Source organism: Pseudoalteromonas caenipelagi (genome assembly GCF_013140855.1).
Lineage (GTDB): Bacteria > Pseudomonadota > Gammaproteobacteria > Enterobacterales > Alteromonadaceae > Pseudoalteromonas > Pseudoalteromonas caenipelagi.
Window position 1 is genome coordinate 230,687 of record NZ_JABBPG010000005.1, and the last position, 57,671, is coordinate 288,357.

At 42.5% G+C, this 57,671-nt stretch carries 58 protein-coding genes (2 of these 58 running past the window's edge); 36 read left to right on the forward strand and 22 right to left on the reverse strand.

What is annotated here, in order from left to right; all coding sequences use genetic code 11:
* The 11 genes from rpoD to serA form a co-directional block, all read left to right on the forward strand.
* On the forward strand, positions 1 to 320 hold the final stretch of the coding sequence (rpoD, locus tag HG263_RS13700) for an RNA polymerase sigma factor RpoD (RefSeq protein WP_171626644.1). 1,516 nt of this gene lie to the left of the window's left edge; only the last 320 of its 1,836 coding nucleotides appear in the window; the start codon falls outside the window, past its left edge; it ends in the stop codon at positions 318 to 320.
* Between the two features lie 78 nt (positions 321 to 398).
* Positions 399 to 1,271 carry a 50S ribosomal protein L11 methyltransferase gene (gene prmA, locus HG263_RS13705; protein WP_171626645.1) on the forward strand — a complete coding sequence of 291 codons (873 nt, stop codon included), beginning with the start codon at positions 399 to 401 and terminating at the stop codon, positions 1,269 to 1,271.
* 283 nt (positions 1,272 to 1,554) lie between these two features.
* Positions 1,555 to 2,526: a tRNA dihydrouridine synthase DusB gene (gene dusB, locus HG263_RS13710; protein ID WP_171626646.1), complete on the forward strand. Its 972-nt coding sequence runs from the start codon at positions 1,555 to 1,557 to the stop codon at positions 2,524 to 2,526.
* Positions 2,527 to 2,545: 19 nt separating this feature from the next.
* The gene (fis, locus tag HG263_RS13715) at positions 2,546 to 2,836 is read left to right on the forward strand and encodes a DNA-binding transcriptional regulator Fis (protein ID WP_005491017.1); all 291 of its coding nucleotides are present in this window, start codon (positions 2,546 to 2,548) and stop codon (positions 2,834 to 2,836) included.
* A gap of 228 nt (positions 2,837 to 3,064) precedes the next feature.
* Positions 3,065 to 4,651: a bifunctional phosphoribosylaminoimidazolecarboxamide formyltransferase/IMP cyclohydrolase gene (gene purH, locus HG263_RS13720; RefSeq protein WP_171626647.1), complete on the forward strand. Its 1,587-nt coding sequence runs from the start codon at positions 3,065 to 3,067 to the stop codon at positions 4,649 to 4,651.
* Between the two features lie 98 nt (positions 4,652 to 4,749).
* Entirely contained in the window at positions 4,750 to 5,586 is an 837-nt protein-coding gene (locus HG263_RS13725) for a class I SAM-dependent methyltransferase (protein ID WP_171626648.1), read from the forward strand.
* Positions 5,587 to 5,601: 15 nt separating this feature from the next.
* Positions 5,602 to 6,888, forward strand: a complete 1,287-nt coding sequence (gene purD / locus HG263_RS13730; RefSeq protein ID WP_171626649.1) for a phosphoribosylamine--glycine ligase — start codon at positions 5,602 to 5,604, stop codon at positions 6,886 to 6,888.
* A 223-nt stretch (positions 6,889 to 7,111) separates the two neighbouring features.
* A complete protein-coding gene (locus HG263_RS13735) occupies positions 7,112 to 7,660 on the forward strand; it encodes a hypothetical protein (RefSeq protein ID WP_171626650.1) in 549 nt (182 codons plus the stop codon).
* A 4-nt stretch (positions 7,661 to 7,664) separates the two neighbouring features.
* Positions 7,665 to 8,273 carry a 5-formyltetrahydrofolate cyclo-ligase gene (locus HG263_RS13740; protein ID WP_171626651.1) on the forward strand — a complete coding sequence of 203 codons (609 nt, stop codon included), beginning with the start codon at positions 7,665 to 7,667 and terminating at the stop codon, positions 8,271 to 8,273.
* A 78-nt stretch (positions 8,274 to 8,351) separates the two neighbouring features.
* A complete protein-coding gene (gene rpiA / locus HG263_RS13745) occupies positions 8,352 to 9,005 on the forward strand; it encodes a ribose-5-phosphate isomerase RpiA (RefSeq protein WP_171626652.1) in 654 nt (217 codons plus the stop codon).
* Between the two features lie 12 nt (positions 9,006 to 9,017).
* Positions 9,018 to 10,247, forward strand: a complete 1,230-nt coding sequence (serA, locus tag HG263_RS13750; protein ID WP_171626653.1) for a phosphoglycerate dehydrogenase — start codon at positions 9,018 to 9,020, stop codon at positions 10,245 to 10,247.
* Between the two features lie 37 nt (positions 10,248 to 10,284).
* Here the strand turns inward: serA and HG263_RS13755 are convergent, their stop codons facing one another.
* Both HG263_RS13755 and radA read right to left on the reverse strand, forming a co-directional pair.
* Positions 10,285 to 11,193, reverse strand: a complete 909-nt coding sequence (locus HG263_RS13755; protein WP_171626654.1) for a hypothetical protein — start codon at positions 11,191 to 11,193, stop codon at positions 10,285 to 10,287.
* Between the two features lie 13 nt (positions 11,194 to 11,206).
* Positions 11,207 to 12,577, reverse strand: a complete 1,371-nt coding sequence (gene radA, locus HG263_RS13760) for a DNA repair protein RadA (protein ID WP_171626723.1) — start codon at positions 12,575 to 12,577, stop codon at positions 11,207 to 11,209.
* A gap of 196 nt (positions 12,578 to 12,773) precedes the next feature.
* Between radA and HG263_RS13765 the strand changes: the two genes are divergently transcribed.
* Positions 12,774 to 15,272 carry a PilZ domain-containing protein gene (locus HG263_RS13765; RefSeq protein WP_171626655.1) on the forward strand — a complete coding sequence of 833 codons (2,499 nt, stop codon included), beginning with the start codon at positions 12,774 to 12,776 and terminating at the stop codon, positions 15,270 to 15,272.
* Positions 15,273 to 15,311: 39 nt separating this feature from the next.
* On the opposite strand, the gene ampE is transcribed toward HG263_RS13765, so the two are convergent.
* Entirely contained in the window at positions 15,312 to 16,154 is an 843-nt protein-coding gene (gene ampE / locus HG263_RS13770) for a beta-lactamase regulator AmpE (RefSeq protein ID WP_171626656.1), read from the reverse strand.
* A gap of 11 nt (positions 16,155 to 16,165) precedes the next feature.
* Positions 16,166 to 16,705: a 1,6-anhydro-N-acetylmuramyl-L-alanine amidase AmpD gene (gene ampD, locus HG263_RS13775; protein ID WP_171626657.1), complete on the reverse strand. Its 540-nt coding sequence runs from the start codon at positions 16,703 to 16,705 to the stop codon at positions 16,166 to 16,168.
* A gap of 137 nt (positions 16,706 to 16,842) precedes the next feature.
* Here ampD and nadC point away from each other — a divergent pair, with 137 nt between their 5' ends.
* The 7 genes from nadC to yacG all read left to right on the forward strand — a co-directional run bounded on the left by nadC (position 16,843) and on the right by yacG (position 23,336).
* Positions 16,843 to 17,700, forward strand: a complete 858-nt coding sequence (nadC, locus tag HG263_RS13780) for a carboxylating nicotinate-nucleotide diphosphorylase (protein ID WP_171626658.1) — start codon at positions 16,843 to 16,845, stop codon at positions 17,698 to 17,700.
* A gap of 275 nt (positions 17,701 to 17,975) precedes the next feature.
* Complete coding sequence (locus HG263_RS22590) at positions 17,976 to 18,404, forward strand: pilin (protein ID WP_171626659.1); 429 nt, start codon at positions 17,976 to 17,978, stop codon at positions 18,402 to 18,404.
* A 63-nt stretch (positions 18,405 to 18,467) separates the two neighbouring features.
* Positions 18,468 to 19,697, forward strand: a complete 1,230-nt coding sequence (locus tag HG263_RS13790) for a type II secretion system F family protein (RefSeq protein WP_171626660.1) — start codon at positions 18,468 to 18,470, stop codon at positions 19,695 to 19,697.
* 27 nt (positions 19,698 to 19,724) lie between these two features.
* A complete protein-coding gene (locus HG263_RS13795; RefSeq protein ID WP_171626661.1) occupies positions 19,725 to 20,603 on the forward strand; it encodes a prepilin peptidase in 879 nt (292 codons plus the stop codon).
* Between the two features lie 7 nt (positions 20,604 to 20,610).
* A complete protein-coding gene (gene coaE, locus HG263_RS13800) occupies positions 20,611 to 21,228 on the forward strand; it encodes a dephospho-CoA kinase (RefSeq protein ID WP_171626662.1) in 618 nt (205 codons plus the stop codon).
* Between the two features lie 91 nt (positions 21,229 to 21,319).
* Entirely contained in the window at positions 21,320 to 23,008 is a 1,689-nt protein-coding gene (pilB, locus tag HG263_RS13805; protein ID WP_171626663.1) for a type IV-A pilus assembly ATPase PilB, read from the forward strand.
* Between the two features lie 82 nt (positions 23,009 to 23,090).
* On the forward strand, positions 23,091 to 23,336 hold the full coding sequence (yacG, locus tag HG263_RS13810; RefSeq protein ID WP_171626664.1) for a DNA gyrase inhibitor YacG: 246 nt from the start codon (positions 23,091 to 23,093) through the stop codon (positions 23,334 to 23,336).
* 42 nt (positions 23,337 to 23,378) lie between these two features.
* Here the strand turns inward: yacG and HG263_RS13815 are convergent, their stop codons facing one another.
* Entirely contained in the window at positions 23,379 to 23,801 is a 423-nt protein-coding gene (locus tag HG263_RS13815) for a Spy/CpxP family protein refolding chaperone (RefSeq protein WP_171626665.1), read from the reverse strand.
* Positions 23,802 to 23,953: 152 nt separating this feature from the next.
* Here HG263_RS13815 and HG263_RS13820 point away from each other — a divergent pair, with 152 nt between their 5' ends.
* The 3 genes from HG263_RS13820 to HG263_RS13830 are packed head-to-tail and all read left to right on the forward strand — an operon-like array spanning position 23,954 to position 26,998.
* Complete coding sequence (locus HG263_RS13820; protein WP_171626666.1) at positions 23,954 to 24,640, forward strand: response regulator transcription factor; 687 nt, start codon at positions 23,954 to 23,956, stop codon at positions 24,638 to 24,640.
* On the forward strand, positions 24,621 to 26,033 hold the full coding sequence (locus HG263_RS13825) for an ATP-binding protein (protein ID WP_171626667.1): 1,413 nt from the start codon (positions 24,621 to 24,623) through the stop codon (positions 26,031 to 26,033). The genes HG263_RS13820 and HG263_RS13825 overlap by 20 nt, the downstream gene beginning before the upstream one ends.
* Positions 26,030 to 26,998, forward strand: coding sequence for an alpha/beta fold hydrolase (locus HG263_RS13830; protein WP_171626668.1), 969 nt, complete (start codon positions 26,030 to 26,032; stop codon positions 26,996 to 26,998). The genes HG263_RS13825 and HG263_RS13830 overlap by 4 nt, the downstream gene beginning before the upstream one ends.
* On the opposite strand, the gene HG263_RS13835 is transcribed toward HG263_RS13830, so the two are convergent.
* On the reverse strand, positions 26,950 to 27,861 hold the full coding sequence (locus tag HG263_RS13835) for a cation diffusion facilitator family transporter (protein WP_500690381.1): 912 nt from the start codon (positions 27,859 to 27,861) through the stop codon (positions 26,950 to 26,952). The two genes, HG263_RS13830 and HG263_RS13835, sit on opposite strands and share 49 nt — an antisense overlap.
* 169 nt (positions 27,862 to 28,030) lie before the next feature.
* Between HG263_RS13835 and trmL the strand changes: the two genes are divergently transcribed.
* On the forward strand, positions 28,031 to 28,495 hold the full coding sequence (trmL, locus tag HG263_RS13840) for a tRNA (uridine(34)/cytosine(34)/5-carboxymethylaminomethyluridine(34)-2'-O)-methyltransferase TrmL (protein WP_171626669.1): 465 nt from the start codon (positions 28,031 to 28,033) through the stop codon (positions 28,493 to 28,495).
* Between the two features lie 19 nt (positions 28,496 to 28,514).
* Here trmL and gpsA read toward each other — a convergent pair whose 3' ends face one another.
* From gpsA to HG263_RS13860, 4 genes are read right to left on the reverse strand one after another with little or no spacing between them, the layout of a single operon-like run.
* A complete protein-coding gene (gene gpsA, locus HG263_RS13845) occupies positions 28,515 to 29,522 on the reverse strand; it encodes an NAD(P)H-dependent glycerol-3-phosphate dehydrogenase (RefSeq protein ID WP_171626670.1) in 1,008 nt (335 codons plus the stop codon).
* A 3-nt stretch (positions 29,523 to 29,525) separates the two neighbouring features.
* Positions 29,526 to 30,011 (reverse strand): protein-export chaperone SecB, encoded by a 486-nt coding sequence (gene secB / locus HG263_RS13850; RefSeq protein WP_171626671.1) that lies wholly within the window; start codon positions 30,009 to 30,011, stop codon positions 29,526 to 29,528.
* Between the two features lie 36 nt (positions 30,012 to 30,047).
* The gene (gene grxC / locus HG263_RS13855; RefSeq protein WP_171626672.1) at positions 30,048 to 30,305 is read right to left on the reverse strand and encodes a glutaredoxin 3; all 258 of its coding nucleotides are present in this window, start codon (positions 30,303 to 30,305) and stop codon (positions 30,048 to 30,050) included.
* Positions 30,306 to 30,316: 11 nt separating this feature from the next.
* Positions 30,317 to 30,748 (reverse strand): rhodanese-like domain-containing protein, encoded by a 432-nt coding sequence (locus HG263_RS13860; protein WP_171626673.1) that lies wholly within the window; start codon positions 30,746 to 30,748, stop codon positions 30,317 to 30,319.
* 296 nt (positions 30,749 to 31,044) lie between these two features.
* On the opposite strand from HG263_RS13860, the gene gpmM reads away from it, so the two are divergent.
* From gpmM to HG263_RS13885, 5 genes are all read left to right on the forward strand, one after another.
* Positions 31,045 to 32,589, forward strand: coding sequence for a 2,3-bisphosphoglycerate-independent phosphoglycerate mutase (gpmM, locus tag HG263_RS13865; RefSeq protein WP_171626674.1), 1,545 nt, complete (start codon positions 31,045 to 31,047; stop codon positions 32,587 to 32,589).
* A 2-nt stretch (positions 32,590 to 32,591) separates the two neighbouring features.
* Positions 32,592 to 33,725 carry a murein hydrolase activator EnvC family protein gene (locus HG263_RS13870; protein WP_171626675.1) on the forward strand — a complete coding sequence of 378 codons (1,134 nt, stop codon included), beginning with the start codon at positions 32,592 to 32,594 and terminating at the stop codon, positions 33,723 to 33,725.
* Between the two features lie 38 nt (positions 33,726 to 33,763).
* Positions 33,764 to 34,987 carry a S41 family peptidase gene (locus tag HG263_RS13875; RefSeq protein ID WP_171626676.1) on the forward strand — a complete coding sequence of 408 codons (1,224 nt, stop codon included), beginning with the start codon at positions 33,764 to 33,766 and terminating at the stop codon, positions 34,985 to 34,987.
* Between the two features lie 73 nt (positions 34,988 to 35,060).
* Positions 35,061 to 35,798, forward strand: a complete 738-nt coding sequence (locus tag HG263_RS13880; RefSeq protein WP_171626725.1) for a divergent polysaccharide deacetylase family protein — start codon at positions 35,061 to 35,063, stop codon at positions 35,796 to 35,798.
* A gap of 113 nt (positions 35,799 to 35,911) precedes the next feature.
* Positions 35,912 to 36,331: a CBS domain-containing protein gene (locus tag HG263_RS13885; protein WP_171626677.1), complete on the forward strand. Its 420-nt coding sequence runs from the start codon at positions 35,912 to 35,914 to the stop codon at positions 36,329 to 36,331.
* Between the two features lie 42 nt (positions 36,332 to 36,373).
* On the opposite strand, the gene pepB is transcribed toward HG263_RS13885, so the two are convergent.
* Positions 36,374 to 37,669, reverse strand: coding sequence for an aminopeptidase PepB (gene pepB, locus HG263_RS13890; RefSeq protein WP_171626678.1), 1,296 nt, complete (start codon positions 37,667 to 37,669; stop codon positions 36,374 to 36,376).
* An 81-nt stretch (positions 37,670 to 37,750) separates the two neighbouring features.
* Here pepB and sfsA point away from each other — a divergent pair, with 81 nt between their 5' ends.
* The 7 genes from sfsA to panC all read left to right on the forward strand — a co-directional run bounded on the left by sfsA (position 37,751) and on the right by panC (position 43,649).
* Positions 37,751 to 38,458: a DNA/RNA nuclease SfsA gene (sfsA, locus tag HG263_RS13895; RefSeq protein ID WP_171626679.1), complete on the forward strand. Its 708-nt coding sequence runs from the start codon at positions 37,751 to 37,753 to the stop codon at positions 38,456 to 38,458.
* A gap of 175 nt (positions 38,459 to 38,633) precedes the next feature.
* Positions 38,634 to 39,077 (forward strand): RNA polymerase-binding protein DksA, encoded by a 444-nt coding sequence (gene dksA, locus HG263_RS13900; RefSeq protein ID WP_070985806.1) that lies wholly within the window; start codon positions 38,634 to 38,636, stop codon positions 39,075 to 39,077.
* A 12-nt stretch (positions 39,078 to 39,089) separates the two neighbouring features.
* Positions 39,090 to 39,995 carry a tRNA glutamyl-Q(34) synthetase GluQRS gene (gluQRS, locus tag HG263_RS13905; RefSeq protein WP_171626680.1) on the forward strand — a complete coding sequence of 302 codons (906 nt, stop codon included), beginning with the start codon at positions 39,090 to 39,092 and terminating at the stop codon, positions 39,993 to 39,995.
* Positions 39,996 to 40,150: 155 nt separating this feature from the next.
* Entirely contained in the window at positions 40,151 to 41,509 is a 1,359-nt protein-coding gene (gene pcnB, locus HG263_RS13910; RefSeq protein WP_216628454.1) for a polynucleotide adenylyltransferase PcnB, read from the forward strand.
* The gene (gene folK, locus HG263_RS13915) at positions 41,502 to 41,984 is read left to right on the forward strand and encodes a 2-amino-4-hydroxy-6-hydroxymethyldihydropteridine diphosphokinase (RefSeq protein ID WP_171626681.1); all 483 of its coding nucleotides are present in this window, start codon (positions 41,502 to 41,504) and stop codon (positions 41,982 to 41,984) included. The genes pcnB and folK overlap by 8 nt, the downstream gene beginning before the upstream one ends.
* Positions 41,985 to 42,006: 22 nt before the next feature.
* Positions 42,007 to 42,801 carry a 3-methyl-2-oxobutanoate hydroxymethyltransferase gene (panB, locus tag HG263_RS13920; RefSeq protein WP_171626682.1) on the forward strand — a complete coding sequence of 265 codons (795 nt, stop codon included), beginning with the start codon at positions 42,007 to 42,009 and terminating at the stop codon, positions 42,799 to 42,801.
* Complete coding sequence (gene panC / locus HG263_RS13925; RefSeq protein WP_171626683.1) at positions 42,801 to 43,649, forward strand: pantoate--beta-alanine ligase; 849 nt, start codon at positions 42,801 to 42,803, stop codon at positions 43,647 to 43,649. Before panB ends, panC begins: the two co-directional genes overlap by 1 nt.
* A gap of 377 nt (positions 43,650 to 44,026) precedes the next feature.
* On the opposite strand, the gene HG263_RS13930 is transcribed toward panC, so the two are convergent.
* The 11 genes from HG263_RS13930 to HG263_RS13980 all read right to left on the reverse strand — a co-directional run bounded on the left by HG263_RS13930 (position 44,027) and on the right by HG263_RS13980 (position 56,798).
* Entirely contained in the window at positions 44,027 to 44,995 is a 969-nt protein-coding gene (locus HG263_RS13930; RefSeq protein ID WP_171626684.1) for a PstS family phosphate ABC transporter substrate-binding protein, read from the reverse strand.
* A 77-nt stretch (positions 44,996 to 45,072) separates the two neighbouring features.
* Positions 45,073 to 46,404 (reverse strand): phosphate regulon sensor histidine kinase PhoR, encoded by a 1,332-nt coding sequence (gene phoR, locus HG263_RS13935; protein WP_171626685.1) that lies wholly within the window; start codon positions 46,402 to 46,404, stop codon positions 45,073 to 45,075.
* 38 nt (positions 46,405 to 46,442) lie between these two features.
* Positions 46,443 to 47,132, reverse strand: coding sequence for a phosphate regulon transcriptional regulator PhoB (phoB, locus tag HG263_RS13940; protein WP_171626727.1), 690 nt, complete (start codon positions 47,130 to 47,132; stop codon positions 46,443 to 46,445).
* Positions 47,133 to 47,310: 178 nt separating this feature from the next.
* A complete protein-coding gene (locus tag HG263_RS13945) occupies positions 47,311 to 48,261 on the reverse strand; it encodes a porin (RefSeq protein ID WP_171626686.1) in 951 nt (316 codons plus the stop codon).
* Between the two features lie 423 nt (positions 48,262 to 48,684).
* Positions 48,685 to 49,749, reverse strand: a complete 1,065-nt coding sequence (fba, locus tag HG263_RS13950) for a class II fructose-bisphosphate aldolase (RefSeq protein WP_171626687.1) — start codon at positions 49,747 to 49,749, stop codon at positions 48,685 to 48,687.
* Positions 49,750 to 49,892: 143 nt separating this feature from the next.
* Positions 49,893 to 51,071, reverse strand: a complete 1,179-nt coding sequence (locus HG263_RS13955) for a phosphoglycerate kinase (RefSeq protein ID WP_171626688.1) — start codon at positions 51,069 to 51,071, stop codon at positions 49,893 to 49,895.
* Positions 51,072 to 51,113: 42 nt separating this feature from the next.
* Positions 51,114 to 52,127: an erythrose-4-phosphate dehydrogenase gene (epd, locus tag HG263_RS13960; RefSeq protein WP_171626689.1), complete on the reverse strand. Its 1,014-nt coding sequence runs from the start codon at positions 52,125 to 52,127 to the stop codon at positions 51,114 to 51,116.
* A gap of 108 nt (positions 52,128 to 52,235) precedes the next feature.
* Positions 52,236 to 52,859, reverse strand: a complete 624-nt coding sequence (locus HG263_RS13965; RefSeq protein WP_171626690.1) for an exonuclease domain-containing protein — start codon at positions 52,857 to 52,859, stop codon at positions 52,236 to 52,238.
* On the reverse strand, positions 52,859 to 54,697 hold the full coding sequence (locus tag HG263_RS13970) for a DUF294 nucleotidyltransferase-like domain-containing protein (RefSeq protein ID WP_171626691.1): 1,839 nt from the start codon (positions 54,695 to 54,697) through the stop codon (positions 52,859 to 52,861). Before HG263_RS13970 ends, HG263_RS13965 begins: the two co-directional genes overlap by 1 nt.
* A gap of 100 nt (positions 54,698 to 54,797) precedes the next feature.
* Positions 54,798 to 56,522: a sodium:solute symporter family protein gene (locus HG263_RS13975; protein ID WP_171626692.1), complete on the reverse strand. Its 1,725-nt coding sequence runs from the start codon at positions 56,520 to 56,522 to the stop codon at positions 54,798 to 54,800.
* 12 nt (positions 56,523 to 56,534) lie between these two features.
* Entirely contained in the window at positions 56,535 to 56,798 is a 264-nt protein-coding gene (locus HG263_RS13980; protein ID WP_171626693.1) for a DUF4212 domain-containing protein, read from the reverse strand.
* 375 nt (positions 56,799 to 57,173) lie between these two features.
* Between HG263_RS13980 and HG263_RS13985 the strand changes: the two genes are divergently transcribed.
* Positions 57,174 to 57,671: the beginning of a PAS domain-containing hybrid sensor histidine kinase/response regulator gene (locus HG263_RS13985; protein ID WP_171626694.1), read on the forward strand. Its footprint extends 2,934 nt past the window's final position; only the first 498 of its 3,432 coding nucleotides appear in the window; the start codon lies at positions 57,174 to 57,176; its stop codon lies beyond the right edge, outside the window.

Below are 57,671 nucleotides of genomic sequence, written 5' to 3' on the forward strand. Positions count from 1 at the left end.
CAATCGGTGATGATGAAGATTCACATCTGGGTGATTTCATCGAAGACACAACCATTGAATCACCAATCGATTCGGCGACAATGGAAAGTCTTCGCGGCGCAACCAACGAAGTATTAGCGGGCTTAACCGCACGTGAAGCTAAGGTATTGCGTATGCGCTTTGGTATCGATATGAATACTGACCATACACTTGAAGAAGTGGGCAAACAGTTTGACGTAACACGTGAACGTATTCGTCAGATTGAAGCAAAAGCGCTACGTAAGCTGCGACACCCTTCACGCTCAGACCTTCTGAAAAGCTTTTTGGATGTAAAAGGTTAATGCCCTTTTAATTCAAAAAAATTGAATAAAGGCCGCAACTGCGGCCTTTTTAATAACTAGCAAATTTTAGGAAAGCTCATGGCTTGGATCCAAATCCGCATTCACGCTAACAAAGAAAGCGCAGACAAACTCAGTGATTTATTACTCGATGTCGGTTGTCCTTCAGTTACATTTATGGACGGCAGTAATAATCCCGTTTATGAACCCAAACCGGGCGAAGTGATTTTCTGGCCCGACACGATTGTTATAGGCTTGTTTGATGCTGCCCATGATATGGATGTCGTTGTCGCTTATCTAAAAGCTAATAGTGAACAACCGCTAACGTATAAAATTGAACAGTTAGAAGATAAAGACTGGGAACGAGAGTGGATGGATAACTTTCACCCTATAAAGTTTGGTGAGCGTTTATGGATATGCCCGAGCTGGCGAGATATCCCTGACCCAGAAGCAATCAATGTGTTGTTAGACCCTGGACTGGCATTTGGTACTGGAACTCATGCTACCACCGCACTGTGCTTACAGTGGTTAGAGAGCCAAGATTTAAGTGGCAAAACGGTTGTAGACTTTGGTTGTGGTTCTGGCATTTTGGGGATTGCAGCCATTAAGCTTGGTGCACAGCGTGTGATCGGTATTGATATTGACCCTCAAGCATTGGCGGCAAGTATGGACAATGCGAAACGCAACGGTGTGGCAGATCAATTAGAAGTTTACTTACCTGAGAACCAGCCTGAATTTTCAGCTGATATAGTGGTTGCGAATATCCTTGCACAGCCACTTCGAGAGCTGCATGAAATTATCTTAGGCTTTTTAAAACCTCATGGCCAAATTGCGATGTCTGGTATCTTGGCAGAGCAAGCACAATCAGTTGCTGACGTTTATGCGCCTTTTATCGATCTTGATGAAGTTGCACAAGAAGGCGAATGGACTCGAGTCAGTGGTAAAAAAGCTTAATAACTTACTTATTATTGATACTCTGAGTTAGTAACTTGTAACAGCTAAAGCCTGTGTTTAACAGGCTTTACTGTTTTTTCACAGCCAATATAGATTTATTTTTAGATACCTACCTCTTTCCTTTGAACAAAAATCAAACAAATAGACTCCAGACTCAAACTGTTATAAAAAGTCAACCCAGAAAGTTCAAAAAAAAAGCAATAATGTTCAATTTATAGCCTTTGATTTTTGCAAAAAAAACCGTAAACTTAGCGCCCCTTGAAAAGAGGCAGATTGAACTACTGTGCGTATTGGTCCATACCAACTTGATAACAACATTATTGTGGCCCCAATGGCGGGGATCACTGATAGACCTTTTCGACAATTATGTCGTCGATTGGGTGCAGGCCTAGCTGTATCAGAAATGATGTCATCAAACCCTAAGGTGTGGAAAACAGATAAGTCGATGAACCGTATGGATCATAGTGGCGAGTCTGGCATTCGTTCAGTGCAAATTGCCGGTGCCGATCCTTTGCTGATGGCACAAGCAGCGCAGTTCAATGTAGCAAATGGGGCGCAGATCATAGATATCAATATGGGCTGCCCTGCAAAGAAAGTGAATAAAAAACTAGCAGGCTCTGCACTGTTGCAGTATCCAGAATTAGTAGAGCAGATAGTTCAAGCAGTGGTCGATGCTGTAGAAGTGCCTGTAACGCTAAAGATCCGTACGGGTTGGGATACGCAAAATCGTAACGGTGTTGAAATAGCTAAAATTGCTGAACGTAATGGCATAGCCTCTCTTGCCGTACATGGGCGCACTAAAGCGTGTATGTACAAAGGAGAAGCTGAATATGCCACGATAAGGGATATCAAACGTGCAGTGAACATACCTGTGGTTGCCAATGGGGATATTACCTCGGCACAAAAGGCGAAGCAGGTACTGGATTATACGGGCGCAGATGCCATCATGATTGGTCGAGCCGCCCAAGGTCGCCCTTGGATATTTAGGGAGATAGACCACTTTTTGCGAACTGGAGAACAGCTACCTGCACCAGAAATTTCTGAAGTACGTAGCATTTTGATGGAGCATTTAGAAAACCTTCATCAGTTTTACGGTGAGCCGATGGGAGCGCGCATCGCACGCAAACATGTATCATGGTATTTGCAAGCTCATGACCAAGCAGGTCAGTTTAGGCGAGTATTTAATGCCCTTGAGACGCCCTCTGAGCAGATCGAGGCATTAGAACAATACTTTGAAACACTAGCAGCTAACTAAGAAAGAAAGAGACATAATGATGTTCGAACAAAATGTGACTTCTCCATTTATCACTAACGCTCATGTTCAGTCACAAGAGAAACCGCAACCTTTACGCGATGCAGTAAAAAAAGCTGTTCATCACTATTTAAAACAGCTTAACGGTCAAGATGTACAAGACGTTTACGATCTTGTTCTTTCAGAGCTAGAAGCGCCGTTACTTGAGGAAGTAATGACTTATACTCGTGGTAACCAAACGCGCGCTGCGATTTTACTAGGTATCAACCGTGGTACTTTACGTAAAAAGCTAAAAAAATACGGCATGAACTAAAAATATCACAGTTCATTACGTAAATAAAAAAGCACCTTAGGGTGCTTTTTTATGCTTTAGCTACCTCTCTAGTGTTCACGCCTGCGTGCTAACATCATACTCCCACAATAAATTCAGAAATTCTCAACGCCACATCGCGGTTTATGATCGTTTTCTTACGCAAATTAGGCTAAAATAGCGCCCTTCTAAGCTAGCCCTTAACTTATCATTGAGGAAACCTAAACCATCATGGATATACATCGTCCAATTCGTCGCGCGTTATTAAGCGTGTCAGATAAAACCGGTATCGTAGAACTAGCCCGTGCTCTAAACGCACACGGCGTAGAAATCCTCTCTACAGGCGGTACATTTAAATTATTAACGGATAACGGCATTGCTGCCACGGAAGTATCTGACTATACAGGTCACCCAGAGATCATGGATGGCCGTGTAAAAACTTTGCACCCAAAAGTGCATGGCGGCATTTTAGCGCGTCGTGGTCAAGACGAAGCAGTTATGGCCGAAAATGATATTTCTGCTATCGACATGGTTGTGGTTAACTTATACCCCTTTGCACAAACCGTTGCAAAAGCTGACTGTAGCCTTGAAGATGCTATTGAAAACATCGATATTGGTGGACCAACTATGGTTCGTGCTGCAGCTAAAAACCATAAAGATGTGACAATCGTTGTTAATGCGCATGACTATGACCGCGTTATTGCAGAGCTAAAAGACAATAATGGCTCAACGACCTACAAAACACGCTTTGATTTAGCCATCGCCGCCTATGAGCACACAGCTGCATATGATGGCATGATAGCCAACTATTTTGGCAATATGGTTCCTGATTACACAGATGAAGCCGCTGTTGAAACTAAGTTTCCACGTACTATCAATATGCAATTTACTAAAAAGCAAGACATGCGTTATGGTGAAAACTCACACCAAGATGCGGCTTTTTATGTGGAAAGTGATTTACAAGAAGCGTCTGTTGCCACCGCTAAACAGCTTCAAGGTAAAGCGTTATCGTTTAACAATATTGCAGACACTGACGCAGCGCTTGAGTGCGTAAAAGAGTTCGATGCACCGGCTTGTGTGATTGTAAAGCACGCGAACCCATGTGGGGTTGCAGTAGATGAAAACATCTTAGCAGCCTATGACCGCGCTTTTAAAACTGATCCAACCTCTGCTTTTGGCGGCATTATTGCTTTTAACAGAGAACTTGACGCTGATACTGCTGAAGCCATCGTATCGCGTCAGTTTGTGGAAGTGATCATCGCCCCTAGCATCTCTGAAGAAGCGGCACAAATTGTTGCTGCGAAAAAGAATGTTCGTTTATTAGAATGCGGCCAGTGGAGTCAAAAAACCACACAAGCAGATATTAAACGCGTCAATGGCGGTATTCTTGTGCAAGACAGAGATCAGGGCATGGTTACTTTAGATGACTTAACGGTTGTTTCTAAGCGCCAACCTACCGAGCAAGAGTTAAAAGATCTACTATTTTGCTGGAAAGTAGCTAAATTCGTTAAATCAAATGCCATTGTTTATGCCCGTGACGGAATGACGATTGGTGTTGGTGCAGGTCAAATGAGCCGCGTTTACTCAGCAAAAATCGCAGGTATCAAAGCGGCCGATGAGAACTTAGAAGTAAAAGGGTCAGTTATGGCCTCGGATGCTTTCTTCCCATTCCGCGACGGCATCGATGCAGCAGCTGAAGCTGGTATTACCGCCGTTATTCAACCTGGTGGTTCTATGCGCGATGAAGAAGTCATCGCTGCAGCTGACGAAGCGGGCATGGCAATGGTATTTACCGGAATGCGCCACTTCCGTCACTAAACATGACAGCGCGAACCGTTTAACGATTCGCGCTTTTTGTTTGTACTAATTTCAAGTATTCTGCTTAAAACACAATCACAAAAGTGAAGGAACAGAAAATGAAATTTGGTTTAAAAACACTACTTGCCGCAACGATTTTAACCGCGCTCACGGGCTGCAACAGCAATAATGCGACCAGTACTGCAGCTGAGCACTCCGAAGCTTTGGTATCTGCAGCGCAAAATGCAGCGCGTTCTGAAGCAAACCGAGCGCGAGATCAGTACCGTAACCCAGTTGCAACACTCGATTTCTTCGGTCTGCAAGATGGTATGACAGTTGTTGAAATTGCACCGGGTGGTGGCTGGTACTCTGAGATTTTAGCGCCAGCACTAAAAGGTAACGGTACATTGTATGCCGCACACTTCCCTGCTGAGTCTGAAGGGTATTACAAACGCTCTCTTGATGGCTTTAAAGACAAAGTGGCTAATGATGCGCGCTTTAGTGAAGTTAAAATAACTGAATTTTCACCTGTTACTCATTTAGACATTGCACCTGCTAGCAGTGCCGATATGGTTCTGACTTTTCGAAATGTTCACAACTGGTACATGCGAGGAGAACATCAGGGCGTGCTAAGTGCATTTAAAGCATTTAATAAAGCACTCAAGCCTGGCGGTATTTTAGGCGTGGTAGAGCATCGCTTGCCTGAAAACCGTGATGACGCAGAGCAAAAGCGCTCTGGTTATATGAAGCAAAGTTACGTGATTGAAGTAGCAAAACAAGCAGGTTTTGAATTAGTCGCGCAAAGCGATATCAACGCAAACCCAAAAGACACAGCTGATCACCCTAAAGGGGTTTGGACTTTACCTCCTCGTTTAGCGCTAGGTGAAGAGCAAGCTGATAAATACAAAGCTATTGGGGAAAGCGATCGCATGACTCTAAAATTTAAAAAGCTTTAATAGGAAAATTACGCCATGAATGTACTTGTCATTGGCAGTGGTGGCCGCGAGCATGCTCTTGCGTTCAAAGCCGCTCAAAACCCATCTGTAAAAACAGTATTTGTAGCACCAGGTAACGCAGGTACTGCGTTAGAGCCTAAGTTAACCAACGTAGCCATTGGTGTGGAAGATATCGAAGCGTTAGTTGCATTTGCAAAGGACAATAAGGTCGCACTGACAATTGTTGGTCCAGAGGCACCGCTCGTCATAGGTGTGGTTGATCGTTTCCGCGAAGAGGGCTTAGCTATTTTTGGTCCTACAGCTGCCGCTGCGCAGCTTGAAGGGTCAAAATCTTTTACCAAAGACTTCTTGGCACGTCACAACATTCCAACGGCGCAATACCAAACGTTTGAACAAGTAGAGCCAGCATTAGACTACTTGAAAGAACAAGGTGCACCAATCGTTGTAAAAGCAGACGGATTAGCCGCTGGTAAAGGCGTTATTGTTGCAATGACAGAAGCCGAAGCTGAAGAGGCAATTCGCGATATGCTAGCGGGTAATGCGTTTGGTGAAGCCGGCAGCCGTGTGGTTATCGAAGAGTTTCTTGAAGGTGAAGAAGCGTCGTTTATCGTCATGGTTGACGGGAAAAACGTACTGCCATTTGCCACTAGCCAAGATCACAAACGTGCATATAATGGCGATGAAGGTCCAAACACAGGGGGTATGGGTGCATACTCTCCTGCCCCAGTCGTAACTGCGCAAATCCACCAACGAATTATGGATGAAGTGATTTACCCTACCGTTGAGGGAATGGCGAGCGAAGGAAACCCTTATACTGGTTTCTTATATGCTGGATTGATGATCGCTGCTGATGGTACGCCTAAAGTAATTGAATATAACTGTCGTTTTGGCGACCCTGAAACTCAGCCTATCATGTTACGTTTACAGTCTGATTTGGTTGAACTTATTGAAGCTGCAAATAGAGAAGAGCTTGATAAGTTTGAAATTAAGTTTGACCCTCGTGCAGCAGTAGGTGTTGTTTTAGCGGCGAAAGGTTATCCTGGTGATTACCCTAAAGGCGACGTTATAACAGGCCTACAAGTGAGCTATCCGGAAGGAGAAAAAGTGTTCCACGCAGGCACTAAGCACAATGGTGAAGATGTTGTCACCGCTGGCGGTCGTGTTTTATGTGCAACTGCACTGGGTCACTCAGTGACTGAAGCACAAAAGCGAGCTTATTCTCTGGTGAAAGATATTCACTGGGATGGTGTAGAGTGTCGAACTGATATTGCTTATCGTGCGATTGCTCGAGAGCAACAATAAACACACCTTAGGCCAGCCACAAGCTGGCCTACTTATACAACCTCTGCGACAGATAAGCGCATTTTCCCAATAACGTTTTGTCACTTTTTACCACATTTCTCAATTTAAAACGCTTATCAACATCTCAACTCATTTATCACTGCATATATGTACTGCACAACACATTCGCAACCTATAAAAATTTCGGTATACTCAAAGCATTAGCAAAGCTTTAGGAATAACCATGTCACAAAGGTATCGCGTCGCATTTGTCGAATTAGACAGCACTACATCAGCTGAAGAAGTTGTGACACATTTAAGTGCTAAATTAAAAATCTCCGAGCAAAAGGCTCAAAGTTTTCTCGCGAATAAGCCACTGTTTGCAGTGGCAGATAAAACCAAGTGCTTAAAGCAAGTCAAGCTTCTTGCTAGTTTAGGTATTCAAGCAAAGCTGGTCCCAGTGGAAGACAATTCCTCTCAAAGCCTTGCTCAACAACAAAAAGATGAACGTGTATTTGAAGCTTTAGACTACATCACCAGTAGCCTCATTCGTATTGAAGAGCGGTTAGAAGAGCTTGAGCAACGTCTGCCTGAGCAAGCTATTGAACAGCAGCAACAAGCATCGCCTCAATGGCAAGACGATGAGTTATTTGATGAGTTAGAATTAGACATTGAAACAAGTAAGAAATTGCCAACACGTAAACTGCAGTACCTACTCGCCACCGTGCTAATTGTATTATTAACTGTATTAGCATTGGCTATCGTTTATCCACAATGGTTCAATTTAAATTAGATATATGTCGCACCATCAACCCACTTCACCTTTATCTCGTTCAGAAATTCGCAAGAATATTAGAAAAGCGAGAAGAAACCTGAGCGATTTAGAACAAGAACTCGCCGCGAAAAAAATTAATATTAATTTTTTTCAACATAAAAAACTCACCAAAAACACTAGAATAGGGCTCTACTTAAGCAACGATGGAGAACTCGACACATCTGAATTAATACAATCACTTATAGATAAAAAACACCAGATATTCCTACCTGTAATCCACCCCTTTAATGGCACCACTTTACTCTTTCAGAGATATGAGAAAAATTCACCCATGAAGCTTAATCGCTATGCTATCTTGGAGCCCAAGTTGAACTGTAGTCATATTTGCCCGCTTTATGAACTTGATTACTTGCTAATGCCACTTGTTGCATTCGACAACTTTGGTAATCGTTTAGGTATGGGTGGCGGTTATTACGATAAAACGTTGGCGCATTATTACAAAGAGAACTTGCAAAAGCCCGAGTTAATAGGCCTTGCACATGATTGCCAGCAAGTTGAGCAGCTCCCAGTCGAAGCATGGGATGTACCGCTTAGGCAAATTATTACGCCAAGTAAATTTTATCAGTGGTAACACATAAACAGACTCATTCTTAGGCCACAATTACGATATACTTCCTGTGTTCTATTTGACAACACAGTGAATTACGTAATGACCCAAGATGAAATGAAAAAAGCGGCTGCATGGGCTGCATTAGAATATGTGAAAAAAGACACCATTGTAGGTGTTGGCACAGGTTCAACAGTTAACCACTTTATCGATGCACTCGGCAGCATTAAAGAGCAAATTAAAGGGGCAGTTTCAAGCTCTGAAGCGTCAACACAAAAGCTCAAAGCGCTAGGTATTGAAGTATTTGAACTTAACGATGTAGACGTGCTTGATGTATATGTCGATGGTGCTGATGAAATAAATGCGAGCAATGACATGATCAAAGGTGGTGGCGCTGCATTAACGCGTGAAAAAATCGTCGCGGCAGTCGCCAAACAATTTATTTGTATTGTGGATAATACCAAGCATGTTACCACTTTGGGTGCTTTCCCACTCCCTGTGGAGGTGATCCCAATGGCACGCAGCTATGTTGCAAGAGAATTATTAAAATTAGGTGGCGACCCGGTTTATAGACAAGGTGTCATCACCGATAACGGCAATGTCATCCTTGATGTGCATAACTTGCAAATTGAGGAACCAAAGCGGTTAGAGCAAACTATCAACCAAATTGTCGGCGTTGTGACTAATGGCTTATTTGCACAGCGTGGAGCCGATATTGTTATTACTGGGACCCCAGAGGGGCCAAAGATTAGTTAATAGGAATCAGTCATGAGTAAGGTATCGTTAGCCAAAGATAAAATTAAAATTTTGCTGTTAGAGGGTGTACACCAAAGCGCTGTCGAAACACTAAAACGCAATGGCTACAGTAATATAGATTACGTAAAAACATCGTTACCTGAAAATGAGTTAAAAGAGCGTATCAAAGATGCCCACTTTGTGGGTATTCGCTCTCGTACAAATATAAGCGAATCTATACTTAATGCTGCGGAAAAGCTCGTTGCTGTGGGATGTTTTTGTATTGGTACTAACCAAGTTGACCTGCAAGCTGCCAAAGAACGTGGTATTGCCGTTTTCAACGCGCCTTTTTCAAATACCCGTTCTGTTGCCGAGCTGGTATTAGGAGAAATACTGTTACTTTTACGTGGTATTCCGCAACGCAATGCGATGGCTCATCGTGGTGAATGGCTTAAATCAGCTGTAGGGTCATATGAAGCACGTGGTAAAACATTAGGCATTATTGGTTACGGTCACATTGGTACTCAGTTGGGGATCATGGCAGAAAATATCGGCATGAAAGTAGAGTTCTATGACATTGAAGACAAACTAACTCTGGGTAATGCACAGCAAATTCAAAACATGACACAACTTTTACAGCGTTCAGACGTCGTCAGTTTGCATGTCCCAGAAACCCCTTCGACTAAAAACCTAATCGGCATGGCAGAATTAGAAGTGATGAAACAAGGCGCTATATTGATCAATGCATCTCGAGGCACCGTGGTTGATATTGATGCACTTGCTGAAGCACTAAGAGACAAAAAGCTTGCCGGTGCGGCTATTGATGTTTTCCCTGTAGAACCAAAATCAAATGACGAAGAGTTTATATCTCCGCTGCGAGAGTTTGATAATGTAATTTTAACACCACATGTGGGTGGCTCAACGCAAGAAGCGCAAGAAAACATCGGTATTGAAGTTGCAGGAAAAATAGCGAAGTATTCTGACAACGGTTCAACCCTCAGCGCGGTTAACTTCCCTGAAGTGGCACTGCCAGAGCTGGCTAATCGCAGTCGTTTGCTACATGTTCACCAAAACCGTCCTGGTGTACTAACACAAATCAACCAAGCGTTTGCACAGCACGGTATCAACATTGCAGCTCAGTATCTACAAACCGATGATACGATAGGTTACGTTGTTATTGATGTGGATAGCGATCATTCAGAAGTCGCTTTAAAAGAGCTCAGTGCGGTTGAAGGTACAATTCGAGCCAGAATACTACATTGATAAAGACTAATAAGGCCACATGTGTGGCCTTATTACATCATTGGCCTTTAATTTGTAGGTTGACGTAATCTGCAAACACTTCCGGCTCTCCCTTGAGCATGTCAATTTGCTCTGATAATACTCCCATACTTGTGCCCTTTGGCGGCTGTAATGACATGTCTAAACGTTGCAAACCATGCGCAAACGCTAACACAGCGGTTTTACTTCGCTGAGCCATCTGTGCGCCATCAAGCTGTGTTTCTAGCATCTGATAAAAGCTGACTCTATCTAACCCTGAACGCAGTAATAGCTGGGTAAATAACTGTCGCAATTGCCCTTGGTTTTCGACTGAAAGCTGCATGCCATGTAACTGAGCAAGCTTGAAAGCTTCCTGTGCTTTACTTTGTAATGCGCTTAACTGCGCTGGGCCGGTATCACTTGGTTGTAGCATCAAGTGATGGGACGCCTCCATCAAGGGGGTCATGTTATGCATCTGAATAGACAAACTTACCGCTAGTATGTCGCGTGCAGCAAAGTATGCAGAGATTTCGCTTTTGCTCGTACTGCGTTCAAATGATACTGATGAGGTAAAATCAATTTGGCTATCGAGCAATAAAAACGGTACATCGGTTACCTGTCTTTTGGCAAATTCACTTAGCTTCACGCCATGAAAAGTGACTTTAGTCAATTCGCTAATTTCGCTGCTTTGATAGCCCTCTAAACTCACCTGCTTAGCACTGACTATTTGTCGTTGCAAAGCATCTTCAACAATGACGCCTTGTAAAGTCACTTTGTCTTGAAGTAAACCCGCATCTAAACTGCCATAATTTACCTTAACGCCCCGTTGCTGCTCTATTGCGGTTAGCTTTCTATCAAGTTCGGTTGCAACAGTTTTATTAACCCAATACTGTATGGTGCCATATACAACAAGCCCTGCTCCAAGTCCTACCAATAATGCATTGCGCATTTAACACCTCTTATCAAAATAAAGCGTCAAGCGCGTCACTTAAGCTATTAACCGCGATGACTTCCATACCTTCTATGGGCTCTTTTGGCTTATTCGCGCTTGGTACGATTGCACGTTTAAAACCATGCTTTGCAGCTTCTTTTAATCGCTCTTGACCACTTGGTACAGGACGAATTTCACCTCCTAGTCCAACTTCACCAAAAACCACCAGCTGACGTTCTAATGCATAGTTTTTAAAGCTCGAAACCAGTGCAACTATCAAAGCCAAATCAGCGCTGGTTTCTGAGACCTTAACCCCACCAACCACATTGACAAAGACATCTTGGTCGGCCACTTGCAAGCCTCCATGGCGATGCAACACAGCAAGTAACATGGCCAAACGGTTTTGCTCTAATCCCACAGTTACACGCCGAGGATTGGCCAATTGAGAGTAATCAACAAGCGCTTGCACCTCAACCAATAGTGGCCTAGTCCCCTCCCAGATAACCATAACCAAAGAGCCTGGAGTTTGCTCTTCGCCCCGATTTAAGAAAATAGCCGAAGGATTACTCACTTCCTTGAGCCCTTGCCCTGTCATCGCAAAAACTCCCAGCTCGTTAACGGCACCAAAACGGTTTTTGTTACCACGTAAAGTACGAAAACGGCTATCAGAACTGCCCTCTAACAAAATTGAACAGTCTATACAGTGCTCTAATACTTTTGGACCTGCTAAGCTACCATCTTTGGTAACATGACCGACCATGAAGATGGCGACTTGATTTTGTTTGGCAAATCGAGTGAGATAAGCTGCACTTTCTCGCACTTGCGAGACACTGCCGGGTGCCGACTGGACATCGCTCATGTGCATAACCTGAATAGAGTCAATCACCATAATGCTGGGCTTTTCTTGCAACGCTAATTGGCAAATAGTCTCTACATTTGTTTCGGCAAGCGTCCGTAGTTTATTGGTCGGCAACCCAAGACGATGAGCCCGCATCGCAACCTGCTGCAACGACTCTTCTCCCGTCACATACAAGGTGTTCATGCTCTGTGCTAATAAACACATAGTTTGCAACAATACGGTACTCTTACCCGCACCGGGAGAGCCTCCTATCAAAATTGCGCTACCTGGCACAACACCACCGCCCAAAACGCGGTCAAACTCTTTAAAACCAGTACTGAAGCGTGGCAAGCTTTCTAGGTTCACTTCATCCAAGGTCTGCACTTTGGCATCCACCATTCCAGCATAACCTGCCATTGCAGCACTGCGAGGTGGAGCCTTTACCGAGGGGACACGAAACTCTGTTACTGTATTCCACGCTCGACACTCTGAGCACTGTCCTTGCCAACGAGCAAATTCAGCGCCACAGTCACTACATACAAAGGCGGTTTTCTTTTTTACCATATTATTGGGCACACTTATTGCTTAAATTTTGTAACTTAGTCTCTGTAGAATATAAAAGCTGCAATAGCAGACTAAGTTAACAGAATTGTTTAGAATTAATTAACTATGATTTAATATTGTCATAGTTCTGACTTGGTATAACAAATAATAACGAATAAGTCTCGGGGCTTAAACATGGATAACACAATGGGTCATTATGGCTGAAGATAAGCTACAGAAGTATCAACCTCTGATCAAAGAATTAAAAGCGCAGTTGGGCGATCCCAACTTCGACAAAATTTTTGATCAAATGACTAAAGATATTTCCAAACCTGACAGGTTCTTACTGAAAATGGAAATGTCTCGTTTGTCGCAGCCCATTGCCCGTTTTATCGACTTGAGAGGTCAAGTTGACGGCGAAGTTAAGCCCTATGAATACGACGGAAAGCAACACTTTATGGACGATTTAGCCATAGAAGTGTTTGAACGAGAAATCGAGCGCCATGGTAAATATACGTTAGCCGTATACGAAGAAGTCATGCAAACCGAAAATAACTTTCGGGTTATGCAAAGAAAAGCTCTCGATAGTGAAAGCCTGATTGATGACATCGCGCCAGAACAACCCAATCATGCCAAACTTATTCATTTCGCATCATACGAGAGCCGTATTGAAGAGCGAATGAATTATTCAATAAAAATCTCTGTCGAGCTTGGCAAAGGACGCTCAGTCAGCGGTACAACCTCTGATATTTCTCTTAGTGGTGCGAAAATAAAAATTCCTGCAAAAGAGCGTATTAAACCTTCACAGCTGGTCAGCGTGCGACTAATTGGTTTAGAGCAAGAGTTTGAACTCGGCTTGAAAGACGGCATTCAGTACGAAGTAGTAGCTGTGGAACCGCTCTCTAGAGAGCAGCAGCACGTTAGACTTAAAAGAACGTTTATTGAAAACAGCAACTCATTTGATGATTTTTTAAACAGCTTTATTCATGGTAATAAACGTCGTTATAAAGTGAACTTGGATAACACCATGGATGCCATTATCTGCAAAGGATATGAGCAATATTATCATCCAAGAGTGAGTTCATTATTCGTTTTTATTTCACAAACAGAGCAACAACTTCTCCCATCGATTGCATTAACTAACGAAAATAACGCCTATATTAATTATTACTTTGAAGACGAAAGAAAAACATCTTGCTTATATCAAATTTTATCCCAAGCACGCTTGAACACGATACTTTCGTTACCCAACGCGGTCAAAGAAAGTACTCTTTATTGTTTTACACATATTAAAGATGGGAAAATATACCACTATTCAGCCTTTGATTTTGAATTAGCTAAACAAGCGCAACTACGCAATTTATTTGTTGCGTATGGCGCACAGAAAAATAGCTGGAGAACGTATAAAGTTCAACTTATGCCCAGCCACCACGAAGATGCATTTATCCCACTTTCACTACCGACCAATGCCAGTAAAAATATCGAAAAATTGAATAAGCGCCCTACCCCTCGAGTACAAAGCTACATCAACAATGTCAAATATTTAGCGCTCATTACAGATATTTCGTCAGAGCATCAAAAAGAGGCGTATAAAAAGGTATCGTTTGATAAAAGTATTGTTAATCAACTCAAGATCTTTGGCCGAGGAAAAGCATTAAACCCACCTAAATTAGAGGTGGTTTCGTTAGAATATGTCAACTTACGTTCTCACAAACGCTACCTGTATAAAACGGCGGTGACCATACATATTGATAATCATACTCAGGTAAACGGGCACACACTCGATTTGTCTGTTATGGGGCTGCAAGTGCAGCTGGCTCAACCGACTACGATGACCAAAGGGGATATTATCCACCTCGATTTACCCGATCTGCAAAAAATCACCAAGCAATATACGTTGAGTAATCTGCGTTATGAAGTGGTTGCCGTTAGTAAAACAAAAACCACAATAAACCTCAAAGTCAGTAAACTTACAGACCTACCTCAAGTCGCCAGTGAGTTTTTCAAGCTTCTGATTGATAGTAATAAAGATAAGTTACAACCTTGTAAGGAATCTCCAAGGATCCCTGGCTTATCTACCGCATTGAGAAATATGATCACTAAAAGTGTGTGTCAATTTCCGTTTTATTTGCACAAAGAAACCTCACATTACAAAATAGGTGCGGTTGGCATAGGCCTCTACCCTACGCCAATACATCGCTTATTGATGTATTATCACAATGCGAAGCAAGGCCAGTTGAATATCAGGCCGCTGTTCCCATCAGGCTTTGTTGAAGGTGCTTTAACTGAAGCTGTAAGAAAGCATAGTCGTAAGAGTAAGCCACTCAAATACAACCTGTTCGTGAGTTTTGACAGCAATGAAAAAGAGCTAAGCAAAGCCCTAAAAAGTCACTGTATTGAAAAGGGTGAGCCTCAAGAGCCTTTGACGTTGTTTTTGAAAAAAGCCGTGTCGAAGAATATTTTGTTTGTGTTTCACTTACATGTGTCAAAAACAGGACGCCCCGATACTGATTACTTGGCAAATGAACTGCGATATGTGAGCCATTACGCGCTACATAAAGCAAAGGAGTTAGAAGAAGGGTTATGGAAAGTAACCGGTGTGTGTGACTTAATTGATGTAACTGATGAGCACCTTAGAACGCTTGACCTAGATAACAAACTGGTCACTGCCATGCGACTAAGAAAGCAAGCTTGGCTTAAAAGTTTGCTCAGCTAGCATTTGAGTGGTACAAACCACTCAAACTCCCCACAACCATTATGCCAAGTTACCAAACAACGTTAGCAATGCGATCAATACCAAATAAAACAGTATATTACGCTTCACTAGCCGCATCATGCATGTAGCTTCATAGGTGCAACCAGCATACTGCTGCTCTATTTGCTCTGCAGCAAGGGCTGTAGAGGTAACCACACAACGATTAGACACTTTAAAATCAAGTACATGTTTAAGCCAGCAGCTCGTGCCATTAGAAAAGTTACCGATTATTAAGTAACCAAAACTGGCTACTCTAGCTGGCAGCCAATCCAACCAATGCAATAAAGCTTGCAAACGCTGTCCATGATTTTTCAATGTGTGTTCTGAGTTTTCGTCAATTGCGTCAAATATACTGCGCGTTAACGCATACAATACAGCACCAGCAGCCCCCAAAAATACAAACCAAAAAATCACCGCACAATAGTGGCGAAAATTCACCCAAACCAACGTTTGACCAAACCATTCACCGCCTTGCTCAAGTTCTGTACGCTTTTGTCCCATTTGTAAGGCATATAGGGTTGCAGCCTCATTGTCGCCTCGAGTTAGTGCATTTAAATAGCCTTTATAGCGTGCTCGCTGCTGTGCACAGCCAAAGCAAATTAGAAGAACACATACGTTTAACACCAGCTCAACCAATACAGAATCAAATGCATCATATATTAAAGCTAATAAAATACTTGGCATAACAAGCCAAGTAACAACACCAAATCCTGATTTGAACATGCTTTTGAATGACGCACTTTGGGCGAGATAGGCTTGCGCATAATGGCTCATCTGCCAGTATTTTCCTCTCGCAGCTAAACGCTCTATCGCTAACGCCAGAATGATTGAAATTAAAATCATAACATTGCTCTTTATTGTTCTAATTGATTAAAAAACTGCGACCACTGAAATGCATTACCTGGATCTGTTTTTCGCCCAGGTGCAATATCGCAATGCCCCACAATTCGCTGTTTACTAATAGCTGGGTAAGCTGCCATTAACTGCTTTGTTATCGCAGCTAATTGCCTATATTGTGCCTCATGGTATGGTTCATTATCTGTTCCTTCTAGCTCTATGCCAATGCTAAAATCGTTACAGCGCTCTCGTCCGGCAAAACTCGATACGCCTGCATGCCACGCTCGTTTGTTAAAAGGCACATACTGTAGCACCTGCCCATCCCGTCTGATAAAGCAATGTGCTGATACCCTTACCCCTTCTAAGTCGGCAAAGCTCGGATGTGCGTTACAATCCAATGAGCCACTAAACAGTGCATCCACATAAGGCGTACCAAATTGCCCCGCAGGCAAAGAGATATTGTGGATCACCAAAAGAGAAATCTCTTCTTGCTCAGGTCTATCATCATAGAAGGTGCATGGCCGCCTTGTTGCGTCAGCTAACCAATCTAACGACATAATACAAAATGCTCTCTAATTATCATACTGTTACCTTATCAAGGTTAATATAAATTCACTAGCGACGATTGTGTAAATGCGCGCAACACAGTAAAATTCTGACTCTCTCCACATTAGCCAATACAAGTGACAGTACTATGCAAAGTCAACCTATCTCTAACGAATTAATTAGCCAGCTGGTAAAACAAGCACTTAACGAAGACTTAAACTATCAATCGGCATCACAAGGAGATATCACGGCACAGCTTATTCCCCAAGAGCAGCAAGCGAATGCATATGTGATCACCCGCGAAGATTGTGTTTTTTGCGGTAAAGCGCTTATTTTAGAAGTCTTTAAACAAGTAGACCCTTCAGTAAAAGTCACTGTGTTTGTCGAAGATGGCCAGCAAGTTGCTGCAAACAGTAAGTTGTTTAGTGCATCGGGCAGTGCCCGCGCAATTTTGACCGCAGAGCGCACAGCGCTAAACTTTGTACAATCACTATCAGGCACAGCAACAACCACTGCCCACTATGTCAAAGCCCTAGCTGGTAGCCAAACACAGTTACTTGATACCCGTAAGACCATTCCTGGTTTGCGTGCACTACAAAAATACGCTGTAACCTGTGGTGGCGGAAAAAATCACCGCATTGGCCTGTTTGATGCGTTCTTAATTAAAGAAAACCACATTGCAGCATGCGGTGGTATTGATAAAGCCGTATCGCAAGCTAGAAGCAATCACCCAGATAAGCCGGTTGAAGTAGAAGTCGAGAACTTAGGTGAATTAAAACAAGCATTAACAGCTGGTGCAGATATCATCATGCTCGATAATTTTACAGTTGAAGACATAACACAAGCCGTGACTTTGACCCAAGGCAAAGCAAAACTTGAAGTTTCAGGCAATATGACACTTGAAACATTAAGCACCTATGCTCAAGCGGGCGTGGATTTTATCTCAAGTGGCGCACTGACAAAGCATTTACAGAGCATTGATCTGTCGATGCGTTTTGAAGCATAAGTGAATAGTTACTCGCTAATTATTGGCTTTTGCTACTAACTTGTTGACAATATCGCAGCCAAGCCTTTAAATACGACAAAAGAATGAGTTATGAATTTAAATCAATCACATGATTTAATTCCAGCTTGTCTTAAGGTATTTAAATCAATCGCATAAAGCGATTTATGCTAATTATGGCTATACTTAAAGATAGACAAAGCTCATAACCATAAAGATTTTAATATCTGTTTAACTTACACTGGGTAAGTTAAACTATTTCCTTCAGGAGACACATCATGGCAAAACAACAACAGGGTGGTTTTACCCTTATCGAATTAATGATAGTAGTCGCTATCATCGGCATTTTGGCAGCAGTTGCGTTGCCTGCATATCAAGATTATGTTGCGAGAGCACAGGCTTCAGAAGCTGTTTCACTATCTACTGGTGCGAAAACAGCGATTGCTGAATATTATCAAACAAATGGGTCATATCCAGGCACGGCAACATCATTGGCAGTCTCTGACTTGGCTGCTACGGGAACATATTCGACCCTTGCCGTAACAGAAGATACCGGTGTAATCGTTGTTACAATGGGTTCTGCCACAGGTGCAATGAAAGATAAGAAGTTTACGTTCTCACCAGTTACAACAAACAATGCATTTAAGTGGACATGTACCAGTGACGCAGATGCAAATTTATTACCTAAAGGTTGTACTAAAGCTTAATCTGTAGCTAGAGCAGCCGTTTCTACGGCTGCTAATATTAATTCAGCCTACAAGCAGCTCTATATGGAAAAAAACATAAATGACAAGTCATTAGACACGTTCAAATGGGTCGGTGTTAGCACCAGAGGAAAACGCCTTGAAGGTGAAATGACCGGTACCAGTGTTGCACTTGTAAAAGCACAGCTGCGCAAACAAGGGATCACGCCCTCTAAAGTTAAACGTAAACCCAAGGCGTTATTCGGTTTAAATCGCACACCTAAAGTGAATGCTAAAGACATCGCTATCACAACGAGACAAATCGCTACAATGCTCAATGCCGGTGTGCCGCTTATCCAAGTACTCGATATGATAGGCTCCGGTATTAACAATAAAAGTATGAAAAAGTTGATAACGGCCATTGCAGATGAGGTAAGAGCGGGTCAACCTTTATCTAAAGCACTTCGTGCCTATCCACGCTATTTTGATGATTTATATTGTGATTTAGTGCAATCAGGCGAACAATCAGGATCGCTTGATCATGTGTTCGAGCGCATTGCAATTTACAAAGAAAAAGCTGAAGCACTCAAATCTAAAATCAAAAAAGCGCTGTTTTACCCGATAGCAGTAATTGTTGTTGCCTTAGTTGTAACCTCGATCCTATTAATTTTTGTGGTACCGCAATTTCAGGAAATTTTTAACGGCTTTGGTGCTGAATTGCCCGCCTTTACCTTAATGGTCATCGCCATTTCTGAGATAATGCAAAAATATTGGTGGATGCTACTCGGGATGCTATTTCTAGGTGGTTACGCCTATAAAGAAATGCTGTTTCGCTCCAAAGCATTGCGTAACTTTAATGACCGGCTGCTACTTAAGCTACCTGTAGTCGGACAGATACTCGACAAAGCGGCTGTCGCTCGCTACGCCAGAACGCTTTCGACCACCTTTGCCGCTGGTGTGCCTTTGATAGATGCACTTGACTCAGCGGCTGGCGCATCTGGCAATGCAATTTATAAAAATGCCATTTTAGATATTAAAAGCGAAGTCAGTTCAGGGAATCAGATGAACTGGGCAATGAGAAATACCAGTGTCTTTCCAGATATGGTGATCCAAATGGTTGCCATTGGTGAAGAGTCAGGCTCTTTGGACAGTATGTTAGCAAAAGTTGCAAACATCTACGAACAAGAGGTTGACGATTTAGTTGATGGCTTATCAAGTTTACTAGAACCCTTGATTATGGCGGTTTTAGGGGTTTTGATTGGCGGCCTGATTATCGCCATGTATTTGCCAATTTTCCAATTGGGATCAGTTATTTAGTCCCATAATAATTAAATAAGAATAACTATGCTTGAAGTATTTCAACTCATGCAAGCACACACTTGGTTCTTTTTGCTGGTGGTGGGGCTTGTCAGTGTATGTATTGGAAGTTTTTTAAATGTGGTGATTTACCGCATTCCTAAAATGCTCCAACAGCAATGGCGCTGTGAATGTGAAGCGCTGCTCAATGAACAACAAACCGAGCAACATAATACCCCATCATTTAACTTGGCAACGCCCAGCTCCCATTGCCCTACATGTAATGCCAAAATTAAGCCTTGGCATAATATCCCGCTGTTAAGCTGGCTGTTATTGCGTGGTCGGTGTAACGAATGTCAAACCCCCATTTCAATACGCTATCCTTTGATTGAATTGGGCACAGCGTTAAGCTCGCTATTAGTCGCATGGTATTTTGGGGCGAGCGAACAAACAGCATTATACCTTGTACTGACATGGGCGCTGATCGCACTTATCTTTATCGATATTGACCATATGTTGTTACCTGATCAAATAACCTTGCCACTGTTGTGGTTGATGCTCATTGCCAGTACCTTCAACATAACTATTGCCCCCACTGAGGCAATTATCGGTGCTGCAGTTGGGTACTTAAGTTTGTGGAGTGTATATTGGCTGTTTAAGTTAGCCACGGGCAAAGAGGGTATGGGCTATGGAGATTTTAAGTTATTAGCCATTTTTGGCGCACTTTTAGGCTGGCAAGCAATCTTGACTATTGTGCTGCTATCAAGCTGTGTGGGTGCCATTATAGGGAGTATTCAACTAGCTGTACAAGGCAAAGACAAAAGCACTCCGATCCCGTTTGGACCCTATTTAGCCATCGCGGGTTGGTTGACGTTGCTATTCGGTGACATCATAGAAAACTGGTATTTTAGTTTAATCTTAGCGTGATCATAGTATGAGTAATTGGGTATTGGGACTAACAGGGGGCATTGGCGCTGGCAAAACGGCAGTCAGCAATGCCCTCGCTGAAAAAGGCATTACGATTGTTGATGCAGATGTTATTGCAAAGCAAGTGGTTGCAGTTGGCAGCTCAGGCTTGCAAGCCATTGTAGATAAGTTTGGTGCAGCCATACTTCACACAGATGGTACGTTAGACAGAGCGAAGTTACGTGCCATTATCTTTGCTGATGAGCCGAGTAAAACATGGCTTGAACAGCTGTTACATCCAATGATCCGACATGAAATATTATCCCAGCTAAAAGATGCGACGAGTCCTTATGTGGTTCTATCTGCACCACTACTATTTGAGAACCACCTTGATAAATTATGCGATCACACCTTGCTAGTTGATGTGCCAGAGGCTATTCAACTAGCGCGTACAGCTGCGCGTGATAGGGTTTCGACCGAGCAAGTAAAAAGTATCATTGCAGCGCAAATGTCTCGCTCTGAGAAACAAAGACGTGCAAATACCATACTAAATAATGATAAATCATTAACTGATATGTATAATGAATTAGAAATCTTGCATCAAAACTTTGTTTCTATTGCAGTAAATCATTCAACAAGTGCTTAACTTACTCGTTGTTATGCTGAGGTTCATAAGTTTATTTATAACCAATTGATGTAAATTAGTAAGTAGTTGATATGTCTATGTCTGAGGGCTTATGGAACATCATTCACCATTGTTACGTAAATTTATTACGTTAGGTCGAGTAACACCAGAACAAATCAAGAAAAAACAAAGTGAAGCACAATCAACAGCCGAACTCATCTGTATGTGTAGCGGTATCAGCAGTGCCGAACTTGCCGAGCAGTGCTTAGACTTATTCCGCGTGCCTCTATTTGACTTAAACGAATTTGACATCAATCAAATCCCCGAAAAGCTCATCAACGATAAGCTGATCCGTAAACATCATGTTTTACCTCTTCACAAAAAAGGCCGCAAGCTCTACATCGCAGCATCAGATCCCACTGATTATGGTGCCTTTGAAAACTTCGAATTTAGCACAGGTCTTCAATGTGATGTGGTGGTCGTTGATCACAAACAATTAGAAAAGAAAATAGAGCAACTTTTTGACTCTTCACAAGGCCTTTCGCTCAGCGAGGAGGAATTTAAAGAGTTTGCAAACCTTGATATTGAAGACGATCAAAAGTCTTTGCAAAATACCGATGATAAAGAAAAAGACAAGGATGACGCCCCCATCATCGTGTACATCAACAAAATATTGATGGATGCGATAAAAAAAGGCGCATCAGATCTGCACTTTGAACCCTATGAACACAAATATCGTGTTCGTTTTAGAATTGACGGCATTTTGCATGAAATGGCAAGCCCTCCAACTACTTTATCAACACGCATAGCTGCACGTATTAAAGTAATGTCGCGACTCGATATTTCTGAAAAGCGCAAACCTCAAGATGGTCGTATAAAGCTCAAAATATCGGAACGTAAAAGTATCGATTTTCGTGTTAGTACCATGCCCACCATGTGGGGTGAAAAGATAGTAATGCGTATTCTGGACTCATCAAGCGCGATGATGGGCATAGACGCTCTCGGTTATGAGAGCGAGCAAAAACAAATGTACCTTGATGCGCTTGCGCAGCCACAAGGTATGATCCTTGTTACAGGGCCTACAGGCTCGGGTAAAACGGTGTCTTTGTACACAGGCTTAAATATTCTAAATAAACCTGAACGTAACATCAGTACTGCAGAAGATCCTGTAGAGATTAACTTAGAAGGGATCAATCAAGTTCAGATCAATCCAAAAGCGGACATGACCTTTGCAAATGCTTTGAAAGCATTTTTACGTCAAGACCCAGATGTGATCATGGTTGGTGAGGTTCGAGACCTTGAAACTGCTGAAATTGCGATTAAAGCGGCTCAAACGGGCCACTTGGTATTGAGTACATTACACACTAATTCAGCTGCCGAAACACTCACTCGTTTATTAAACATGGGCGTTCCAGCGTATAACGTTGCAAGCTCCGTTAACCTTATCATTGCTCAACGTCTTGCAAGACGCTTATGTAAGCATTGCAAAGAACCTGAAACGCTGCCTCAAGAAGAGTTATTGAATCAAGGTTTCACTCAAGAGCAATTAAGCGAGATCAGTCTGTTTACACCAAAAGGTTGTGAACATTGTACTGACGGTTATAAAGGTCGGGTCGGCATTTACGAAATGGTGAAAATCACCCCTGAAATCTCTCAGTTGATCATGTCTGGCGGTAATTCAATGGAAATTGCCAAAATAGCCAACAAGCTCGGATTTGCGAATCTTAGAACATCAGGACTAAAAAAAGCAGCATCGGGAGTCACTTCGTTAAGCGAAATCAACCGAGTTACCAGCTATTAGGCAATGCTAGAGCGATACCTACGCTGGTATCTACGTTTGATTTTCATTACACTGTGGGCAAAATATCTCAAGGGAGCCGTTTATGCCCACCATTGTTAAGTGCCCAACCTGCCAAGCCGATGTTGTTTGGTCAGAACAAAGTCCGAATAGACCCTTTTGCTCTAAGCGATGCCAGCTGATAGACCTAGGAGAATGGTCTTTTGAGAACAATAAAATTTCCACAGCGATCACCTCAGATACACAGATGAACGCCGAAGATCAACAAGAGATGCTTGAAGATATCGAAGCGATGCTCGCGCAAAGTGAAGACACATTTTTTAAACAATAGCATGGGCGCTGTTGCGCCCATCAATTAGTCACTATCAAGTTATTACTTTGTATGCCTGTGCGCTTTACGGTGTTTTATTTTTTCAAGTTTAGCGCGTTGCTCAGGCGTCAGTACTTGCCAAATCTGCTGCTTACTTTTTAATTTGGCGAGTAATGCTTGCTGCTTCGCGTCACTTGTTTTGGCTATCAACACCCTCGCTTGCTGCTCATCAAAGTAATCATTTTCGACCAAAGCTTTAAACTCACCTTTGTGGTTATGACGCATCGCTTTTAGGTCTTTCATTGCGACCTTTTTGCGTTCAATTATGCTCGCTATCTTTTGTTGCTGCTCTTTACTCAAGTTAAGCGTGCTAGCCGCTTTGTCTGACAGTAAAAAGTGCTCATCATGATGTCTGCCTTGCCCCGCTTCACCCAAGGCACTAAATAGTAAACTACCACTGATAATTAATACTGATATTGCTTTCATAATATTGCCTTAAAAATGCTCGTTGTATTTGTATAGCTAGCTTAACCTGTGGGATGAAAAGCAACGCAAAGCAACGTAAAGACTATGTAAAGATCTGCAATTTAATATTTTGCAAGGTACACTAGAGTAATGAAGTAACGAGAAAAACACCTATGAGTAAGCTGCTACTAATTGAAGATGATCGAGCATTAAGCGACCTCCTTAAAGAATACTTAACCACACAAGGCTGTAATGTATCTCAAGCTTTTGATGGTGAGGAAGGTCTATTACAGGCAACGAGCGAACAGTATGACGTGATATTGCTTGATGTGATGCTGCCTCGATTAGATGGCTTTGAAGTATTAAAAAGGTTGCGTGCGTCCAACCTTACTCCAGTCATCATGCTCACGGCTAAAGGTGATGACTTTGACCGTATTTTTGGTCTAGAACTGGGTGCGGATGACTATCTACCTAAACCATTTAACCACAGAGAGTTATTAGCAAGAATTCATGCGATTAGCCGACGTATCGACTTTGTTAAACAAGCTAGCAGCCAAAATGCAGAGTTAACCATCAACCATGTGACGCTTAATCACCTCTCTCGCAGAGTACATGTTTTAGAGCATGAAATCATCTTAACTGGCACCGAGTTTTCCGTACTTCAACAACTAATGAGCCATGTTGGAGAAGTAGTCACTAAAGATACATTAAGCCAACAAGTGTTGGGCCGTCGATTAGCCCCTTTTGACCGCTCAATTGATATGCATGTCAGCAATCTAAGAAAAAAAATAGCTCAGTACAGTGACAGCAACTGCATTCAGACTATCAGAGGAAGTGGCTATGTCTTTTTGGCGCAATGATGCTATACAGAGTAAGCAAAGCTATTGGAGCAAATTTAAGCCCTCTGGATTATTTTTACAGGCTTTTTTAGCGTTTTGGCTCACTATCATTAGTATTTTGGTACTGTTGGTTGCTCTGAGCCAATTACAACCAGAACAATTAGAAACTAAACCGTTAAGAGGAAAGCTCCTTGATTCCATGGGCCACCTGACCCACAACATTGAGCGCTTAGTTAATAAAAAGAAAAAGCCTGTAGAGAAAGTCATTTTACACCCTCGTTTTAATCAGCATAAATGGCTTTATCTGGCACACGAAAATATAGAACAAAGCATTAGCTCTGAAGTAAATTCACAGAATATAGACTTATCTTTACTACACTTTCAAACATCCAATAACCCCTTATTTATCGCAACCGAACGTTACTTTGCTTACGGCCCTTTTCCAATTCAATTAGGCAACGAGCAGTATCAACTGTACCAAATTAAGCCTATTCGAGAGAACGCATTACTTATGCGCGTAAAAATGCTGCCATTTTGGCTCAAAGCGCTCGCCGTTTTGCTGCCGTCTATTTTACTGAGTGTGTTATTCAGTCGTCGCTTAGTCGCACCACTGAACTCATTAGGAAGCAGTGCCAAAGCACTTGCATCAGGTCAATTGGATGCCCGCGTCAATATCCCTATGCGCCGCAATGATGAAATAACCACGCTAATGCATGATTTCAACCATATGGCTGATAAACTTGAACAAAGTGTTATGACCCATAAGCAGTTACTTGCTGATGTCTCTCATGAATTACGCTCACCGTTGACTCGCCTTACTTTGGCTAATGCGTTAGCTCAAGAAAATGCCAGTGAGCAACAACTCACATACCTGACTCGCATCGAAAAAGAAGCGCAATGCTTAGATAAAATGCTTGCTGATATTCTCACTTTATCTCGCTTAGAACACGGCCAAAATAGCTTGCATATGCACCAAGTTAGCTTTGCTACTTTGTTAGACAATGTGCTGTTGGATGCGCAATTTGAAGCTGAGCAAATGGGCAAAAACCTCACCTTAGCAGCTCCTCCAACGCTCACTTTGATGTGTAATGGAGAGTTATTAAGTAGCGCCATCGAAAACGTGCTGCGCAATGCGATTAAGTATGCCAAAAATAACGTTGAGCTATCATTTTCGCTATCGCAAAAAGCTGTCGAGATTTCAATCTGTGATGATGGTGAGGGGGTTTCTGATAACGCACTAGCGCAACTATGCCAACCTTTTTTCCGTACCAGCCAATCTAGAAATAGAGACAGCGGTGGGATTGGTTTGGGCTTAGCCATTGCCAAACGCGCTATTTTCGCGCACCATGGTAGTTTGGAGTTTCAGCACAACAAACCACAAGGCTTAATGGTTAAGATCACATTACCTATATGAATTTTTACAGTTACAGCACCCAACTTGCACAACACAATAGTGACATAGAGCGGCACTGGCAACGCTCTGAGCAGGGCTATCTAAAAGCCCCAAGCGGTAAACTATTTTACAGCTATCATATTCCCAAAACAGCAAAATATAGTGTTGTGCTAGTCAATGGACGAATAGAGTCTGCGTGGAAGTATCAAGAGCTACTGTGGGAATTGGCACAAAATAATATTGCGGTATTTACCTATGATCACATTGGTCAAGGCCTATCCGAGCGCTTAACGGGTAATGCTCAAACAGGGTATGTTTCAAGATTCACCGACTATGGTGACGACCTAAATGCATTTATCGAAAAAGTCGTGATGCCACGCCAAAAAGGTCCATTATTTATTCTTGCCCATTCAATGGGGGCAGCCATTAGCTGTGATTATTTATCGCGTTATTCGCACCCCATAAGTGGCGCTTTTCTATCTGCACCTATGTTTGATATTAATACACACAACACACCTTATAAGCTTGCCAAGTGGTTAGCTAAAATAGGGTGTTGGCTGGGGCTTGGTAAGCACTACGCAGTTGGTCAAAGCAATTATTTTCCTGTGCCCTTTGAAGAAAACCAGCTCACTCATTGTCATATTCGTTATCAACGTTTTCGCTCCTTATATCAAAATGAGGCTGAGTTGTGTTTAGGCGGAGTCAGTTATGGTTGGCTTAATCAAACCTTTAACTTTATAGAAAAGATCCCTAATTTGATTATCCAAACGCCACTTTTTATTGTCAGTGCCGAGCAAGACGAAGTCGTCGACAACCGGGCACACGCTCGATTTATCGAAACCCATCCAGACGCCCAACTAAGGACCATTGCCAACGCCAAACACGAGTTGTTGTGTGAAACAGATGATATTCGACAAACTGTTCTCAAAGAGTTTTATCAATTTTGCGATAACTTAGGATTAACCACCAAAGAGACAGGGTCTTGATGAATTAAGATGTCGAGTTCACCTTCAAAAGCCTGTTGGATCATCTCTACTACTTCATCAGTCACAGCGTGTGCACGCATTAGCGGCATATCGTCATCAAGCTCGAGGTGAAGTTGGATAAATTTAATTTTACCGCTTTGACGAGTTCGTAAATCGTGTACGCCATATACACTTTCATGACTTGATGCCAGCATAATAATTTCCGCTTTTTCTTCATCAGGTAACTCTCGGTCCATCAAATGCGCTGCACTTTGTTTGGCAATATCCCAACAGTTGTAAAGTAAATACCCAGCGACACCAATGGCAAATATAGGATCAGCGTAGAGAACACCGTAATAAGACAGTAAAATGGCGAGCAATACAGCCATATTTAATAACACATCGCCTTTGTAATGTAATGAGTCGGCTTTTACAGCAATAGATTGTGTACGCTTAACAACTTGATATTGCACTATTACAACCAACAAAGTGCACACAATAGCAAACAAGCTCACCCATACACCGAGCAACGAATGCTTTAACTCAACGGGGTTTATTAAACGTTCAATCGCGTGAAAGGCTAATAAACACGCTGAACCTGCAATAAACGCGGCTTGCCCCAACCCAGCCAAGGCTTCGGCCTTGCCATGCCCAAAGCGATGGTCATCATCAGCAGGACGCAAGGCATAACTCAAGACTAAAAAGCTCATCAGCGAAGCACTGATATCGAGTAACGAGTCAGTTAATGATCCCAACATAGAAGCACTGCCAGAGGATAGCCAGGCCCAGCATTTAGTGATAATCATTAAACTGACCATCAACATGGTAAATACACTGGCAAAACGAACTAACAGCTCATAACTTGGCTTCACATTTTCTTTCATTGACCAAAAACCTCTATGGCTCGATTAAAGATATCTTATTTCAACAGTTTACAGTCTATACAGAGGAAGTGAAATAATGATGACATAAAAGACGAAAAGCAGCCGCGAATGCTTACCCAATACGATGTCATTTCGTTATACTAAGCATAATGAACTTTTCGAGGTGATTATGTTAGATATCGTGCTTTACCAACCTGAAATTCCCCCCAACACTGGAAATATTATTCGTTTATGTGCAAATACGGGCTATGCCCTTCACCTAATTGAGCCTTTAGGTTTTGATTGGGATGACAAACGGGTAAAACGTGCAGGCTTAGATTATCATGAATTTAGCCATGTAAAGCGCCATGCTTCTTTCGAAGATTATTTAAAAGATTGCCAACCTAAGCGCGTCTTTGCCTGTACGACAAAAGGTAAAAAGTATCATCACCAACCTCAATACCAAGCTGGAGATTGTCTGCTATTTGGTCCTGAAACGAGAGGTTTACCTGAAGATATTATTTTTTCATTGCCTGAAGAGCAGCGTGTTCGTATACCCATGCGTGCAGATAGCCGAAGTATGAATTTATCCAACGCTGTTGCGGTATTTGTTTATGAATCTTGGCGTCAACTCGACTTTACCAACGCGGTATAAAAAAATGAACTAAAGCGGATCACTCCGCTTTTTGTTCTCTGCCAAGCAGTGCCATAGCCGCTTCTTTGACATCTTTTTGCTGATACAAAACTTGATAAATTTGCTCAGTAATTGGCATCTCAATACCACTTCTTTGTGCCAGTAAATACACTTCTTTGGTATTGCGGTAACCTTCAACAACCTGACCGATACTTTGCATCGCATCATCTACCGTTAAGCCCTTACCTAATGCTAGGCCAAAACGACGGTTGCGTGATTGATTGTCAGTACACGTTAGAATTAAATCGCCTAAACCAGCCATACCCATGAAGGTTTCAGAACGCGCACCGAGCGCTTTACCTAAACGACAAAGTTCAGCCAAACCGCGCGTTATTAACGCTGTTCGAGCATTGGCTCCAAAACCAAAACCGTCAGACATACCAGCGCCAATTGCAATGACATTTTTAACCGCTCCACCGAGTTGAATACCAATGAAATCGTCATTGCTATAGACTCGAAACGAGCGACCACAATGCAGTAACTTCGCTAATTCACTAGCAAAAGCGCTGTCTGTTGCTGCGACAGAAATTGCGGTTGGCAGCCCTGCAGCCATTTCTTTTGCAAACGTTGGCCCCGATAACACAGCTAAAGGAACTTGCTCTCCCAGTTGCTGCAGAGCCACCTCTTGTAGCAAGCGACCCGTATCCGGCTCTAAGCCTTTGGTTGCCCAAGCAACTCGTGCATTGGGTAACAAGTTATTACGCACCTTTGCTAAGGTGTCTGCAAATGCATGACTTGGCACCACCAGCAGCACTATTTCGCTGGCCTCAACCGCTTTTTTTAAATCACACTCTAGCTGTAAAGAATCAGGGAAAGGGCAATCAGGAAGATAACGTTGGTTTTTCCGCTCAGCTGAAAGCGTCGCAACGTCATTTTTATTTCGCCCCCATAGTGTCACCTTGTGACCATTTCGGGCAAAACAAATAGCAAGGGCGGTGCCATAAGACCCCGCCCCCAATACAGTTACAGCTGATTTTACTGAACTCATCGCTTATGCGTCAGCTGTTTGCTCTGTTTGCGCTGCTCGTTGTTGCATGTACTGAGCGAATAACGCATCAAAGTTTACTGGTGCTAAGTTCAATTGTGGGAAAGTACCACGGTTTACTAGGCTAGCAACGGCTTCACGAGCATATGGGAACAAGATGTTCGGGCAAAACGCACCTAACATATGCGCCATTTGTACTTCTTCTAGATCTGCGATTGAGAAAATACCCGCTTGTTGAATTTCACATAAAAATGCAGTTTCTTCGCCAATGTTCGCCGTGACAGTCAACGACAATACCACTTCAAACACGTTGTTATCTAGCTTTTCAGAACGCGTGTCCATGTCTAGCTTAATTTCAGGAGTCCACTCTTTTTGAAAGATCGCCGGAGAGTTTGGTGTTTCAAATGAAACATCTTTTGTGTAAATACGTTGAATATTAAATTGCGCTTCTTGTTGTTGTTCTGCTGCCGCATTTTGGTTTTGATCTGTCATGAGTGTTCCTAGATTCTTTGAATTTATTAAATTTTCTTACAATTTTAGTAAAGCGTTTAACTCGCCCTTTGCTTCGATAGCCATCATATCGTCGCAGCCACCAATGTGATTATCATTGATAAAAATTTGTGGCACTGTGTATCCACCATTGGCTTTTTCTATCATTTGCTCACGTAGCTCAGGCTGCTTACCAATATCATACTCGGTGTATGTTACACCTTTTGCATCTAGCAACGCCTTAGCTCGGTGACAAAAAGGACAATAATCTTTTGTGTAAATCACAACTTCAGTCATAAAGACTCCTGTTACTTTCCTGTTGTGGTTGGTAATCCGGCACTTTGCCATGCGCCCATACCACCGTTAAGCACGTAAACATGCTCAAAGCCTGATTTATGCATGGTGTTTGCAATACCCGAAGCCGTCATGCCTGTAGTACACACCAATATAATGGGTTTACTTTTATACTTTTCAAGCCCCGCAAAGTCACTTTGTTTGGCTTTTTCCGCACTTAGCTGTATTGAACCCGCAATTCTGCCAGCATTAAACTCTTTTATTGGACGAATATCGACAACTTGACCTTCCTCACGGTTGACCAATAAAGTCAACTGTTGAGGATTAACCTGCGCAATGGCTGAAAACTTACTTTTAAACCAGCTTGCTACTATCATAGCGACAAGCGCCAACCAAATAACACTTAAAATCGCGTTATTGCCTATAAACTCGATGTATTGTTCCATGCACCTTCCAACTTAACTTTCTGAATGTGCGATTTTAGCAAAACTCACACACCCTTAATAATGAATAGCTCCGAAGTATACATTTTGCGTTCCTTTGGGTATAGCCCTTTGTCTGAGCCTAATAGACATATCCCCGATGAATAGGTTTTAAAGTTATCTATGATGAGGATAAATCATAGCAACAGGGCTGAATTTTTACGCAGAACAAGGTATGCTAGGCCCAATCGTTATGTCGCGCTGATGTGTCAACTTTCCCCCCTGACACAGGTGAAAAGATTAGTTCTAAAGGAGCCCAAATGACTGCACAAAAAAAACCACTTGTTCTAATGATTTTAGACGGTTGGGGTTATCGAGAAGAAAGCGAAAGTAATGCTATTTTAGCAGCCAACACCCCTGTGCTAGACCATTTATGGCAAACCAAACCTCATACTTTGATTTCTGGCTCTGGATTAGATGTGGGCCTGCCTGATGGTCAAATGGGTAATTCAGAAGTAGGTCACGTTAACTTAGGTGCCGGTCGTATCGTTTATCAAGACTTCACTCGCATCACCAAAGCAATAACGGACGGTGAATTTGAACACAACCCCGTATTAGTTGATAGCATCGATAAGGCAGTTCAAGCGGGTAACGCTGTACATCTAATGGGCCTTTTAAGTCCAGGTGGTGTGCATAGTCATGAAGACCATATTGTTGCAGGCATAAAACTTGCCGCTAGTCGTGGTGCAAAAGCCGTTTATTTTCATGCCTTTTTAGATGGCCGAGATACGCCCCCACGCAGTGCATTAGCTTCAATTGAGCGAGTAGAAAAATTATTTTCTGAACTAAAGTGTGGTCGTTTAGCGTCTATTGTTGGTCGTTATTATGCAATGGATAGAGACAACCGATGGGAGCGCATAGAAGCGGCGTACAACCTCATGGTAAGTGCACAAGCACAGTATACGTATGAAGATGGTGTAACAGCACTCAACGCTGCCTATGCTCGTGACGAAAATGACGAATTTGTTAAAGCAAGCGTTATTCAGCCACAAGGCTGCGAAGCGGCTAAGATTAATGATGGTGACACAGTAATATTCATGAACTTTAGAGCTGATAGAGCACGCCAAATGACTCGTACATTTGTCGATAAACAGTTCAATGGATTTGCCAAACAAGCCTCGCCTAAGCTAAGCGCATTTGTGATGATGACGGAGTATGCTGCTGACATTGATGCGCCGGCAGCGTTCGCACCAGAAGCACTGCACAATGTATTAGGTGAATGGCTCGCAAAACACCACAAAACACAACTACGTATCTCTGAAACAGAAAAATATGCACACGTTACATTCTTCTTCAGTGGTGGCAAAGAAGATGAATTTGAAGGTGAAAAGCGCGAGCTGATCCCCTCTCCACAAGTTGCGACGTACGATCTGCAACCAGAGATGAATTCAGAGCTGCTTACAGATAAACTCGTAGAAGCTATTCACAGTGGCCAGTATGATGTCATTATCTGTAATTATCCAAATGGCGATATGGTAGGTCATTCAGGTGTATTTAGCGCTGCAGTTAAGGCCTGTGAAGCCGTAGATAAGTGTATTGGCCGAGTTGTTGAAGCGCTTGAACAAGTAGACGGTGAAGCTCTGATCACAGCAGATCATGGTAATGCTGAACAGATGACCAATGCTAACACAGGCCAAGCTCATACAGCACACACTTCAGAGCCTGTGCCATTCATTTATGTTGGCCGAGATGCCCAGCCACACAATGGGAAAACACTAAGTGATGTTGCACCAACTATGCTGCACTTGCTTGGTATGGAGCAACCAAGTGAGATGACTGGCACACCGATCATGACTTTAAAATAATCATGCTTAAATTGCCCTGTAAGTTATTTGCACTTGGCCTTTTATTGGCGACAACTTCGGTTATCGCCAATGAGTCTCGCACCAAGCAGGATTTAACTGAAGTACAACAAGAGCTCAAAAAGAGCCAAAAAAACTACCAACAACAACGTAGTAATATCGCTTCGCTGCGCGCAAAGCTAAAAGCCCAAGAGTTAGACATTGCAAAAAATGCCAAGGCATTGTCACTCACAAAGCGAGGAATAGCTGAAAATCAGCAGCAGCAATATACCTTGCAAAGCGAAGCGAAAAGTCTCGAAAGTAAAAAACAACGCTTACAAAAGCTGCTAGCATCACAACTTAAAAGCGCCTATATGACGGGCAGTCATGACTACTCAAAGATGCTTTTAAACCAAGAGCAAAGTGCTACTTTAGAACGTACCATTAGCTATTATGACTATTTCAACAAAGCCAGAATAAATCAATTAGAAGAACTAAAACTGATTTTCTCTGAGCTTGCAAAAAATCAACAACAGCTTAAACGCAAACAAGAGCAATTAGCGGCGCTGAGAAAACAACAAGAGCAACGTCAAACGGCACTTGTTGCACGCCAAAATGAGCGTCAAATACACCTACAAGAGCTAAATGCCGCTTTACAACAAACCGCACAAGCCATCGATTACTTAAAAGAAAACGAGCAAACCTTGCTTGCAACACTTGAAGAGCTGGCCAAAATCCAACAACCTGACGAAGTAGTGCTAGATGGTTTGGCACAAAGTAAAGGACAGCTACAGTGGCCAAGTAAAGGTCGTTTACGTCACCGCTTTGGGCAACGTAAACATGCAGGAATGAGTTGGAAAGGCGTCGTTATTCAAGCACAAACTGGCACGCCAGTTATTAGTATCAAGCAAGGGCAAGTGGTTTATGCCGACTGGCTCAACGGATTTGGCTGGGTTATGGTTGTCGATCACGGTAAAGGCTTTATGAGCCTGTACGGGCATACCCAAACTTTACTCAAAGATGTTGGTGATTTAGTCAGCGCTGGTGAAACAATTGCTTTAGTTGGCCAAAGCGGCGGACAAACTCGATCTGGTCTATACTTCGAAATACGGCATAAGGGAAGCGCTGTCGATCCGGTAAAATGGTGTAAAGCAAGTTAATTGAATAACCCGTGCTGCACCAACACTTGGAGCAGCACATGAGTATAGTTAATCGCATTAAACACGCTTTCACTCGCACTTATCATGCTTGGGCATTACTCTTTAGCGTATTGCTTTGTCTTATTCTCATCACACCAAGTACGTTTGCAAAGCAACAGTTTTCCCAAGAACAAGTGGAAGAAATACTGTTTCATATCCATGCATACTATGTTGAAGACTTGCCATTAAGCCATATCGATAACAGTAATTTTGAACAACTGCTGTCGCAATTAGACCCATACTCAAAGTACCTCTCTGAAACTGAGCTTGAAGCCATTTTTAGTGCCGCTAACGGGCGTTATACTGGTATTGGTATTGAGGTTGAAGAAATCGCCAACCGTGTCGTTATCATTAATACTCTGCCCGGCTCTCCCGCAGATATAGCTGGTATTGAAGGTGGCGATAAACTTGTAGCCATCAATCATCAAGACGTGACTGACAAAGACATTGCTTATGTCTCTAAATTACTACAAAAAGCTGAGTTTTCGATCATTCAAGTTACGGTAGAACGTAAAACACGACAGCTCACACTGGCACTTCGCCGCCAAGAAATTAACCTAGAAAGCGTAACAAGTTTATTACTACACAATGGTAATGGTTACTTGTCATTAAATGGCTTCAACAATAACAGCTATCATGATGTTGCCAGACACCTTAATAAGCTTCGCATAGAAAATGGCGAGCCACTGGCTGGTTTAATAATCGATTTACGAGATAACCCTGGTGGCACGCTAACCAGCGCAGTGGCTATATCTGATCTATTTTTAGATGCAGGTACCATCGTATCAACTCAAGGACGATTTTATGATGCTAATCAACATTTCAGCGCCCAACAAGGCGATATCCTAAACGGCGCACCAGTGGTTATTATGATCAATGAAAACTCAGCCTCTGCGGCAGAAATACTCGCTGGTGCTTTACAAGATAACCGTAGAGCCTTGGTTGTTGGTACGCCTTCTTTTGGCAAAGGTTCTGTACAATCGCTTATTCCTGTTGGCAATGGTACCACGGCCTTGAAGTTAACCACCGCGCGCTACTACACGCCTTCGGGACGCTCTATAGAGGGAATAGGTATTGAGCCAGATATTATTCTGACCAAGCAAGTGCTTTCACATTTAAGTAAAAGCGCTATAATGGCTGGCGAACAAACAGCCAAAAAGGAGCAATTGGCTAGACTAGATTCTCATTTAACTGATGCAAGAAAGTTACTTAAAAAACATTAAATTATAACTATTATAAACAATAAGAAATGGGACTGTGCGACACATACATTGGGGACTTTTTGCGCTTTGGTTGATGGCTTTACCATGCGCAGCAAAACAAATTGCCATTGTTATAGATGATATTGGCAATCATAAGAGAGATTTACAACTGCTGGCATTACCCGGACAGTTATCGTTTTCTATTTTACCTCATACCCCTTATTCCCAACAGTTCGCCTTTTTAGCCAGTAAACAAAAAAAAGAGCTGCTGCTGCACGTACCTATGCAGTCAACTCTAGAGAAAGCACTTGGCCCTGGAGCCCTGACCTTAGAGATGAACAAATGGCAGTTACAAAGTACTTTAGGACATGCTTTATCAACATTACCTCAGGTTAAAGGGGTTAATAATCATATGGGATCGGCACTTACTCAACATGTTGAGCCGATGAAGTGGACCATGGAAGTATTGAAAAAACGCGGGTTATTTTTCCTCGATAGTCGTACAACGGAGTATACCCAAGCACAGAACGTCGCTAATTTATATGGTGTTGAAAATATCAGCCGTCACATCTTTTTAGATAACGTACTAACAGCTGACGCACTGAGAGTGCAATTAGAAGCGTTAAAACATAAAGCCGATACCGAGCAGTTTGCGATTGCAATCGCGCACCCTTACCCTGAAACAGCCGCTTTCTTATCCAGGGCGCTGCCCGAGCTCATAGCTCAGGGCTATGAGCTGGTGCCCGTGTCACAATTAGTTGAATTAAAATACATTCAATTAGCTGAGCACAAAAAGCCCAAAGCAAGATTTTTTATTCCCACCAGCGATTAAATCATAAAGGATCACATAGTTTGATCTTGATTCATGCACAGCATAAAAATGTGCGTTATAACTTAGGTATGTTGACTTAGTTGCTAACCAAGCTCTGTTGGAAGGAAGAAATAATGTTACACACAGTTGCCGATCTAATGACAGCCGATCCATTTGTAGTCTCGCTTAAAGCCTCGCTAAAAGACGCCCATGATTTAATGCGCGAGAAAAACATTCGCCACATACCAGTTATCGACGAACAAGGGATATTACAAGGTATGCTCACGCAGAAAATTATGATCGCAAAAGTGATGGGAATTATGGCGACGTACGGTGCCAATGCTTTGGAGAGAAAGGAAAAGTATACCCTCGTTGAAGATATAATGACCACTGACTTTGCCAGTATTCAGCCAACTCAAAGCTTAGCAGAAGTAGCCGAGTTTTTTGTCAGTAACCGCCATGGATGTATGCCTGTTGTTGATGACAATAATAAGCTCCTTGGGATCTTAACATCCTCGGACTTTGTTCGCCTAGCGGCTGCCCTACTTTCTTAACGAATTTGGGCAATACGTGCCTGCATTGCCCATAAAATATCGTTAAGCTTTTTCTGCCAAGGTACGAGCGACCGTTCTCATACCTAAGGTTGTTGCGCCCGCAGCCCATTGGCTACCTGCGTTGTTTTGAAACGCAGCAGCCAAGTCGATATGCACCCAACCTTTACCTTCATTTGGCACAAAGCGCGATAAGAATCCTGCAGCATTTGATGCGCCACCAAAGCCACCGCCTTTTTGAGCGCGGCTATTCGCAGTATCAGCATAGGCTGAAGGGCAATTATTTTGGTGCCATTTCTCTAAAGGCAAAGGCCAAGCAGCTTCAAACTCTTCATCAGCAAACTGCTGAACATCAAAAACCAGCTCTTTGTCTAAACCAAACAAGGCGTTGTATTCTTGTCCTACCGCCACTAATGCGGCCCCCGTCAATGTTGCTGCATCTATGATTAATTCTGCACCAGTCTCACCCGCAGCCATTAGACCATCAGCCAATACCAAGCGACCTTCTGCATCCGTGTTTACAATTTCAACAGTCGTACCATTTTTATACGTCAATATATCACCAAGTTTGTAAGCATGACCTGAAATCAAGTTCTCGGCACAACATAAAAACAGTTTGATGCGCTTATTGATGCCACGCTGAACTGCCAAAGCCAAACCAGCTGTGACTGTCGCTGCACCGCCCATATCGCATTTCATCCCCAGCATCCCTTCACTGGGTTTGATTGAATACCCGCCCGAGTCAAAGGTGATCCCTTTGCCCACCAATGCTGCACTCACTGGCGCATCTGCATCTCCAGTAGGGTTATAATCAAGCTCTAGTAATACAGGCGGACGTTCACTGCCACGCCCTACTTCATGGATACCAATCCACTGTTGCTCAAGTAACGCTTTCCCTTTGATTATCTGATAGCTGACATGCTCAGGCGCAAGAGATTGAATGAACTCAGCAGCTTTACCCGCTAAGCTTTCAGGATAAATATCTTCGGCCGTGCCATTGATCATTTGTCGAGCCCAAGTTGCTGATGTTTGCAAAGCAACTAATTCATTCATATCAGATTGCGCATTTTCGACGAAGGTGACACCAGCGAGTTGTTTTGGACTAACAAACCCTTGATAAAAAGCCCATTGTGATTCTGTGCACCACTGCTCACCTTGTAGCTCAACTTGCGTAATTCCTTGTTGTGCAAGTGTTCTTGCTGCCTTTTGGATATTTTTAAGTGTTTCATTTTCATTTAAGTGAACAGTTGCACCTTGATTATCAAAAGATAATGACGCTGCAACTCCCCAATGCGGCGCAGCCGCTTCTTCACTTAAACGCACAATAAATTTGTCAGACATAATCCTATATTCTCTTACACTTGATAGTGTCCTAAAGTGTACACTAGCAAGCATACTGACCCAACCTAATGCGATTAATTGATGAAATTTGCAAGCCAACTTAATAAAGCAACGCTCATAAAACGTTACAAACGCTTCTTAGTTGATTTACATTGCCAGCAACACGGTGAGTTTACGGCTCACTGCGCCAATACGGGCAAAATGACAGGGTGTGCCGACGCAGGCTTTGGTGCTTTCTACTCAACCAGTGATAATAAAAAACGCAAATACCCCCACTCGTTGGAACTGACACAAAACACACAAGGCGAACTTATATGCGTAAACACCAACCACGCCAACACCGTTGCCTGTGAAGGTATTGAGCAAGGTATCATCAGCCAGTTGAGTGACTATCATCATTGTCAAAGAGAAGTTAAGTACGGCGAGGAGAACAGCCGAGTTGATATTTTACTTGAACAAAATGGCCTCCCGCCTTGCTACGTTGAAGTAAAATCAGTCACTTTGTTGTCACAGAATCACGGTTACTTTCCCGATGCACAGACACTCAGAGGCCAAAAACACTTACGAGAATTAATGAGCCTGAAACAGCAAGGTGCCCGAGCCGTACTCTTGTTTATCGTGATGCATGAAGGGATTAACGATGTTGCGCCAGCCAAACATATCGACGAGCATTACGCCACCTTACTTAAGCAAGCACATGAGGCTGGAGTTGAAATACTGGCATATAAGGCTAAGCTTTGTGAACATGAAATAACCCTATCACATCAAGTTCCTGTTAAAATAAGTTGAAATACAGATATTAATCCCCATATACGTGCCCATTAGAATTTCGTCTCTAAGGCTGAGATGTCTAAGTAAATGCCATACTAAAAAATGAAAAAGTGTTTGCTTAGGGGGGGAGATTCTGCTATTTATAGCCGCCGGCGTTAGCTGGGGTAATGTATTAAGGATTTAGGAGAATGCTATGCCTGACCAAAAGAGACTAGGGTTATTGGCTCAAGCCGGTTTAGAACCTTATCAGGAAAAACCGGGCGAAGAATACATGAATGACGCACAACGTGCGCATTTTAAAGCAATATTAGAAGCATGGCGTAAAGATTTGCGTAATGAAGTTGATCGCACCAAGACGCACATGCAAGATGAAGCAGCAAACTTTCCTGATCCTGTAGACCGTGCAGCACAAGAAGAAGAGTTTTCTTTAGAGCTGCGTACACGTGACCGTGAACGTAAACTGATCAAAAAGATTGAAAAGACACTGCAACTAATCGAAGATGACGATTTTGGCTACTGCGAATCATGCGGTATCGAAATTGGTATTCGACGCTTAGAAGCGCGTCCTACAGCCGATTTATGTGTTGATTGTAAAACACTGGCTGAAATTAAAGAAAAGCAAAACGGCCGAGGTTAATCTCAGCCCATTATGCTCACCCCAGCATTATCCCATCAAGGGAGCTATCGCGGTCGATTTGCTCCCTCGCCTTCGGGTCCCTTACATTTCGGTTCGCTCATTGCTGCGCTAGCCAGTTACTTGAGCGCCAAAAGCCAACAAGGTCAATGGTTAGTTCGCATTGAAGACATTGATACACCTCGCGTAGTCAAAGGTGCCGACAGTGATATTCTGCACACTTTAGAGGCCTTTGGATTGCATTGGGACGAAACAGTCGTGTATCAAAGTCAACGCCATGCCTTATACGAAGAGTCCTTAGCGTTACTTGAGCAACAATCTTTAGTCTATGCCTGTCAATGTACCCGAAAAGAAATAAAGCTCCGTGGTGGATTCTATGACAATCACTGCAGATTGCTAAACCTTCCCTTTGCTGGTAATGCGTGGCGTTTGCAGCAAAACTTCCCGATAGAGACGTTTAATGATCAAATTCAAGGGCAAGTGCATATTCCCAAAAAAATCGCCCATGAAGATTATATTGTTAAACGCCGTGACGGATTATTTGCCTACCAACTGGTCGTCGTATTAGATGATATTGAACAACATATTACCCATGTTGTAAGAGGTGCAGATCTATTGGAGCCTACAGCCAGACAGTTAGGTTTATTTCAGCAACTTGGCCATCCCGCACCACATTATGCACATGTACCTCTAGCCGTTGCCAAGCCAGGGTTTAAGTTATCCAAGCAAAACCACGCACCGGCTATAGACAAGCGCAATCCTAAACCAGCCACATTGTCAGCGCTGCACTTTTTAGGGTTTAATCCTCCAAGCGAACTAGACGATGCTAACATTGAAGAAATTTTAATGTGGGCAACACAGTCGTTTTCTTTAAATACAATTCCAAAGGTACTCGAAAAACCTATAAATAATGGCCTTTAGGCGAACAATATTTGAGTCCAAAACTTAATTTTTTGCCGCCACTGGTATATCATAGCGTGCCTTGTAGGTTCACCTACGCATTTTACTATTTTTGGCGTATCCACTGTTTTAGGAGACAGGTTATTATTTCTAAGCTATTTAAATTTTGCAGACAATTGGTTGGCCAAAGCGACCCTAAGACGGCACCAGTAACCTGTACTGAGCCAAAATTGATCCCGCGCAGCGAGCATAGTATTTCTCGCAAACAATTTAGCCCTAATGCAATCAAGGTTTTGTATCGCCTAAAAGATGGCGGCTACGATGCATACTTAGTGGGCGGGTGTATTCGAGATATTTTACTCGGCATAGAACCTAAAGATTTTGATGTCGTCACCAATGCGACACCAGAACAAGTTAAAAAGTTATTTCGCAATTGTCGCTTAATTGGTCGCCGTTTTCGTTTAGCGCACATCGTATTTGGTCGCGAAATTATAGAAGTTGCAACCATGCGTGGTCACCACCAAGGTCAAGATAGCAAAAACCCCATTAGTCAATCGAGCGAACACGGGCAACTGCTCAGAGACAACGTCTATGGCACCATTGAAGAAGACGCTGAACGTCGTGATTTTTCAATCAATGCGCTGTATTACTCAGTCAATGACTTCAGTATTCATGATTTTGCCAATGGTATTGAAGCAATTAAAGAACGCAAAATTGAATTGATTGGTGATCCTGAAACGCGCTACCGAGAAGATCCTGTACGTATGCTTCGCGCTGTGCGCTTTGCAACAAAACTGAATATGCAAATCGCCCCAGCCACCAAGTCGCCGATCAAAGAGTTAGCCGCTCTCCTTAGTAATATTCCGCCGGCAAGATTGTTTGAAGAAACCTTAAAGCTATTTCTTAATGGCAAGGCAGAAGAAAACTACCATATGCTCAGAGAAATGGGATTATTCAAGCAGTTATTTCCAACACTTGATGCCATTATTGAGCAAAGCGACAGCGGCTTTGAGTCTCGTTTTATCGCGCAAATGTTTGCCAATACAGACCAACGCATTAATGCAGACAAAAAAGTAACTCCAGCTTTTGTGTATGCGGCACTACTTTGGTTCCCGTTGCTAAAACGTAGTGAACAGCTCCAACAACAAGAGCAAATGCCGGTGTTTGACGCTTTTGCACAAGCAATGAACCAAGTTTTAGCCGAAAATTCACAGCACATAGCAGTGCCAAAGCGCTTTACGCTCGGCGCTCGTGATATTTGGCATATCCAAATGCGCCTAGATAAGCGCAGTGGTCAAAGAGCATATAGATTATCTCAACAACCTCGCTTTAAAGCCGCTTACGACTTTTTATTACTACGAGTAGAAAGTGGCGAAAACGAACAGCAAGAGTTAGCTGATTGGTGGACAAATTATCTTAAGCAAGATATTAATGGCCAAAAAGAGATGGTCAAATCGCTACCTTCTCAAGAAGCAGGTAAGCCTCGCCGCCGTTATCGCAGAAAACCTAAGAAGAAGCCACAGAGCAATGACTAAGGTTTATATTGGCTTAGGCGCTAACCTGAATGCACCTGTGACGCAACTAAAGTGCGCACTTGATTCATTGAGCCGACTACCTCATACACAGGTGCATGCCTGCTCGCAACTTTATGGCTCCAAGCCAATGGGGCCACAAGATCAGCCCGACTATGTTAATGCCGTAGCGTGCCTTGAGACGGCACTCGAAGCTGAAGCACTGTTAGACTCATTGCAAACAATTGAGCTAGAGCAAGGTCGAGAGCGCAAAGATGAACGCTGGGGACCTCGCACCCTAGATTTAGATATTTTGTTATTTGGTAACCAAGTGATCGATACCAAGCGCTTAACCGTTCCACACTACGGACTTCGCCAAAGAGAGTTTGTGGTCTATCCATTATTAGAAATTGCGCCCGATCTGGTATTGCCAAATGGCGAAGCGCTCGCCGATATCTGCAAAAATGTACCTTTAAATGATTTAACCCCACTAAAATAATAACTCCATCAAGAGGACCGACATGGCTAAAGTAACGGTATCAACATTGGCAAAAATGAAACGAGAGCAAAATAAAATTACCGCTCTCACCGCCTACGATGCAAGTTTTGCAAAACTGTTTAACGACAACGGGGTTGACGTTGTTTTAGTTGGCGACTCTCTTGGTATGGTGCTACAAGGCGCTGACGATACACTGGCCGTGACAAATAATGATATCGCTTATCATACACGCTGTGTAAGAGCAGGCAGTAAAGAGCTGTTTGTAGTCGCGGATATGCCATTTATGACCTACGCAAATCCAGCTCAAGCTTGCGAAAATGCAGCTCAGCTAATGCGTGCTGGTGCAAATATGGTGAAATTAGAAGGCGGTGAATGGCTATTAGACAGTATTCGTGCACTCACTCAGCAAGGTATCCCAGTGTGTGGTCATTTAGGTCTAACACCTCAATCTGTGCATGTTTTTGGTGGCTTTAAAATACAAGGGCGAGGCGATGAACAAGCCCAAAAAATGATTGCTGATGCCAAGGCACTAGAGCAAGCGGGCGCGCAATTACTAGTTGTCGAATGTATTCCATCAGCACTTGCCAAGCGTATTTCACAAGCGTTAACTATCCCTGTGATTGGCATAGGCGCAGGTAAAGATACCGATGGACAAATCTTGGTTATGCATGATTTAGTTGGTATTTCAGCTGGTTACATTCCTAAGTTCTCGAAGAACTACTTAGCTGAGACAGGCAATATGCCGGATGCAGTTAAGAAATACTGCCAAGATGTAAAATCTGGCGCTTTTCCAACCTCAGAACACGAGTTTAAATAATGCAGTCAGTATCCGAAATTAAGTCATTACGTAGCCAAATCAAAGCATGGCGCTCGCAAGGACTTAGCATTGCATTTGTACCCACGATGGGCAATTTACATCATGGTCACTTCTCTTTGGTAGAAAAAGCAAAAACACTTGCCGATAAAGTTGTTGTGAGTATTTTTGTCAACCCAATGCAATTTGGTGCATCTGAAGATTTAGATAGCTACCCACGAACACTCACTGAAGATAAACAAGGTCTTGCTGAATTAGGAACAGATCTCGTTTTTACACCAAGTGTTGAGACTATCTATCCTAACGGCCTTGCTGCACAAAGTTATGTTGACGTACCTGAAGTATCATTAGGCTACTGCGGAGGCTCTCGCCCTGGTCACTTTAAAGGGGTTGCGACGGTCGTAACCAAGCTATTTAACATGGTGCAACCTGATATTGCATGTTTTGGTGAAAAAGATTACCAGCAGCTGCAAGTAATCAAAACCATGGTCAGAGACCTATCTATGCCCATTGAAATTGTAGGTGTGCCAACGAAGCGCGAAGCTTCAGGCCTGGCGATGAGTTCTCGCAATGGTTACTTAAGCGCACAAGAAAAAGACACCGCCAAAGTCCTTTTTCAAACACTAAACGCAACGATAAGTAGCCTACAGGCTGGCAATACGGATTTTCAACAACTCGAAGAAGACGCGAAAAAAATGTTGCTCGAACATGGTTTAAAGCCTGACTACTTCAATGTTGCTAATGCTGAAACATTAAAACCTGCCGGCCCCAATGATAAGCATATGGTCGTTCTCGCTGCAGCTTTCTTAGGTAAAGTTAGACTTATCGATAACATGCAAGTAAGTTTATAAATATCAAAGTACCTGTTCGCAGTCGTTTGTTTATCCTAAACGGCTGCGCTTTGACCATATTCCCCCTCAATCAGTATACCTGCACAGTAAAATTATCACTGTGACCTTCAAAGCGAACAAATAATGCCAAAGCACCATTTACGCTTACAGCTGGCTATTACAAGTGAAAGTAACACAGAGAGTGGGAAAATAGCTTTATTGGACAAATTCACTTATCCGAAGCTGAGGTTATCTAGATGCATGATTTAAGATTAATGACGCCGTTTCATCCTTTGACTCATCACACAAATATTAGCCACAAAAAAAAAACGACCCTCATTGAGGGCCGTTCTTAGTGAGCGCATTCTAAAGCCTATCCGTAGGCAATAGAATAAATCTTATAATAAGCCTAACTTTTTAAGCTCAGAACTCGCCATTTTGCCAGAAAGCGGCACATATCCATCTTTCTCAACAATTTTTTGACCGTCTTGTGATAGAACCATTTTTAAGAATTCCGCTTCAATTGGTGCTAACGGCTTATTTGGGTGTTTGTTCACATAAACATACAAGAAACGAGACAGTGGGTACTTACCATTCGCAACGTTTTCTATTGTTGCATCAACAAAGTTATTACCTTTTTTAGCTAAAGGTACAGTACGAACACCTGATGTTTTGTAGCCAATACCAGAGTAACCAATCGCATTTACTGAAGAAGAGATTGACTGTACTACTGATGCAGAACCTGGTTGTTCATTAACGTTATTACGGAAGTCACCTTTACACAGAGCTTTCTTTTTAAAATAACCGTAAGTACCTGATACTGAGTTACGACCATAAAGCTGAACATCTTTTACTGCCCAATCTCCAGTCAAGCCAACATCGCTCCAACGAGCTACTTCTTCAGTTGCACCACACTTACGTGTAGATGAGAAGATAGCATCCACTTGGTCAATACGTAGACCTTCAATTGGGTTATCTTTATGTACAAATACTGCTAAAGCATCGATAGCTACGCGCACTTCTGTTGGCTTATAGCCATAACGCTTTTCAAACGCTTCGATTTCTTTAGATTTCATCTTACGGCTCATAGGGCCGAAGTTAGCCGTAGCCTCTGTTAATGCCGGAGGCGCAGTAGATGAACCTGCAGCTTGAATTTGGATGTTTACATTAGGGTAAATGCGCTTATACTCTTCAGCCCAGAACGTCATCATGTTTGCAAGCGTATCGGAGCCCACAGAAGAGAAGTTACCTGAGATCCCGCTGGTTTTATTATATTCTGGTAGAGTTTTATCTAACGCAGAAACTTGTGTTGAAACTAAGGTTGTTACAGCCACACCCATTGCGGCAACTAAGCTTTTAAATTTCATTGGGGTTACTCCAATTGTTCGTCCCATTTAAATAACGCAGACTATTTTGCAGTCATTCGATGACAGAAAAATTACTCTTAAATGACACTTTTATGACTTTCATTATTTGTCATAAAAGTGCGCTTTGATTTTGGAAAAGCAAATGAGAACGTAGATCCTTCACCTACGATACTTTTGATCTCAAGAACCGAGTCATGTCTGGTCAGAACATGTTTTGTAATAGCCAACCCTAACCCTGAACCACCTGTTTTTCGGCTTCGGGCTTTATCTACACGATAAAAGCGCTCTGTTAAGCGGTGAATGTGTTCAGGTGCTATTCCATCACCATTATCTATCACTGAAAAACGCGGCTGTCCTTGTTCATCACATTGCCAATTTACCTCAACAACGCCTTCAGGCTTTGTATAATGAATGGCATTAAACACCAAGTTTGAAAAAGCACTGCGTAATTCATCTGCAGCACCTAAAATGTCTAAAGATTGGTCAACATTGAATATCAGTTGGTGATGTTTTTCTTGGTTTAGTGATTTTGCTTCTACTTCAATCAATGACAACATTGTGGGCACATTAACAGGCTTGTCTTTCTCTTGCTTACGAGCCCCCTCAATTCGAGATAGAGACAGCAACTGATTAACTAAGCTATCCATGCGTTTACACTGTTCAATCATGGTAAAGTGGGCTTTATTCCACATAGTGGGTGCCGGTAAGTTATCACTGTCTAACATCTCAAGGTAGCCCGTTACGACCGTAAGTGGTGTACGCAGTTCATGAGACACATTGGCAACAAAGTCTTTTCGCATTTGTTCCAATTGCTTTAAGCGAGTGATGTCGCGAACCACCATCATCAATTGCTCAGCATATGGCATCACCCTAAACTCTAGAACTTGCTCACTAGCATGACCTGAGTCAAGCTCAAGCGGCTCATCAAATTGATGCGCATTCATATACTTCACAAACTTAGGATCTCGGATCAAGTTATCCAAGCGCTGACCATGATCCGTTGGCCACTGCAAGCCAAGCACTTTTAAGGCAAGTTGATTGCACCATACAATGCTCATGTCTTGCTGCAATACCACTACCGCATCCGGCACGGCTTCAGCCCCCTCTCGAAAGCGTCGAATCAACTCTGCTAATTCATTACGTTTCTTACGGTTGCGATGTTGTAAATGATAGATACCTTCAAAAATTTGTTCCCAAGCACCTTCCCCTTCAGGTGGGTTAAAGCTGCGTTGGTTAAGTAACCAGTCACTTAAACGGTAGAGTTGATGATAGTGCCATAGTAATAATGAAAGAGCCCCTATAAATAACAACACGAAGGGAGCACCGATCAGAATACCTATCAAGGTTAAAGGCAAAAAATACAAAAACAGGCGTTTAAATAACGCCTGTTTATTAATCACTCGGTACATATATGCTCGTGTCCTAACACAACTACTGCTAGCCTTTATTATAACTTGCTAGAAAAACGGTAACCTGCACCACGTACAGTCTGTACAAGTCTATCATGACCTAATGGAGCAATCGCTTTGCGCAAACGGCGAATGTGCACATCAACCGTTCTGTCTTCAACATAGACGTTTGTGCCCCACACATGATCAAGTAACTGTTCACGACTATATACACGCTCAGGATGAGTCATAAAAAAGTGTAATAAGCGGAATTCAGTAGGGCCCATATCAAGCTCACTACCTGCAGAAGTCACACGGTGTGAAATAGGATCTAACCGTAATCCGTGTACTTCTATCGCTTCTTCTAGCGAAGTAGGTGATACGCGACGGATCACAGCTTTGATCCTCGCCATTAACTCTTTCGGTGAAAACGGTTTAGTAACGTAGTCATCAGCGCCCACTTCTAAGCCTTTGACTTTATCTTCTTCTTCACCACGAGCTGTTAACATGATGATTGGGATCTGACGGGTATATTCACTTTGCTTAAACTTTTTAGCTATCTGAATACCACTACCACCAGGCAACATCCAGTCTAGTAATACCATATCTGGATAGGGCTCTACCATTGCGGCGATTGCCGAATCATAATCTTCAGCCTCAACGGCTTGAAAACCATTTTGCTCTAAAACAAATACCAGCATTTCTCTGATAGGCGCTTCATCATCAACTACAAGTACTTTACGTGACATCCCAATGTTCTCTTTCATTACCGAAGTTGGTGTCATTATTATGACTTAGTGTGACAGTTTTATGAAATAGTACACTGGATCTTCAAAAGCTGCCAAAAAAATACAAATTAAACCACCTTCGAAATAATTTCGTAGCTTATTGATGTTACTTAATTATTTAATAAATAAAAACATTTAACTAAAAATCGTAGCGCAGCGTAAGTGCCATATGCTCCTGTTCTGGATTATTATCTAAGTCAAATTGTGAGTACCAAAAATACATACGCGCTTGCTTTGACAGGCTTTTTTCTACTCCGATAGAGGTGGCATTACCTGAATCTGAGAGCTTGCCACTCGCACCATCTGAATCTTGATATTGTGCGAGCAGTTTATAGCTTTCTATTTTGTAGGATGCACTTACCATAAAGCTGTCGACTTTATTGTTAGAATCTACTTTTTCGCTTTGTTGATATATACCACCGAGTGTTGCATTACCCATTTTGCCTTGTACTGTGATGCGATTAATATCTTGCCCAGCAACTTCTTCATCATGGGCAACACTAATATAAACTGGTGTTTTCTTTAAAGCGCTATCACCATACATAGCAGCAACAGACAACCCCGACTCCCCTTTTTGCTTACTATTGTCTTCGGCGATATAGCTGACAACAAATTTTAAATGGTTGATCTCAGGCGTACTGTATTGAATCGTATCACCCAAACGATTTTCACCTACGAACAACGTTTTAATATCGGCTTCAAAATCATTCAACATGTCGACTTTACCTTGAGACTTTTTCATTGCGGTATCGTCACGGCCAATTAATACTTGCCCCAAATTGCCTTTCAAGCCGACATACTGAGATCTGGCAGTTATGTTTTCGCCACTTTTACCATCTTTATCATTATCAGCAGGGTTAACTTCAAATTCGTATTTAAAAAACACCTCTAAACCATCATTTATTTTGGCATCGCCCTTCAAGCCTAAACGAGATGCATAACTTTCAATGCTGGTATCGCTCTCGCTTGCAATGTCGCTATACTGCACGCCCGCATGTACTCTGCCATATACTTTCACAGCTTCTGCATTTGCAAAACTCGACAAAACCAATAAGGAAGAACATAAAACTGTTGGTACATTTATTTTCATGATTGCGCAGCCTCAGAGATGACGTTTTTGAAGTTCAACTCCATTGAACTCACATGACTCAAAACACGAGCTTCAGTATAAAAATTAGTCGCTCTTGGAAGGAGATCAAGAAATTATCAAGGTAAAGATCAAATTTATACCAAGCGACCTATTTGGGATCAAAATCTTACTAACCTTCGGCTTTGTGGGATCATTATTTTACTTACTCTTAGTCCTATAAATACCTTTACAACCATGATATTAGCTAAAAAACATACAAAAATGGTCAATATTCGGATCTATTTCAATCAAGCTAGTAAAAAACTGATCCCTTCAGCTATTTATTGGTAACTTACTGATCTTTAAATGTGATCGAAGGTAAAATAGTGATCCAAAAAAAGCCTCATATGGAGGCTTTGCATTAACTAATAGCAGACTTAGTTATTATTTGATCTGAGGATTTAACTCACCTGACAGATAACGTAGGTGCATGTCATCCAATGAGATTGGTTTGATCTTATTCGCTTGCCCTGCAGTACCAAACGCTTCGTAACGATCTACACAGATCTCAGTCATTGCTTTGGTCGCTTCAGCTAAGAACTTACGTGGATCGAAGTTTGCTGGGTTATGCGCTAAATGACGACGAATCGCGCCTGTTGACGCTAAACGAAGATCGGTATCAATGTTCACTTTTCTTACACCAAATTTGATCCCTTCTACAATTTGCTCAACAGGAACACCGTAGGTTTCTGGGATCTCACCACCGTACTCATTGATTACGGCAAGCCAATCTTGTGGCACAGATGAAGAGCCATGCATTACAAGGTGAGTGTTAGGGATACGAGCATGAATTTCTTTAATGCGATTAATCGCTAAAATATCGCCTGTCGGTGGACGTGTGAATTTGTATGCACCATGTGACGTACCACAGGCTATCGCTAACGCATCAACGCCAGTTTTGCTTACAAAGTCAGCCGCTTCTTCAGGGTCAGTTAGCAGTTGATCGTGAGTTAGTTTACCTACTGCACCAATCCCATCTTCTTCGCCAGCTTCACCCGTTTCTAAAGAGCCAAGAACACCAAGCTCACCTTCAACAGACACACCACAAGCATGTGCCATTTCAACAGTACGACGGGTCACATCCACATTATATTCGTAGCTTGAAGGTGTTTTACCGTCATCAAGTAGTGAACCATCCATCATCACTGATGAGAAACCCAATTGAATAGAGCGCTGACAAACCGCAGGAGAAGTACCATGATCTTGGTGCATAACAACCGGAATATGTGGCCACTCTTCAATAGCAGCTAAGATCATATGACGTATAAACGGCGCACCAGCATAAGCACGCGCGCCCGCAGAACCTTGCACAATAACAGGGCTGTTTGTTTTATCAGCCGCTTCCATAATGGCACGCATTTGCTCTTGGTTGTTTACGTTAAAAGCCGGAACCCCATAACCATGCTCTGCTGCATGATCAAGAAGTTGACGCATACTGATTAAAGCCATTTTGCTTTCTCCAATAGTCGATGACGCTTGTCATCTAGTTTGAACGGGATAAATTGTGTGTGGCCTAAGCCACGGCTATTTGTTTATATCTTAGTGAGAGTGATATAAACAAATAAGGCCAGCAAAGCTGGCCTATGAAAATATTAAACGCTTGCTCTTTTTTCAAGCATAGCCACAGCTGGTAGTTTTTTCCCTTCTAAAAACTCTAAAAAGGCACCACCACCCGTAGAAATATAAGAAATATCGTCTGCAACACCATATTTATCAATCGCAGCTAATGTATCACCACCACCTGCAATCGAAAATGCATTAGATTTGGCAATGGCATTGGCAATCGCTTCTGTACCATTACCAAACTGATCAAACTCAAACACACCAACCGGACCATTCCACACCACGGTACCTGCGCGCTCAATGATTTTTGCTAAAGTATTCGCGGTATCTGGACCGATATCAAAAATCATATCTTCATCGGTAACTTCACTGACATTTTTGATGGTAGCAACTGCTGATTCGGAAAATTCTGAACCAACAACAACATCCGTTGGCACAGGGATATCACCATCGTTACTACGAGCAGCTTCAGTTAGTTTGGTTGCTTCAGCGATTAAATCTTTTTCATATAAAGATTTACCAACAGCGTGTCCTGCTGCTGCAATAAAAGTATTTGCGATACCGCCACCGGCAACAAGCTGATCAACCACTTTTGACAGTGAATCAAGCACGGTTAGTTTAGTAGATACTTTAGAGCCACCAACAATCGCCACTAACGGTCGTGCTGGATTATCTAATGCTTTGCCTAATGCATCTAGTTCGGCCGCTAATAATGGGCCTGCACAAGCTACTGGTGCAAACAAACCAACACCATGGGTAGACGCCTGAGCACGGTGGGCCGTGCCAAATGCGTCCATTACATACACATCACATAATGCTGCAAGTTTTTTAGAAAGCGTTTCATCATCTTTCTTTTCGCCTACGTTAAAGCGAACATTTTCAAATACCACAACTTCATTGTCTGCAACATCAACACCATCTAGGTAATCAGTCTCTAAGCGAACATGTTGCTCTAATGCGTCATTTAAATAATCAACAACAGGCTGTAATGAATATTGCGCATCATACTCACCTTCTGTCGGACGACCTAGGTGAGACATCACCATCACTTTAGCGCCTTTTTCAAGGGCTAATTTAATAGTTGGTAACGATGCACGAATACGGGCATCGGAGGTCACTTTGCCCTCTTTAACAGGCACATTTAAATCTTCACGAATTAAAACACGTTTGCCACTTAAATCTAAATCGGCCATTTTAATGACTGACATGGACCATCTCCTATATAAACGATACTTCAATATTCAAATAAACTACTTTTGCGCCAACATAGCCGCTGCGGTGTCGAGCATACGATTGGCAAATCCCCACTCGTTGTCACACCATACCAATAATTTTACTAGCCGTTTATGACTAACTCGTGTTTGTGTGCCATCAATAATACAAGAATGTGGGTCATGATTAAAATCAACTGACACTAAGGGTTCTTCAGTGTAACTTAATATTCCCTCTAAACGTCCTGAGGCCGCCTGCTGCAACACGTGGTTGACCTTTGATAGGTCAACATCTTGGTTTAGCGTCACACTCAAGTCCATTGCCGTCACGTTAATGGTAGGAACTCGCACAGCGATTGCCTCAAAACGACTATGAAATTTAGGTAAAATACGTTCAATACCGCGCGCTAATTTAGTATCAACGGGAATAATTGATTGGCTTGCAGCACGTGTGCGGCGCAAATCACTATGGTATGCATCAATCACTTGCTGATCATGCATAGAAGCATGGATCGTTGTTATCGCGCCCGATTCAATGCCAAACGCATCATCAAGAACTTTAATTACAGGCACTATGCAATTAGTCGTGCATGAACCATTCGATACAATGGTGTGCGAGGGAGCTAACTCTTCTTCATTTATGCCATACACAATGGTGGCATCGACATCAGCATCCGCAGGTTGGGAAAACAGCACTTTTTTTGCACCCGCGTTAAGATGCTTTTGTGCATCTTGGCGAGAATGAAATACGCCTGTACATTCAAGCACTACATCAACATCAAGCGCTTGCCAAGGCAGTAAACTCGGATCGGCTTCACTAAACAATTGAATATTATCACCGGCTACATTCAGATAGGGCGCTTCATGCTTTACGTTATAAGCAAAACGACCATGAGACGTATCGTATTTTAATAGGTGCGCAACCGCTTTAGGATCTGCCAGTTCATTTATCGCTACTATTTGGATCTCTTTCTGGCGTCCAGACTCGTATAAAGCGCGAACTATATTGCGCCCAATACGACCAAATCCATTAATTGCCAGTTTGATTGTCATTAAAGTGAAAATCCAGCTAAATGCAAAAAGATGATAGGAGCGTCGCTCCAAAGATGGCGCTATTGTAATCGACCAAGACTAAATGTGTAAGGGAAATGATGTTTTTTTTTACATTAAATCAGCTAATTTAATGCGTTTTCCTGCATTCATCGCATTAACCTGTGCAAGTAAGAGCTCGGCTGTGGCTAACGCATCCGTCAAAGCATGATGAGTTTGATAATCAGGTAACTGATAACGCTTTCGACACGATGCTAAAGTCAAACTATCACCAGCAATAGGCTGTCCGCAGCTGAGTAAGCGCTTTTTTTCAATCGCCATGGTGTCGACCATGCAGAGCGGCTCAACCGAGATGCTGGTCATTGCACTCGCCTGTTTGATAAATGGCCAATCTAATGCGCTGTGGCAAACTAACACCTTTTTATCTAGTGCCTGTGATAAATTACACATTATATGCTCTAGCGACGCTCCGTCCTTTAGCATACTTTCATCGATGCCATGATATATAGGACTTTGCTCTAATGCTTTTACGTCTTTATGGACATGGTACTGAGCTGAATGTAAGTCAATTCTACCCGCCTCAATCGCTAACCAAGCGATCGAAACGATTTCACTTTGTTTGACATCTAGGCCTGTCAGTTCAATGTCTACGACCAGATAGTTCAACGCCTCAAATTCATATTGCTTTAACTGAAATTGCTTATAGACTTTTTGCCACCAGCGCTTTACAAACACTACAAACTTCCTCTAGCAAACTTAAAAGCACATGCCTGCTGTGCCTGCTTTATTAAATAAAATGCCTCTTTCAATTGATGCTTTTCAAGTGATGTGAGATCTGCTGGATTAATGCAGTTTTCAGGCAGATGATCATGTTCTAATTGATGATTTAGCCGCAGTTGCGTAAGGTATCGCCAACAATCTTTAAGATCATAAACATCATTTTTACTGAGTAAGTCACAACTTAGCAGCGCCTCCAAACGCTCAAGTGTATTGGCTTTATATATTTGCGCTTTTAGTGCATACAAACGAACCAGATCATTGATGATCACCACGCCTCGACGTTTAAGATCCAAGAATTTATGATGCTGTTGATCTTTCTCCAGCTTAAGTTGCTGAAATAACCCCAGAGGCACTGAATTTGTGTTTATGTCAGTGGCCATTGCTGCAAAAAACAAATCATCTTTTTTCAACTTTGCCAGCTTTGAAGTAAATTCACCATAGAGCGCGCTAGATCCTTCTATAAAGCGTAAATCAAAATAGATTTTACAATTAAGCATTGCCTTAGGCGTCGGTGCGTATATCCAATTTTCAAACCGCGCTAACCATTGTTCCGCAGTACCTCTACACGCCTCATTACTGGCCATAATATTACCAGGACAGCGCTTAATACCGCACAGTGCAAGTTGCTCACAAACAAACTCACTCATATGTGCGAAGTATGTTCGCTGCTCTTGCGTCACCTCATTTGGCAATAGCAAACCGTTATCTTGATCTGAATGCAGTGTTTGCTCTTCCCTCGCCTGAGAGCCAAAACAGATCCAACTAAATACACAAGGTGCTTGACCGTTTTGCTGTTGGTAAATTGCGATGAGACGAGCCGTCAGCGCGTCACTTAGGCCACTCAATAATTTACCGATTAAAGAGGTGTCTTCCACATTATAGGCAAAGCTTTTCAGCAGCAAGGGGATCTCTGCTGCGAGCAATTTGAGCTGTGCCACACTTTGTGCTTTATAGATATTGCCAATCAATTGTACTGGGTCGCTTTTTTGTTGTCGCAACAAGTCTGTACTGGTTAACATCCCCAATGGCACATGATGTTCATTTAAAACTGGTAAGTGATGAATGTTATGCTTCAACATTAAATGTAACGCTGAAAAAACACGATTATGCTCAAATACATATTTCGGAGATTGGGTCATAATTGAGGATAAAGGTGCATGCGGATCACGCTCTTGAGCCAAAACCCTATTGCGTAGATCTCGGTCGGTAACAACCCCTAATAGCTGCTCATTTTCACTCACTATAATTGAAGAAACCCCATATTGACTCATGGTTTTGGCAGCATCAACAATTGTTGCATCGGGTGTCAACGCGACAGCCCCTCTGCTCATTACATCACTGATCTTTTGCTCACTCCAATTATCTCGATTTTGTTTGTAATGAGATGACAACAAGCGATTGGCATGCGCTTTGACAAAGTGCTGTTCAAAAAGCTTGTATTCTCGGCGTAAGAAATCAAAGTTGCTTTGCGTTAACACATAAACAAGCCCTGGGGTAGTTACACTCAGTTGATTTTTAATTGCTTCTCCTGTGAGTAATGACGGGTAACCAAAGTAGTCGCCTTCAGCTAATCGCGTGATCACTTCACCACTTGCCGACAATAGATCATAACTGCCTGAGCGGACTAAATATAAAAAAAGATGCGTACTTCGCAACCATTGATGTTGGTTTTGCTGCGTTAAATAAACAACTTCGAGGTGAGTGGCGAAAAAATGACTCGCAGCTTCGGGTAACTGACTAAACGGCATCTGTTTAATAACAAACTGTTTAACCTCAGCTATTTCTGGCGTCATCTTATACTCCTGAGCATATGTCGCGAATAATTAAGCGACAACAGTTGAAACGAAAAACCCAGCCCAAAAGGGCTGGGTGTCCTTTTTCATCTTTCACGTATCAATGTGCGTGCGCAGCACTTGACCCTTTAGGATTGCGAATACTTTCAACCATTTGTTGCACTTCAACGGGAGGTTGAGCTGTTAACTTAAGTACCACAGCAGCCACCACAAAGTTAACCACCATACCTACAATACCAATCCCCTCTGGTGATATCCCAAATAACCAATGTGCAGGGGTATTAAGTTCAGGGCTGACAAACTTAAAGTAAATTATATACGCTGCGGTAAACGAGATCCCCGTCACCATACCCGCGATAGCCCCCTCTTTATTCATACTCTTAGAGAATATACCCATAATAATCGCGGGGAAGAAGCTAGCGGCAGCTAAGCCAAAGGCAAACGCCACTACGGAGGCCACAAACCCTGGAGGATTAATGCCAAAATATGCGGAGATAGCGATGGCAACCATGGCTGATAAACGTGCGGCGAGTAACTCTTGTTTATCACTGATATTAGGTTTTAAGGTACGTTTGAGCAAATCATGAGATACCGAAGTGGATATCACTAGCAATAAGCCTGCAGTAGTAGACAAGGCTGCGGCTATGCCACCGGCTGCAACTAGTGCAATCACCCAAGCTGGTAAGTCGGCAATTTCAGGGTTCGCCAATACCATAATATCGCGGTCAATCTTAACCTCATTGGCACTATTTGGATCTTCCAATTTGCCAGCCGAGTAAGACATCTTGCCATCATTATTTTTGTCTTCAAAAACGATCAGACCTGTTCTTTCCCAATTTTTCACCCAGGTTGGTGCATCCGCATACGCGGTTCCGCTACCATCTTTACCGTTAATGGTATCTATCATATTAACGCGCGCAAATGACGCAACGGCAGGCGCAGTGGTGTATACAATCGCGATAAAAACTAAGGTCCAAGCCGCTGAAATACGCGTATCTTTAACACGAGGTACAGTGAAAAAGCGTACAATAACGTGAGGTAAACCCGCGGTTCCAACCATCAGTGCAGCGGTAATGGCAAATACGTCAATCATGCTCTTTGAGCCTTCGGTATATTGCGCAAAACCAAGCTCGGCACTTAACCCATCTAGCTTATCTAATACATACATCCCTGAGCCATCAGCGAGTGTTGCGCCAAATCCTGTCTGAGGCAGTATGTGGCCCGTCATCATCAAAGAGATAAAAATCGCAGGTACAAGGTAGGCAAATACCAACACACAATACTGTGCCACTTGTGTGTAGGTGATCCCCTTCATCCCGCCTAGCACAGCATAGAAGAAAACAATCACCATGCCGATGTAAACACCTGTTTCAATGTCTACTTCTAAAAAGCGAGAAAACACCACACCGACACCACGCATTTGTCCCGCTATGTAGGTAAAGCAAATAAATATGGCACAAAGTATGGCAACCACGCGTGCCACTTGTGAATAGTATCGATCGCCAATGAAATCAGGCACCGTGAACTTGCCAAATTTACGTAAATAAGGCGCTAAGCATAGAGCTAACAGTACGTAACCACCGGTCCATCCCATTAGGTAAACACCACCGTCGTAACCGGCAAAGGAAATAATACCCGCCATGGAAATAAACGACGCTGCGCTCATCCAATCAGCAGCGGTCGCCATACCGTTAGCAAATGGTGGCACACCACCGCCAGCAACATAGAAGTCTTGTGTCGATCCAGCTCTTGCCCAAATCGCGATGCCGATATAAAGCGCAAAGCTCAAACCAACAATAATAAATGTGAGAGTTTGTACATCCATCGAAATTGCCCCTTATTCGTCTACGCCATATTTTTTATCTAATGCATTCATTTTGAATACGTAGACAAAAATCAAGGCTACAAAGGTGTAGATTGCGCCTTGCTGTGAAAACCAAAAACCTAATTTAAATCCAAAGAAACGGATTTCATTGAGTACATCTACCAGCAAAATGCCAAAACCAAACGACACGACAAACCAAATTGCCAATAGTTTGAACATTAAACTGAGATTTTCTGACCAGTATGCTTTTGCTTGTTGTTCGTCTTTAAAAGCCATTTTTATATCCCCTATCACGTGCTCTTTAATGAGCTGTGTTGGTATTAATTGTCATCATTTACCTTAGCAATGGCTTTGTCAGAAGAAATTGAGACCTTAGTCGTAGCAGCAAGTTTACCTTAACGTAAACTGCACCTTGAGTAAAATTAATACAACTAAAAAACAATAAATATCAACAACTTAAAACCATGCTATGTAAAAATGTGACGTTGAGCGTGAAATATGACGCTTATACGACATTAGTCTAAACATATCTCGCAGAACATTTATTTTGTTTAAAAACAAAGGTTTACACATTATTGAAACGAGTGACCTATACAGACTTAAAAACAAATTATGATAAGGTAATGAAATCGCAGTTTAAGAAGAACAACAATGACAGCCGCTCTCATTCTCGTCGCACTGAGCTATATCGGTGTATTATTTTGGTTAGCCAACTGGGGTGATAAAACCACGCCTTTGGCCATGCGCATTACCCATCATCCTTTCGTGTACGCTTTTTCATTGGGTATTTACTGTACGTCTTGGACTTACTATGGTGCTGTTGGAACCGCTGCAACAAGCAGTTGGCATTATCTGCCGATATTATTAGGCCCCGCACTGCTATTTTTATTTGGCCATGGCTTTTTGCGAAAATTACTACTGGTCAGTAAAAAGCAAAATATCACCACCATTGCAGACTTTATTTCCGCGCGTTATGGCAAGCGCCAAACAACGGCCGTTATGGTTACCATGATAGCGCTGCTAGCAACGATCCCCTATATTGCGTTGCAGCTCAAAGCGCTCAGCAGTAGCTTTTTATTGCTACAACAAGATGAAACGCTCTCAGGAAACGTACTTGCGCTTACTGGTACATTAATCATGGCTTTGTTT

Bases quoted from the DNA above. Each gene is read 5' to 3' on its own strand.
- prmA (WP_171626645.1), top strand. From the start codon at position 399: ATGGCTTGGATCCAAATCCGCATTCACGCTAACAAAGAAAGCGCAGAC.
- fis (WP_005491017.1), top strand. From the start codon at position 2,546: ATGTTCGAACAAAATGTGACTTCTCCATTTATCACTAACGCTCATGTT.
- purH (WP_171626647.1), top strand. From the start codon at position 3,065: ATGGATATACATCGTCCAATTCGTCGCGCGTTATTAAGCGTGTCAGAT.
- HG263_RS13725 (WP_171626648.1), top strand. From the start codon at position 4,750: ATGAAATTTGGTTTAAAAACACTACTTGCCGCAACGATTTTAACCGCG.
- purD (WP_171626649.1), top strand. From the start codon at position 5,602: ATGAATGTACTTGTCATTGGCAGTGGTGGCCGCGAGCATGCTCTTGCG.
- HG263_RS13735 (WP_171626650.1), top strand. From the start codon at position 7,112: ATGTCACAAAGGTATCGCGTCGCATTTGTCGAATTAGACAGCACTACA.
- HG263_RS13740 (WP_171626651.1), top strand. From the start codon at position 7,665: ATGTCGCACCATCAACCCACTTCACCTTTATCTCGTTCAGAAATTCGC.
- rpiA (WP_171626652.1), top strand. From the start codon at position 8,352: ATGACCCAAGATGAAATGAAAAAAGCGGCTGCATGGGCTGCATTAGAA.
- serA (WP_171626653.1), top strand. From the start codon at position 9,018: ATGAGTAAGGTATCGTTAGCCAAAGATAAAATTAAAATTTTGCTGTTA.
- HG263_RS13755 (WP_171626654.1), bottom strand. From the start codon at position 11,193: ATGCGCAATGCATTATTGGTAGGACTTGGAGCAGGGCTTGTTGTATAT.
- radA (WP_171626723.1), bottom strand. From the start codon at position 12,577: ATGGTAAAAAAGAAAACCGCCTTTGTATGTAGTGACTGTGGCGCTGAA.
- HG263_RS13765 (WP_171626655.1), top strand. From the start codon at position 12,774: ATGGCTGAAGATAAGCTACAGAAGTATCAACCTCTGATCAAAGAATTA.
- ampE (WP_171626656.1), bottom strand. From the start codon at position 16,154: ATGATTTTAATTTCAATCATTCTGGCGTTAGCGATAGAGCGTTTAGCT.
- ampD (WP_171626657.1), bottom strand. From the start codon at position 16,705: ATGTCGTTAGATTGGTTAGCTGACGCAACAAGGCGGCCATGCACCTTC.
- nadC (WP_171626658.1), top strand. From the start codon at position 16,843: ATGCAAAGTCAACCTATCTCTAACGAATTAATTAGCCAGCTGGTAAAA.
- HG263_RS22590 (WP_171626659.1), top strand. From the start codon at position 17,976: ATGGCAAAACAACAACAGGGTGGTTTTACCCTTATCGAATTAATGATA.
- HG263_RS13790 (WP_171626660.1), top strand. From the start codon at position 18,468: ATGGAAAAAAACATAAATGACAAGTCATTAGACACGTTCAAATGGGTC.
- HG263_RS13795 (WP_171626661.1), top strand. From the start codon at position 19,725: ATGCTTGAAGTATTTCAACTCATGCAAGCACACACTTGGTTCTTTTTG.
- coaE (WP_171626662.1), top strand. From the start codon at position 20,611: ATGAGTAATTGGGTATTGGGACTAACAGGGGGCATTGGCGCTGGCAAA.
- pilB (WP_171626663.1), top strand. From the start codon at position 21,320: ATGGAACATCATTCACCATTGTTACGTAAATTTATTACGTTAGGTCGA.
- yacG (WP_171626664.1), top strand. From the start codon at position 23,091: ATGCCCACCATTGTTAAGTGCCCAACCTGCCAAGCCGATGTTGTTTGG.
- HG263_RS13815 (WP_171626665.1), bottom strand. From the start codon at position 23,801: ATGAAAGCAATATCAGTATTAATTATCAGTGGTAGTTTACTATTTAGT.
- HG263_RS13820 (WP_171626666.1), top strand. From the start codon at position 23,954: ATGAGTAAGCTGCTACTAATTGAAGATGATCGAGCATTAAGCGACCTC.
- HG263_RS13825 (WP_171626667.1), top strand. From the start codon at position 24,621: ATGTCTTTTTGGCGCAATGATGCTATACAGAGTAAGCAAAGCTATTGG.
- HG263_RS13830 (WP_171626668.1), top strand. From the start codon at position 26,030: ATGAATTTTTACAGTTACAGCACCCAACTTGCACAACACAATAGTGAC.
- HG263_RS13835 (WP_500690381.1), bottom strand. From the start codon at position 27,861: ATGAAAGAAAATGTGAAGCCAAGTTATGAGCTGTTAGTTCGTTTTGCC.
- trmL (WP_171626669.1), top strand. From the start codon at position 28,031: ATGTTAGATATCGTGCTTTACCAACCTGAAATTCCCCCCAACACTGGA.
- gpsA (WP_171626670.1), bottom strand. From the start codon at position 29,522: ATGAGTTCAGTAAAATCAGCTGTAACTGTATTGGGGGCGGGGTCTTAT.
- secB (WP_171626671.1), bottom strand. From the start codon at position 30,011: ATGACAGATCAAAACCAAAATGCGGCAGCAGAACAACAACAAGAAGCG.
- grxC (WP_171626672.1), bottom strand. From the start codon at position 30,305: ATGACTGAAGTTGTGATTTACACAAAAGATTATTGTCCTTTTTGTCAC.
- HG263_RS13860 (WP_171626673.1), bottom strand. From the start codon at position 30,748: ATGGAACAATACATCGAGTTTATAGGCAATAACGCGATTTTAAGTGTT.
- gpmM (WP_171626674.1), top strand. From the start codon at position 31,045: ATGACTGCACAAAAAAAACCACTTGTTCTAATGATTTTAGACGGTTGG.
- HG263_RS13870 (WP_171626675.1), top strand. From the start codon at position 32,592: ATGCTTAAATTGCCCTGTAAGTTATTTGCACTTGGCCTTTTATTGGCG.
- HG263_RS13875 (WP_171626676.1), top strand. From the start codon at position 33,764: ATGAGTATAGTTAATCGCATTAAACACGCTTTCACTCGCACTTATCAT.
- HG263_RS13880 (WP_171626725.1), top strand. From the start codon at position 35,061: ATGGCTTTACCATGCGCAGCAAAACAAATTGCCATTGTTATAGATGAT.
- HG263_RS13885 (WP_171626677.1), top strand. From the start codon at position 35,912: ATGTTACACACAGTTGCCGATCTAATGACAGCCGATCCATTTGTAGTC.
- pepB (WP_171626678.1), bottom strand. From the start codon at position 37,669: ATGTCTGACAAATTTATTGTGCGTTTAAGTGAAGAAGCGGCTGCGCCG.
- sfsA (WP_171626679.1), top strand. From the start codon at position 37,751: ATGAAATTTGCAAGCCAACTTAATAAAGCAACGCTCATAAAACGTTAC.
- dksA (WP_070985806.1), top strand. From the start codon at position 38,634: ATGCCTGACCAAAAGAGACTAGGGTTATTGGCTCAAGCCGGTTTAGAA.
- gluQRS (WP_171626680.1), top strand. From the start codon at position 39,090: ATGCTCACCCCAGCATTATCCCATCAAGGGAGCTATCGCGGTCGATTT.
- folK (WP_171626681.1), top strand. From the start codon at position 41,502: ATGACTAAGGTTTATATTGGCTTAGGCGCTAACCTGAATGCACCTGTG.
- panB (WP_171626682.1), top strand. From the start codon at position 42,007: ATGGCTAAAGTAACGGTATCAACATTGGCAAAAATGAAACGAGAGCAA.
- panC (WP_171626683.1), top strand. From the start codon at position 42,801: ATGCAGTCAGTATCCGAAATTAAGTCATTACGTAGCCAAATCAAAGCA.
- HG263_RS13930 (WP_171626684.1), bottom strand. From the start codon at position 44,995: ATGAAATTTAAAAGCTTAGTTGCCGCAATGGGTGTGGCTGTAACAACC.
- phoR (WP_171626685.1), bottom strand. From the start codon at position 46,404: ATGTACCGAGTGATTAATAAACAGGCGTTATTTAAACGCCTGTTTTTG.
- phoB (WP_171626727.1), bottom strand. From the start codon at position 47,132: ATGTCACGTAAAGTACTTGTAGTTGATGATGAAGCGCCTATCAGAGAA.
- HG263_RS13945 (WP_171626686.1), bottom strand. From the start codon at position 48,261: ATGAAAATAAATGTACCAACAGTTTTATGTTCTTCCTTATTGGTTTTG.
- fba (WP_171626687.1), bottom strand. From the start codon at position 49,749: ATGGCTTTAATCAGTATGCGTCAACTTCTTGATCATGCAGCAGAGCAT.
- HG263_RS13955 (WP_171626688.1), bottom strand. From the start codon at position 51,071: ATGTCAGTCATTAAAATGGCCGATTTAGATTTAAGTGGCAAACGTGTT.
- epd (WP_171626689.1), bottom strand. From the start codon at position 52,127: ATGACAATCAAACTGGCAATTAATGGATTTGGTCGTATTGGGCGCAAT.
- HG263_RS13970 (WP_171626691.1), bottom strand. From the start codon at position 54,697: ATGACGCCAGAAATAGCTGAGGTTAAACAGTTTGTTATTAAACAGATG.
- HG263_RS13975 (WP_171626692.1), bottom strand. From the start codon at position 56,522: ATGGATGTACAAACTCTCACATTTATTATTGTTGGTTTGAGCTTTGCG.
- HG263_RS13980 (WP_171626693.1), bottom strand. From the start codon at position 56,798: ATGGCTTTTAAAGACGAACAACAAGCAAAAGCATACTGGTCAGAAAAT.